44 protein-coding genes (1 of these 44 only partly in view) are annotated in these 57,671 nt (G+C 72.7%); 19 read left to right on the top strand and 25 right to left on the bottom strand.

The annotated features are described in order from the left end of the window. Positions 1–373 carry the start of an adenylate/guanylate cyclase domain-containing protein gene (locus tag B056_RS34795; RefSeq protein WP_018500334.1) on the bottom strand. 1,103 nt of this gene lie to the left of the window's left edge, so 373 of the gene's 1,476 nt are visible here — the first part of the coding sequence; its start codon is at positions 371–373; the stop codon falls past the left edge of the window. Between the two features lie 531 nt (positions 374–904). Here B056_RS34795 and B056_RS0102540 point away from each other — a divergent pair. The 4 genes from B056_RS0102540 (at position 905) to B056_RS0102530 (ending at position 5,484) form a co-directional block, all read left to right on the top strand. After that, on the top strand, positions 905–2,146 hold the full coding sequence (locus tag B056_RS0102540; protein WP_018500333.1) for a phosphatase PAP2 family protein: 1,242 nt from the start codon (positions 905–907) through the stop codon (positions 2,144–2,146). Positions 2,147–2,195: 49 nt separating this feature from the next. After that, positions 2,196–3,404: an FAD-dependent oxidoreductase gene (locus B056_RS34790; protein WP_018500332.1), complete on the top strand. Its 1,209-nt coding sequence runs from the start codon at positions 2,196–2,198 to the stop codon at positions 3,402–3,404. A gap of 17 nt (positions 3,405–3,421) precedes the next feature. Beyond that, on the top strand, positions 3,422–3,676 hold the full coding sequence (locus B056_RS43920; protein WP_020572276.1) for an FAD-dependent oxidoreductase: 255 nt from the start codon (positions 3,422–3,424) through the stop codon (positions 3,674–3,676). 128 nt (positions 3,677–3,804) lie between these two features. Continuing rightward, positions 3,805–5,484 (top strand): PAS domain S-box protein, encoded by a 1,680-nt coding sequence (locus B056_RS0102530; protein ID WP_020572275.1) that lies wholly within the window; start codon positions 3,805–3,807, stop codon positions 5,482–5,484. A gap of 30 nt (positions 5,485–5,514) precedes the next feature. Here the strand turns inward: B056_RS0102530 and B056_RS0102525 are convergent, their stop codons facing one another. From B056_RS0102525 to B056_RS0102520, 3 genes are all read right to left on the bottom strand, one after another. Then, a complete protein-coding gene (locus B056_RS0102525) occupies positions 5,515–6,192 on the bottom strand; it encodes a histidine kinase (protein ID WP_018500329.1) in 678 nt (225 codons plus the stop codon). Then, entirely contained in the window at positions 6,189–6,599 is a 411-nt protein-coding gene (locus B056_RS34785; protein WP_018500328.1) for a response regulator, read from the bottom strand. Before B056_RS34785 ends, B056_RS0102525 begins: the two co-directional genes overlap by 4 nt. A 153-nt stretch (positions 6,600–6,752) precedes the next feature. Continuing rightward, positions 6,753–10,934, bottom strand: coding sequence for a diguanylate cyclase domain-containing protein (locus B056_RS0102520; RefSeq protein WP_154676794.1), 4,182 nt, complete (start codon positions 10,932–10,934; stop codon positions 6,753–6,755). A 1,346-nt stretch (positions 10,935–12,280) separates the two neighbouring features. Here B056_RS0102520 and B056_RS0102510 point away from each other — a divergent pair. Further along, positions 12,281–12,913 carry a TetR/AcrR family transcriptional regulator gene (locus tag B056_RS0102510; RefSeq protein ID WP_018500326.1) on the top strand — a complete coding sequence of 211 codons (633 nt, stop codon included), beginning with the start codon at positions 12,281–12,283 and terminating at the stop codon, positions 12,911–12,913. Continuing rightward, a complete protein-coding gene (locus B056_RS0102505) occupies positions 12,910–14,616 on the top strand; it encodes an acyl-CoA dehydrogenase family protein (protein WP_018500325.1) in 1,707 nt (568 codons plus the stop codon). Before B056_RS0102510 ends, B056_RS0102505 begins: the two co-directional genes overlap by 4 nt. Positions 14,617–15,058: 442 nt before the next feature. On the opposite strand, the gene B056_RS0102500 is transcribed toward B056_RS0102505, so the two are convergent. Both B056_RS0102500 and B056_RS0102495 read right to left on the bottom strand, forming a co-directional pair. Then, on the bottom strand, positions 15,059–15,643 hold the full coding sequence (locus B056_RS0102500; RefSeq protein ID WP_018500324.1) for a hypothetical protein: 585 nt from the start codon (positions 15,641–15,643) through the stop codon (positions 15,059–15,061). A gap of 3 nt (positions 15,644–15,646) precedes the next feature. Next, positions 15,647–16,174, bottom strand: a complete 528-nt coding sequence (locus B056_RS0102495; RefSeq protein ID WP_154676793.1) for a hypothetical protein — start codon at positions 16,172–16,174, stop codon at positions 15,647–15,649. Positions 16,175–16,406: 232 nt separating this feature from the next. On the opposite strand from B056_RS0102495, the gene B056_RS0102490 reads away from it, so the two are divergent. Next, the gene (locus B056_RS0102490; RefSeq protein ID WP_026239244.1) at positions 16,407–17,201 is read left to right on the top strand and encodes a hypothetical protein; all 795 of its coding nucleotides are present in this window, start codon (positions 16,407–16,409) and stop codon (positions 17,199–17,201) included. Positions 17,202–17,224: 23 nt separating this feature from the next. Here the strand turns inward: B056_RS0102490 and B056_RS0102485 are convergent, their stop codons facing one another. Together B056_RS0102485 and B056_RS0102480 are read right to left on the bottom strand one after the other, a co-directional pair. Then, positions 17,225–17,773 (bottom strand): NAD(P)H-dependent oxidoreductase, encoded by a 549-nt coding sequence (locus tag B056_RS0102485; protein WP_018500322.1) that lies wholly within the window; start codon positions 17,771–17,773, stop codon positions 17,225–17,227. A gap of 621 nt (positions 17,774–18,394) precedes the next feature. Further along, positions 18,395–19,333: a tyrosine-type recombinase/integrase gene (locus tag B056_RS0102480; protein ID WP_018500321.1), complete on the bottom strand. Its 939-nt coding sequence runs from the start codon at positions 19,331–19,333 to the stop codon at positions 18,395–18,397. Positions 19,334–19,754: 421 nt separating this feature from the next. Here B056_RS0102480 and B056_RS0102475 point away from each other — a divergent pair, with 421 nt between their 5' ends. After that, positions 19,755–20,060 (top strand): hypothetical protein, encoded by a 306-nt coding sequence (locus tag B056_RS0102475; RefSeq protein ID WP_018500320.1) that lies wholly within the window; start codon positions 19,755–19,757, stop codon positions 20,058–20,060. 12 nt (positions 20,061–20,072) lie between these two features. On the opposite strand, the gene B056_RS0102470 is transcribed toward B056_RS0102475, so the two are convergent. The 8 genes from B056_RS0102470 to B056_RS0102435 all read right to left on the bottom strand — a co-directional run bounded on the left by B056_RS0102470 (position 20,073) and on the right by B056_RS0102435 (position 28,314). Further along, entirely contained in the window at positions 20,073–20,783 is a 711-nt protein-coding gene (locus B056_RS0102470) for a hypothetical protein (RefSeq protein ID WP_018500319.1), read from the bottom strand. Further along, on the bottom strand, positions 20,777–22,378 hold the full coding sequence (locus B056_RS0102465; protein WP_154676792.1) for a hypothetical protein: 1,602 nt from the start codon (positions 22,376–22,378) through the stop codon (positions 20,777–20,779). The genes B056_RS0102470 and B056_RS0102465 overlap by 7 nt, the downstream gene beginning before the upstream one ends. Before the next feature lie 89 nt (positions 22,379–22,467). Further along, on the bottom strand, positions 22,468–23,391 hold the full coding sequence (locus B056_RS0102460; protein WP_018500317.1) for an ABC transporter ATP-binding protein: 924 nt from the start codon (positions 23,389–23,391) through the stop codon (positions 22,468–22,470). Beyond that, positions 23,388–24,245, bottom strand: a complete 858-nt coding sequence (locus tag B056_RS34780) for a cupin domain-containing protein (RefSeq protein WP_018500316.1) — start codon at positions 24,243–24,245, stop codon at positions 23,388–23,390. Before B056_RS34780 ends, B056_RS0102460 begins: the two co-directional genes overlap by 4 nt. Positions 24,246–24,320: 75 nt before the next feature. After that, positions 24,321–24,887, bottom strand: coding sequence for an RNA polymerase sigma factor (locus B056_RS0102450; RefSeq protein ID WP_154676791.1), 567 nt, complete (start codon positions 24,885–24,887; stop codon positions 24,321–24,323). A gap of 171 nt (positions 24,888–25,058) precedes the next feature. Further along, entirely contained in the window at positions 25,059–25,988 is a 930-nt protein-coding gene (locus B056_RS34775; RefSeq protein ID WP_195905811.1) for a phosphopantetheine-binding protein, read from the bottom strand. A gap of 143 nt (positions 25,989–26,131) precedes the next feature. Then, positions 26,132–26,626, bottom strand: a complete 495-nt coding sequence (locus B056_RS34770; protein WP_154676790.1) for a nuclear transport factor 2 family protein — start codon at positions 26,624–26,626, stop codon at positions 26,132–26,134. Continuing rightward, positions 26,623–28,314: a long-chain-fatty-acid--CoA ligase gene (locus tag B056_RS0102435; RefSeq protein WP_018500312.1), complete on the bottom strand. Its 1,692-nt coding sequence runs from the start codon at positions 28,312–28,314 to the stop codon at positions 26,623–26,625. Before B056_RS0102435 ends, B056_RS34770 begins: the two co-directional genes overlap by 4 nt. A 961-nt stretch (positions 28,315–29,275) precedes the next feature. Here B056_RS0102435 and B056_RS0102430 point away from each other — a divergent pair. From B056_RS0102430 to B056_RS0102420, 3 genes are read left to right on the top strand one after another with little or no spacing between them, the layout of a single operon-like run. Then, entirely contained in the window at positions 29,276–31,333 is a 2,058-nt protein-coding gene (locus B056_RS0102430; protein ID WP_026239242.1) for an HAD-IIIC family phosphatase, read from the top strand. Continuing rightward, positions 31,333–31,569: an acyl carrier protein gene (locus tag B056_RS0102425; RefSeq protein WP_018500310.1), complete on the top strand. Its 237-nt coding sequence runs from the start codon at positions 31,333–31,335 to the stop codon at positions 31,567–31,569. Before B056_RS0102430 ends, B056_RS0102425 begins: the two co-directional genes overlap by 1 nt. Further along, positions 31,559–32,188, top strand: a complete 630-nt coding sequence (locus B056_RS0102420; RefSeq protein WP_230202784.1) for a serine O-acetyltransferase — start codon at positions 31,559–31,561, stop codon at positions 32,186–32,188. Before B056_RS0102425 ends, B056_RS0102420 begins: the two co-directional genes overlap by 11 nt. Positions 32,189–32,788: 600 nt before the next feature. Here the strand turns inward: B056_RS0102420 and B056_RS0102415 are convergent. The 5 genes from B056_RS0102415 to B056_RS0102395 all read right to left on the bottom strand — a co-directional run bounded on the left by B056_RS0102415 (position 32,789) and on the right by B056_RS0102395 (position 38,587). Continuing rightward, the gene (locus tag B056_RS0102415; RefSeq protein WP_026239241.1) at positions 32,789–33,784 is read right to left on the bottom strand and encodes a hypothetical protein; all 996 of its coding nucleotides are present in this window, start codon (positions 33,782–33,784) and stop codon (positions 32,789–32,791) included. A gap of 298 nt (positions 33,785–34,082) precedes the next feature. Further along, positions 34,083–35,240 (bottom strand): cystathionine gamma-synthase, encoded by a 1,158-nt coding sequence (locus B056_RS0102410; RefSeq protein WP_018500307.1) that lies wholly within the window; start codon positions 35,238–35,240, stop codon positions 34,083–34,085. A gap of 13 nt (positions 35,241–35,253) precedes the next feature. Then, on the bottom strand, positions 35,254–36,645 hold the full coding sequence (locus B056_RS0102405; RefSeq protein WP_018500306.1) for a cystathionine beta-synthase: 1,392 nt from the start codon (positions 36,643–36,645) through the stop codon (positions 35,254–35,256). Between the two features lie 140 nt (positions 36,646–36,785). Beyond that, positions 36,786–38,099 carry a substrate-binding domain-containing protein gene (locus tag B056_RS0102400; protein WP_026239240.1) on the bottom strand — a complete coding sequence of 438 codons (1,314 nt, stop codon included), beginning with the start codon at positions 38,097–38,099 and terminating at the stop codon, positions 36,786–36,788. 77 nt (positions 38,100–38,176) lie between these two features. Further along, a complete protein-coding gene (locus B056_RS0102395) occupies positions 38,177–38,587 on the bottom strand; it encodes a YccF domain-containing protein (RefSeq protein WP_018500305.1) in 411 nt (136 codons plus the stop codon). A 612-nt stretch (positions 38,588–39,199) separates the two neighbouring features. On the opposite strand from B056_RS0102395, the gene B056_RS0102390 reads away from it, so the two are divergent. From B056_RS0102390 to B056_RS0102380, 3 genes are all read left to right on the top strand, one after another. Further along, positions 39,200–41,506, top strand: coding sequence for a putative bifunctional diguanylate cyclase/phosphodiesterase (locus tag B056_RS0102390; RefSeq protein ID WP_230202783.1), 2,307 nt, complete (start codon positions 39,200–39,202; stop codon positions 41,504–41,506). 244 nt (positions 41,507–41,750) lie between these two features. Next, entirely contained in the window at positions 41,751–43,505 is a 1,755-nt protein-coding gene (locus B056_RS0102385) for a DNA-3-methyladenine glycosylase 2 family protein (RefSeq protein ID WP_018500303.1), read from the top strand. Then, a complete protein-coding gene (locus B056_RS0102380; protein WP_018500302.1) occupies positions 43,502–44,113 on the top strand; it encodes a methylated-DNA--[protein]-cysteine S-methyltransferase in 612 nt (203 codons plus the stop codon). The genes B056_RS0102385 and B056_RS0102380 overlap by 4 nt, the downstream gene beginning before the upstream one ends. Positions 44,114–44,163: 50 nt before the next feature. Here B056_RS0102380 and B056_RS0102375 read toward each other — a convergent pair whose 3' ends face one another. The 3 genes from B056_RS0102375 to B056_RS0102365 all read right to left on the bottom strand — a co-directional run bounded on the left by B056_RS0102375 (position 44,164) and on the right by B056_RS0102365 (position 48,390). Further along, positions 44,164–45,126, bottom strand: a complete 963-nt coding sequence (locus B056_RS0102375; protein WP_230202782.1) for a hypothetical protein — start codon at positions 45,124–45,126, stop codon at positions 44,164–44,166. Between the two features lie 764 nt (positions 45,127–45,890). Then, positions 45,891–47,093, bottom strand: coding sequence for a serine hydrolase domain-containing protein (locus B056_RS0102370; RefSeq protein ID WP_018500300.1), 1,203 nt, complete (start codon positions 47,091–47,093; stop codon positions 45,891–45,893). 151 nt (positions 47,094–47,244) lie between these two features. After that, entirely contained in the window at positions 47,245–48,390 is a 1,146-nt protein-coding gene (locus B056_RS0102365; protein WP_018500299.1) for an acyl-CoA dehydrogenase family protein, read from the bottom strand. Between the two features lie 283 nt (positions 48,391–48,673). On the opposite strand from B056_RS0102365, the gene B056_RS0102360 reads away from it, so the two are divergent. The 5 genes from B056_RS0102360 (at position 48,674) to lysS (ending at position 56,222) form a co-directional block, all read left to right on the top strand. Beyond that, entirely contained in the window at positions 48,674–49,531 is an 858-nt protein-coding gene (locus B056_RS0102360; RefSeq protein WP_018500298.1) for an SDR family oxidoreductase, read from the top strand. 235 nt (positions 49,532–49,766) lie between these two features. Continuing rightward, positions 49,767–50,234 (top strand): hypothetical protein, encoded by a 468-nt coding sequence (locus B056_RS0102355; RefSeq protein ID WP_018500297.1) that lies wholly within the window; start codon positions 49,767–49,769, stop codon positions 50,232–50,234. 629 nt (positions 50,235–50,863) lie between these two features. Next, on the top strand, positions 50,864–52,600 hold the full coding sequence (locus tag B056_RS0102350) for an ABC transporter ATP-binding protein (RefSeq protein ID WP_018500296.1): 1,737 nt from the start codon (positions 50,864–50,866) through the stop codon (positions 52,598–52,600). Further along, positions 52,597–54,546, top strand: a complete 1,950-nt coding sequence (locus B056_RS0102345) for an ABC transporter ATP-binding protein (protein WP_018500295.1) — start codon at positions 52,597–52,599, stop codon at positions 54,544–54,546. The genes B056_RS0102350 and B056_RS0102345 overlap by 4 nt, the downstream gene beginning before the upstream one ends. Positions 54,547–54,731: 185 nt before the next feature. Continuing rightward, entirely contained in the window at positions 54,732–56,222 is a 1,491-nt protein-coding gene (gene lysS, locus B056_RS0102340) for a lysine--tRNA ligase (RefSeq protein WP_018500294.1), read from the top strand. A 1,242-nt stretch (positions 56,223–57,464) separates the two neighbouring features. Here the strand turns inward: lysS and B056_RS43915 are convergent. Beyond that, on the bottom strand, positions 57,465–57,671 hold a 207-nt coding region (locus tag B056_RS43915; protein ID WP_026239238.1), incomplete at its 5' end, for a hypothetical protein.

The following is a 57,671-nucleotide window of genomic DNA, read 5'->3' as shown; positions in this document are numbered from 1 at the left end:
GCGTGATCGCGTAGTCGGGCTCGTCGTACTGGGAGAGCAGCACGATGCCGGTCGCCGGGCTCGCCGCCCGGATGCGCCGGGCCGCCCGCACCCCCTCGTCGGTGAAGTCCGGCGGCATCCGGATGTCGGTGAGGACGACTCTGGGGCGCAGCCGCGCGGCTGCGCGGACCAGCTCGTCGTGGTCGGCGGCGACACCGATGACCTCGATGTCGGCGACCCGGGAGAGCAACGCCCGGACGCCCTCCCGGACGATCAGGTTGTCGTCGGCGAGCAGCACGGTGATCGCCGCGGCGCTCCCGGTCCCGTCCGTTGGTCGGTGGCTGCCTGGTTCGTGGCCTGGTGTGGTGTCGCCCGCCGTGCCGTTGCGCGCCATGGTTCCATTCAGCCCGGTTCGGCCGCACCGTCGCCAGCAGGCCAGGGTCACCCGCGCGGGGGTGCTGGCACCACCTTCGACGGGCCGACTGGCCTCACCGGCGCCGCCCGCCGGAGCGGAGCCGGCCGTATCACGGCCGGGGGCGGTGACCCCATCTCGATCGGGGGGCTGGCACCACTGCCTTTCCGGGTCGAAGAGCCGACACTCGGACGGGTCGCGGCCAACGCCCGTCGAGGCCGCGCACAGCCGGGGCCGACGGAGTCCGGGAATTGTCGGACCCGTCGGCGACACTCGGGACGTCGTGTCCGTGGCGCCCAGCGTCATCGGTCCGTCAGCGTCATCGGTCCGTCGGTGTTCAGCGGTCCAGCGTTCAGTGGTCCGTCGGCGGTATCGGTTGCCGAGTGAAATCGGTTGCTGTGTGGCGTTGGTTTGCCGAGTGTTGGTTCGCGGGGGCGGTCGCCGGGTGTCACGTCCGGTGCGGTGGGCCCGTCCTGTGGGCGGGTCCGGAACGCGTCGACGAGGAGGGGAAACATGGTCGGGGCTCCTTCGGCCGCGCTGCCACGGCAGCGGCCCGCGGCCGTACCTGTGGCGTTGCCTGGGCTGGTTCCCTTCGCGCCACCACCGGCGGCCGCGGCCGCGCGCCGTGCCGGCGCGGCGCGCGCCGGCGGGCCGCCCGGCCTGGGCGACGCGGCACCCGTCGCGCCGGGGGCCGTGGGCCGCCCGGAGGCCGTCGCCCGGCTCGCCCGGGTCGGGGCGTGGCCCGCGCACGCCCTCGAGCGGGTGCGCCCGCGGTGGGCGGGAGCCCGGCTCGGCCTGCTCGCCTACACACTGGGCCAGGTCATCCTGCTCGGGCTGCTCTATGTCGGTTACAGCCTGAGCCGGCACCTGGCCACCGGCCGCGAGCCCGAGGCGCTCGGGCACGCCGTCGACGTGTGGCGGCTGGAGCGGTTCCTGCGGCTGCCCGACGAGGCCGCGCTGCAGGGCGCCGCGTTGGCGCACCAGTGGCTGCCGCACGGGGCGAACTGGTACTACGTCGGCGTCCACTTCCCGGCGGCCATCACGCTGCTGGTGTGGGTGTTCGCCCGGCACCGCGACCACTGGCGCCGCGTCCGCAACGTGATCATCCTGGCGACCGGCGCCGGCCTGGTGATCCACCTGTTCTACCCGCTCGCGCCGCCGCGTTTCCTGCCGCGGGTCGACTCGTCGGTCAGCCTGGTCGACACCGGCACGCTCCTCGGGCCCTCGCCGTACGGGAAGGGCAGCGGCGGGGTCGCCAACCAGTACGCCGCGATGCCCAGCCTGCACGTGGGGTGGGCGATCCTCGAGGCGTGGGCGGTGGTCACCATCCTGCGCCACCGGATGCGTTGGCTCGCCGTGATCCAGCCACTGGCGACGATCGCCGTGGTCGTGCTGACCGCCAACCACTTCTGGCTGGACGGCATCGTGGGCGGCACGCTGGTCGCGGGCGCGGTGCTGCTGGTCGGCCGCCGCCGCGCCGTGCCGGAGCAGCCCGCCCTGGTGAGCTTCGGGTTCCGGCCGGCCGCCTCCTCCGCGGTCTCGGCTGTGTCCCCGGGTGCCCCGGCAGGGGCTCCCGCCGGCACGCCCTCCGCGGCGGCACCGGCGGTGCCCGTGCAGTCGGCGGTGGCCTCGGAGTCGGCGGTACCCGGCGGGCCGGCAGCACCCACCCGGCCGGAGCCCGAAAGCCCCGGAACCGGGAACGCCCCCGGTGACAGGCCCGCGGCGCACGCCGATTCCGCGTCGGCCGTGACGTAGCGTGACACGGCCGCGGGAGCCCCGCGGCCACCGGATCTGCGGAGGCAGTGTGGAGACCGTCGACGTCGTGATCGTCGGGGCGGGGCTGGCCGGCCTCTCCGCGGCCGCCGGGCTCACGAGTACCGAACTCACCAGCGCCGGCTTCGCCGACCCCGGGCATCCCGGTGCCGTGCCTGCGGGTGCCGGGCTCGCCGACGTTCCACCCCCGGGCGCGGCCGCGCCACACCCCTCCGGCGCCTCGGAGCGGCTTGACGTCCTGGTGCTGGAGTCCGCCGACGACGTCGGCGGCCGGGTCCGCACGGACGAGGTGGGCGGCTTCCTGCTCGACCGCGGCTTCCAGGTGCTCCTGCCGTCCTACCCGGAGATCCGCCGGCAGGTCGACCTGCCGGCGCTCCAGCCGCGGGCCTTCCCCCGCTCCGTGCTGCTGCGCGACGGCGTGCGGTCGGTGCCGCTCGGTGACCCGCTCCAGGATGTCGCGGCTCTCGGCGGTCTCGTCCCGGGTCGGGCCCTGGGCGCCGTCGATCTCGCGAAGCTCGCCGCGACGTCCGCGCGGGCCGCGCTGGCCCGACCGGAGTCGATCATCGCCGGCCCCGAGCGGACGACCCGCGCCGAGCTGCTCGCCGTGGGGCTGTCACCGGGCGCGGTCGAACGCGTCCTGGCGCCGTTCCTGCGCGGGGTGTTCCTGGAGGGCGATCTCGACACGTCCAGCCGCTTCTTCCGTCTGGTGTGGCGTTGCTTCCTGCGCGCGGCCCCCGTCCTGCCCGCGCGCGGGATGGCCGAGCTGCCCCGCCAGCTCGCCGCCCGCCTGCCACCCGGGACCATCCGCTTCGGGCAGCGGGTCGTCGAGATCGCCGAAGCCCCCGGGGCGAACGGGCCGGCCACCGCCGGGCTGGCGGAGGTGCGGCTCGCCGGCGGTGGTGTGGTGCGCGCCCGCGCCGTGGTCGTCGCCACCGACGGCGAGGCGGCCGCCCGGCTGCTGCCCGGCCTGCGCGCGCCGCACTGGCACGGCGTCACGACGTGGTATTTCAGCGCGCCGGCACCGCCGATGCGCGGCGGCGCGCTCGTGCTGGACGCCCGGGCGAAGCCCGGCCCCGTCGTGAACACCGTCGTCCTCAGCGCGGTCGCGCCGGAGTACGCCCCGCCGGGCGCCGACCTCGTCGCCGCCTCCGTGCTCAGCGCGGGCGGCGCTGGTGCCAGCGGCAGCGGCAGCGGCGGTACCGGTACCGGTCCGCCGGAGGCGGCGGCAGCGGCGGTGTGAGTGCCGGCGGACCGGTGGTGGACGAGGCGACGGTGCGGCGCCAGCTCGCCCTGCTCTACGGCGCGGAGACGGCTGACTGGGCGACGCTGGCCCGGGTCGAGGTGCCGCGGGCGCTGCCCGCGATGCCCAGCCCGCACCCGCTGCGCCGGCCGGTGCGCCACTCACCCGGCCGGTACGTGTGCGGTGACCACCGGGACACCAGCTCCATCCAGGGCGCGCTGTTCTCCGGCCGGCGGGCGGCTGAGGCGGTCCGCCGGGATCTCACGCGCTGACCGCGGCGGCGGCTCGGCGGGGCACCCGGGCACGCTGACCTCGGCACCTGCTGGGATGATCGCGGCCGGGCCCGACTGATACCCGTTCGCGGTCGATCGTCCCGCGCCCTCCGGGCTAACATGTGTCATTGCGTGACACGTCGTTCACGGTCTGGGGGTACTTGTTGGCGGGTTATGCCGACGTGCCGCCCGGCAGCCTGCTGGACGCCGCGCCGGACGCGATCGTCGGCGTGCGGCCGGACGGGCGGATCGCACTGGTGAACGCGCAGGCCGAGCGGCTGTTCGGGTACGACCGGGAGGAGCTCGTCGGGCAACCGATGGAGATCCTCGTCCCCGAGTCGGCGCGGCACCTGCACCCGCGGCACCGCACCCGCTACTTCGGTGATCCGCGGCCGCGGCCGATGGGCGCGGGCATGCAGCTCGCGGCGCGGCGCCGGGACGGTACGGAGTTCCCCGCCGAGATCTCCCTGTCCGCGCTGGAGACCGAGGACGGACTGCTCGTCTCGGCCGCGATCCGGGACGTCACCGACCGGTTGGAGGCCCAGGCGGAGCGGGAGCGGCTGCGGGCGCAGGCGGAGCGGGAACGGCTGGAGGTGCAGCTGCACCAGTCGCAGCGGCTGGAGAGCCTCGGCCAGCTCGCCGGCGGCGTGGCGCACGACTTCAACAACCTGCTCGCTGTGATCATCAACTACACGGCCTTCGTCGGCGAGGTCGTCGCGGCGGCGGCCAAGGAGCAGGGCGGCCGGTGGGAGTCCGTCCGCCACGACATCGAACAGGTCCAGCGGGCGGCCGACCGGGCCGCCCAGCTGACCCACCAGCTGCTCGCCTTCGGCCGGCGTGAGGTGGTCCAGCCGCGTCCGCTGGACCTCAACGAGGTCGTCCACGACATGGAGCAGCTGCTGCGCCGCACCCTCGGCGAGCGGGTGCACCTGCACACCTCCGCCCACCCGGACCTGTGGACGGTGCTGGCCGACGTGGGCCAGATCGAGCAGGTGCTGGTGAACCTCGCCGTCAACGCGCGGGACGCGATGCCCGGCGGCGGCACGCTCACCATCGACACCTCGAACGTGAGCGTCGACGACGAGACGGCGGCCGCCCGCCCGGGGCCGCGCAGCGGGCGCTTCGTGCACCTGCGGGTCAGCGACAGCGGGACGGGCATGGCCCCGGAGGTCGCCGCGCGCGCCTTCGAGCCGTTCTTCACGACCAAGGCGAAGGGCGAGGGCTCCGGGCTGGGCCTGGCCACCGTCTACGGGATCATCACGCAGGCGGGCGGGCATGTGGAGATCCTGTCGACGCTCAACGTCGGCACCACCGTCAGCGCGCTGCTGCCGGCCGTGGACGGCGCCGTCCCGGTGGTCGAGGAGCAGCTCGCCGACGGTGAGCTGTTCGGCGGTGAGACGATCATGGTGGTCGAGGACGAGCCGGCCATGCGTGAGCTCACCCGTCGCATCCTCGCCCGCAACGGCTACCAGGTGATCACCGCGGCGAGTGGGTCCGAGGCGATCGCGCTGGCGGCGACGACGCGGGAGGAGGTCCACCTGCTGCTGACCGACGTGGTCATGCCCCAGCTGCTCGGCAGCGAGGTCGCCGAGCGGATCCGCCAGCGGCGACGGGACCTGCGCGTCCTCTACATGTCCGGTTACGCCCAGCCCGTGCTCGCCCAGAACGGGACGCTCGCCCCGGGGCTGGCCCTGCTGACCAAGCCGTTCTCCGAGCGGGTGCTGCTGTCGAAGGTGCGGGAGGTCCTCGACGCTCCCGGTGGCCCCTTCTCCCCGTTCGGCATGCAGACCTGGCCCCGGGCCGACTGACGGCGCCCACCCGTCCAGCCCGCGAGGTGCCTACCCGCCCACCTGCCCGGCCGGGGACGGCGCCCGCGGCAGCCGCACCGCCGCGGACCACGCGCTGGTGGCCGAGTCCGGGCTCAGCCGGACACCGAGGACGTCCGCGACCTGCCGCAGCCGTTCCAGCCGGCCCGCGGTGGCGGCGCCGGAACGGCCCCCGTCGGCGTAGGCGACCCGCAGGGCCAGCTCGACGTGCTCGGCGCTGGTCCGTACCGCCACCAGCGCGCGCGCCGGGCGCTCCAGCGGGTCGCTCTCCTGCAGCAGGAGCTGGACGGTCGCCAGCACGACCGCGACCTCGGTGACCACGGGCGGGGCGACGTCGATGTCCAGGCTGGTGTACAGCCGGTCGACGAGGACGCCCTCCACCCGCTGGATCAGGCCGAGCTCGAGCATCTGCCGGGCGCTGTTGCCGGGGCGGAACGGCGGTGGGGGCCGGTGCAGCGCGGTGGCGGCGTCCCGCAGCCGGGTCTCGATCTGGGTGATCCGCGCGGCGGCCTCGGCCGGCAGGCCGCGGCGCAGGCTCGCCAGCGACAGCAGGACCGCGGTGAGCTCCTGCATCGGACCGTCGTGGAGCTCCTCGACGAGGGCCCGGTTCGCGCGCTCCTGGAGCGCGATCATGAGGAACATCAGGCGGTCGGCGACCCGCGCGTCGCCGGCCGTCCCGGACTGGGTCATCCGGTCCGCCGCCGGAGCCCACCGCCCGGCGGTCCGCCGTCGATCGTGGGCCGGCCCGAGAGCCTGTTCACCGCGTTGAGCAGGTCGTCCGCCCGGAATGGCTTGAGCAGCACGGCGACGTCGTCCGGCGCCGGGTCGGTGGACGCGCCGGCGAGGATGAGGCATCTGCGCGGCACCAGCGGATCGTCCAGGCGCAGGGCGGCGAGCAGCTCGGTGCCCCGCTCGGCACCGAGCCGTGTGTCGATGACCAGCGCGTCGAAGTCGAGCGGCCGCAGGGCGAGCGCCTCCGCGACGCCGCCCGCCGTCTCGACGGACCAGCCGCCGTCGCACAGCACCCGGGCCACCAGCAGCCGGATCATCTCGTGGTCGTCGACGACGAGCGCTCGCGGCCGGCCGTGGGTGCGCATCTCGCCTCCGCCTGGGTTCCGCACACGCCACCTCGGTCGCCCCGAACCAGGGCCGTCTCGCCGTCTGTCACCCGAACGGCGCCACCATACGGCACGACCCTGACACTGGACGGCGCAACCGGCGAAACCGCATGTCCGATGTTCCGGTTTTTGTCACAACGCGTGCTCGGCTTCGGGGTCCGCCGGCGTCGCGGGCTGCCCGCCCGCGGCACCGGGGGCCGGCTCGGCGGCGGTGGGGCGCAGCGGCCTGCCAGGTGGGGAGGTGCGCAGCGGCCCCCCCGGCGGCCGGCCGTCGCGCCCGGACCGCTTCGCCTGGTACATCGCCGCGTCGGCGAGGCGCAGGACGGCCTCCGGAGCGGCCGTCCCGCGTGACAGCGCGATCCCGACCGTGGCACCCACCGTCACCAGCCGCCCGCCCGCGTGGATCGGTTCCCGGACGAGCGCGGTGATCTGGTCGGCGGCCTGCCGGGCCACGGCCTCGACGTCCAGCCCGCCGGCGAGCGCGGTCGCGGGGCCGGCCAACACCGCGACGAACTCGTCGCCGCCCACCCGGAAGACCTCGCCCTGTTCGAGCCGGTTCCACGACCCGCCCAGCTCGCCGCCGAACCAGGACGACGGCCGGCGGCGGAACCGGGGCCGACCCCCGGCGTCCGCGGTACCGCCGGGAGCGGGCGCGGGCACCGGGTCGAGGGCCAGGGCCCGGCGGATGCGTGTGGCGGCCACCCGCAGCACATGATCGCCCACCTCGTGGCCGAAGCTGTCGTTGATCGGTTTGAAGGCGTCCAGGTCGACGAGCAGGACCGCGTACGCCGTCCGGCGCCGGGCGACCGTGTCGAGGTGCTCGGCCAGCGCGGCCCGGTTGGGCAGCCCGGTCAGCGGGTCGTGCCGGGCCCGCCGGCGCAGCTGCTCGGTGAGGCCGCGCCGTTCCCCGATCTCCCGGCAGGTCAGCACCGGGCCCCGGGCCCGGGTGGCCGGCGCCCGCGGGTCGCAGGCCGTCGCCTCGATGTCGAACCAGCGGTGGCTGCCGTCGTGCGCCTCGAGCCGGATGTCCTGCAGCGCCCGGCCGTCCGCCGGGTCGTGGGTCGGGTCGGCGGTCGGGTCGCCCGGCGGGTCACCGGTCGGGCCGGCGAGGAACTCGCGGACCGCCGCCCGGTCCTCCGGATGCACGTAGCGCAGCAGGTCGTGACCGAGCATCTCCTGGCTGTCCCGGCCGAGCAGCGGCTCCGCCGCGGCGCTCACGAAATCCAGCCGGTCGGCCCGGTCGAGCAGGATGACGATGTCGTGCGCGCCGTGCAACAGCATGTCGAGCTGCTCGAAGTCCTGGCGCACCGCGCGTTCCCGGCGGCGGTTGGCCACGGCCAGCCCGATGACGGTGACCCCGATGATCCCGAACAGCAGCCCGTCACCGACCGAGCGGTACTCCAGCAGGCTCACCTGGAGCAGGTCGGCGGTCTGGTCCAGCAGGACGTACCCGCCGCCCGGGATCGCCGTGGCGACGGCGATCGTGTCCGGCCGGCTGGCCGAGCGCACCAGGCCGGGTCGGCCGCCGCGGACCTTCTCGAGGTCGGCCGGTTCGACCAGCGTCGCGCCGACCAGCGCCTCGTCCCAGGACAGCACCGCCCGGCCGTGCACGTCGAGCACCGAGATGCCGCCCCGGCCGAGATCCCCGGACAGGCCGTTCATGGAACGCAGCGTCCGGGCGGCGGGCAGCACGTTCGTCGGGCACAGCAGGAGCTGCGCCGCCGGGGACCCGCCGCGCAGGATCGGCACGATGGAACAGATCCTGGAGCGGCCGTTGACGGGAATCATCGGGGTGAGCGCCCCCGTGCGCCTGGCGTTGCCCCAGAGGTCGGCGTCGGCTGGTATCGGTATGGCCGCGCCGGGCGGCTCGGTAGCCAGCGGCCGGCCGTCGAGAGCGATGACGGCCAGCAGCGAGCCCGGGCCGGCGACCGCTGAGTCCCCCATCACCCGCAACACCTCGCTCAGCGCGGCGGGGTCCTCGAGCGGCCAGGGGATGTCCGAGACGACCCCGGTGAGGCGCCCGGGGTCGCTCAGCGCGTGGGCGTACTCGGCGACGCGGGTGACGAGCTCGATGCCCGCGTCGATCCGCTGCTTCTGCGCCTTGTCCCGGGCCGTGGTCTCCATCTCGAGCCCGGCGGTCACGGTCCCCAGCAGCACCACGACGACGGTCGCGGACGGGATCGCCGCCGCGAGCCGGTGCCGCAGCGCGGCGGGCGGGCGGGCCGGACCTCGGCCCCGGCCCCGGCCCCGAGGCCGGGGCCGGGGCCGTCCGGCCGGTGGGGGCGCGGCGGACGGGCTCCCCGCGGCCGGCGCCCCGGGCGTCTGGGCCGCCGCCGCGGTTATCGGGGGAGCGGTCGCGGCCACCTCGGACGGGTCGGGCTCCGCCTCTGCCACGACGCCGATCGAGTACCGGCCCCGGCCGGCCGCCTTCGCCTGGTACATCGCCTGATCGGCGGCCCGCAGCAGCTGTTCGGGCCGGCACGTCCCGCGGGCGATGGCCACCCCGACGCTGGCCGCGACCGTCACCCTGGTCTCGTCCAGGTCGATCGGCTCACCCAGCGCGGCGACGACGCCGGCGGCGACCGCGCCCGCGGCGGTCTTGTCCGCGCCGGGCAGCAGGACGCCGAACTCGTCGCCACCGAACCGGCTGACAGTGCTCCCAGCCCCAGCCCCAGCCCCAGCCCCAGCCCCAGCCGTGGCGTGGGCCGTGGCCGTGGCGTGGACCGCGGCGGTGAGGCGGCTCGCCACGACGGTCAGCACCCGGTCGCCGGCCGCGTGGCCGTAGGTGTCGTTGATCGGCTTGAAGTGGTCCAGGTCGATGTACAGCAGGGCGAGCGCGCCGCCGGTCGGCTGGCTCCCGAGGGCGTCGGTGAGCCGCTCGTCGAAGGTCGCCCGGTTCGCCAGCCCGGTCAGCGGGTCGTGCCCGGCCTGGAACCCGAGCTGGTCGAGCAGGGACTTGCGCCGTTCGATCGAGTGGAAGGTCAGGATCGCCCGCGGCGAGTCCGTCTCGTCGGCGAGGCGTCGGGCCGACACGTCGAACCAGTGCTCGTGTCCGGCGGTGGACAGCAGCCGGACGTTCATCACGGTCGCCGGTACCGGCTCGTCGAGCAGCGTGGCGACCCGTCCGGCGTCGCCACCGCGCATCAGTTCGGACAGCGGCCGCCCGCGCAGCGCCGCCGGATCGTGGCCGAGCCGGGTCGCCACGGCGGGGCTGACGTACTCGAGTCGGCCGGTGGCCGAGACGGTCATGATGATGTCCCGGGTGGCGGCCAGCAACGAGCTCAGCTTCCCGTGCCGGCGCCGGGCCCGAGTCTCCTCGTGCAGCCCGACGACCGCGATCGAGAGCACCGCGGCCATCGTCACCCCCAGCAGGGTGATGTTGCGGTGCGACCGCTGCTCCCGTAGCTCCGCGTAGAGCCGGGTCGTCGGCTGGACCAGGTAGGTCGTGTACCCGGTCGCCGGCTGGGCGGCGGCGATGTGGGTGAGGCCGTCCTCGCCGCCGGTCGTCCAGACCCGGGTGCGGTTCGCCGAGCGCCAGGCCGCGCTGAGCTCGGCGGGGTCGAGCACCCTCGTCCCGGGCAGCGAGAGATCGGTTGAGACCACGGCGATGCCGCGGGCGTCGAGGGTGGAGACGGCGCCCTGTCCACGTAGCCGGAGCAGGGTGCCCATGCCGATGCCGAGCTGCCGCTCCGACTCCTCGGTGGACACGCTGACCAGGACCGCCCAGGGCCGCGGGCCGCCGACCGGGACGACGGTGGCCCGGGCCACCTGCCCGTTGAGCTTGAAGACCGGCGAGACGGCGCTGCCGCCGCTCCACGCCGTCGCCCAGGCCGGCCCGAGATCCTCGGGCTCGACCCCACCCTGGGCCGGCCGGACGGACAGGAGCGTTCCGGCGTGGTCGAGCAGCGCCACCAGCAGGGTGGTGTCGCCCCCCGGGGTGATCTGGAACTGGGCGGCGAGCTGATGGTTGCGTACCTGATCGTGGGGGTCGAACGCCGTCCGGTCGACGACGGCCCGCAGGGCGGCCGGGTCGTCGACCGTCGACTCCCAGGTGGCCAGGTTGCCGATCAGGCTCACCCGGTTCGCCAGCCGGTCCCGTTCGATGCCGGACAGCCAGCGGCTGCCGCCGACCAGCGCGACGCCGCTCAGGACGAGGATCGCGATCAGCCCGCTGACCAGCGGCCAACCGGCCAGCCGGCCGCGGCCGAACGACCACCTGGCCAGCCGGCGCTCACGCTCGACCCGCCGCCGCTCGACCCGCCGTCGAGCGCGGTCACCGGGCGTCATCCGGTGTCGCCGGTCGCCCATGGTCATCCGCCAGTTTCCATTCCCCCGTCGCCGCCGATGCGACGGCACCCCGCCGGGACCGTGTTTGGTGACGGTATTCGGTTTTGATCCGTCGAATCCCGGCAGGGGAAGAGCATACGAGTTGCGCCGCGGGCTGTTTCACCCGACGGGTGCCTGTGGTTCTTTCGGCGTCGGCCCGGCGGCCGAATTGCTCCCGGTGTGAATCGGGCCCGCCGTCGCGTGGGTGTCGGGGTGTCTTTCGCCCGTGGCCAGACCGGTGGGTCAATCGACGGAAGCTGTGTGACCGGCCACTTCGAGGCCGTTCGGCAAATCCGACCGACGGCGCGGTGCGCGGATGGCCGGTCCGTGGGTGATACGCCGGATAGCGGCCGCGGGGTCGGGCCGGTGAACGCCTCGAATCCGGTCCCGGGCCGGGCCGCGGTGGCCGGGGCGGGTCCGGCCACCGCGGCCCGGGCGTGCCGCGCGGCCCGTTCCGGCGCCGCCGTCCGGCGGCGCCGGCGGCGTCCGGCCGCGCCGGCGCCGACGTGCCGCGGTCGCGACGGCACGCGGTGGCGTGCGGCGGCATGGTAGCGCCGTGCTGCCTGGCGCGACCATGTGAATGCATCGAGGCCACCGTGACCCTGTTGACATCTGCCCGAGCGTCTGTAAGTGATACTCAAAGTGACGATCAGGTCGATGGGCGTCGGCCCCCGGGACCGCCGTCCTCGCGGGCGGGAAACCGGTGAGGGACGCCCAAAGCGCTGTTCGTGGCGCCGTCGTGGGGCGCCCGGCGGACCCGTGGGTGACTGGCACCGGGGTGACCCTGCGCAACCGATGGGCGGGAAGCCCACCCGGGTAAACGGTGGTGAAGCACCGGGCCGGGGCATTGCGGTCGGCACCGCTAAGCGGGCCTGTGGTAGAAAAGACGGGTCGGAAAGTCGCTGTCCGTCCACCGCGGTATATCGCGCCGTCGTATATCACGGGCGCACGCCGTCCCGCGGTTGCATATCGGCAGCGGTGGTGGTGGCACGGCGGCGATGGTGTCCGTGCCTGGCGGCATCGGGTGGCGTTGGATGTGAGCCGCACGGGCGGGCGCCGATGACATCTGGGCGTATCCGAAGGGCGCTCGGATAGTCGGCCGGTATGCGTCGGCAGGCCGGTGCTTCGTCATGTCGGTGTGCCGTCGGAAGTGCACGGCCACCATCGGTATCAATGCGGCCGGAATTTCTCCGGGAACATTTTCCGGCCGCGCGCCCTCCCGGGCCGGCCGGGCGAGCGGCGCGACCAGGCCCAGGCCCGATCGGGTTGGTACATACGGGCCGAATCGGGGCCGTGCCGTGGCCCGAAGCCGCGAACGGTGATTCACTCCTTCTGTGCCCTACCGTCGTACCACCGCAGTCGACGACCGGCTGGCCGCCGCGCGTGAGCGACTGGTCGTCGCCGCCACCGACCTGGTGGCGGACGCCGGATGGGCCGGCGCGTCGGTCACCGCGGTCGCCGCCGCCGCGGACATGTCGGTCGGTTCGGTCTACCAGCACTTCCCGTCCAAGTCGGCGCTGGTGGTCGAGGTCTTCCGCCGGTCGGCCGACCGTGAGGCCAGCCTCATCTCCGCCCTGGCCGTGGCGCCCGTGGCCGAGGGGGACCCCGTCGACCGACTCGTCCAGGCGGTCACCCTGTTCACCCGGCGGGCGCTGGCGCGTCGCGGCCTCGCGTACGCGCTGCTCGTGGCACCGTCGGACCCGGCGGTGGAGGCCGAACGCCTCGACTTCCGCCGCCGGTACCGGGACGTGTTCGCGGCTCTGGTCCGCGAGGGCGTCGAGGCGGGATCGCTGCCGGCCCAGGACCCGATGGTCGCGGCGGCGGCTCTCACCGGCGCGATCGGCGAGGTGCTCGTCGGCCCGGTCTCGATGACCGAGCAGCTTCCCCGCGGCGGCCGCGAGGCCGAGCGGGTGGTCCGGGAGGTGGTGGCGATGGCGTTGCGCTGTGTCGGCGCGGGCACCGGATGACGGCGGCCGGCGGTGGCCCGACGCACCGGGTCACCAACCAGCCGCCGCCGCTGGTCGGCCACGACGTCGCCGAGGACCCGGCGCTGCTGGAGGCACTGACCCGCGAGGGTGCCGCCGGTCACGCGGACGGACTGCACCGCCTCGGCCGGCTCGCCGGCACGGCCGAGGCGCAGCGATGGGGTGACGAGGCCAACCGCACTCCGCCCGTCCTGCGTACGCACGACCGGTACGGGAACCGCGTCGACGAGGTCGACTTCCACCCGGCCTGGCACGAACTGCTCCGGGTGGCCGTGGGCGCCGGGCTGGCGGGAGCGCCGTGGGCCGCTGACCGGCCGGGCGCGCATGTGGCCCGCGCGGCCGGGTTCCTCGTCTGGGGCCAGGTCGAGCAGGGCCATCTGTGCCCGGTGTCGATGACCTACGCCGCCGTGCCCGCGCTGCGGGCCACCCCCGACCTGGCCGAGGCCTATCGGCCCGGCCTGACCAGCACCGTCTACGACCCGGGGCTGCGCCCGCCGCTGGCGAAGCACGGCCTGCTCGCCGGCATGGGGATGACCGAGAAGCAGGGCGGCTCGGACGTCCGCGCCAACGAGACCACCGCCACCCCCGTCGGGGACGGCCGGTACCTGCTGCGCGGGCACAAGTGGTTCACCAGCGCCCCGATGAACGATCTGTTCCTGGTGCTGGCGCAGGCGCCGGACGGCCTGTCGTGCCTGCTCGTCCCGCGGGTGCTGCCGGACGGCAGCCGCAACCCCTTCCTCATCCAGCGGCTCAAGGACAAGCTCGGCAACCGCAGCAACGCCAGCGCCGAGCCGGAGTTCGACGGCACGCTGGGGTACCTGGTCGGGACGGAGGGGCGCGGGGTGCGCGCCATCATCGAGATGGTCGCGCTCACCAGGCTGGACTCCGCGGTCGGCGCCGCCTCCGGGATGCGCGCGGCGCTCGTCGCGGCCGCGCATCACACCCGGCACCGCGCGGCGTTCGGCTCGCTGCTCATCGACAAGCCGCTGATGCGCAACGTGCTTGCCGACCTCGCGGTGGAGTCGGAGGCGGCGGTCGCGCTCGTGCTGCGGGTGGCCGGCGCGGTCGACCGCGCCGAGCACGGCGACGAGAGCGAGCGGGCCTTCCGCCGGCTCGCGACCGGCCTCGCCAAGTACTGGGTGTGCAAGCGCCAGCCGGCCATGGTCGCCGAGGCGCTCGAATGCCTCGGCGGCAACGGGTACGTGGAGGAGTCGGGCCTGCCGCGGCTCTACCGCGAGGCCCCGCTGAACGGCATCTGGGAGGGCTCGGGAAACGTCAACGCGCTGGACGTGGTGCGGGCCCTCGGCCGGGAGCCCGGGAGCCTGGCCGCGTACGGCGCCGAGGTCGACGCGGCCGCCGGTGGCGACCGTCGGCTCGACGCGTCCTGGCGGCGGCTGCGAGCTGAGCTGGACGGCCTGCTCACCGGCTCGGACGGGGTAACGGGTCCCGGTGGGGCAGCGGGTCCCGATGGGGCGCCGGTGATCGAACTGGTCGCCCGCCGGGTCGTCGAGCGGATGGCGCTCGTGCTCCAGGGCGCACTGCTGGTCCGGCACGCCCCCGCCGCGGTGTCCGACGCGTTCTGTGCGGCCCGGTTGGGCGGGGACGCGGGCCTCGCCTTCGGGACCCTCCCGCCCGGTCTCGACCTCGAAGGCGTTCTGCGCCGGATCCCGCCCGCCGCTGGCTGACTCTCCCCCCGGCGTCGGGTGGCGGCGCCTGACCTCCGAGGTCGCGGGCCTGCCCGGTCGGCGCGACGCGCGCGGCCGAGGCCACGGCCGGGGGCCGGTCAGCCCGGCCGGCCGGGCTGACCGGCCCGGCTCGGGTGGCCGCGCTGGCGATCAGACGTGTGCGGAGAGTGTGCCCGGAGGGTGTGACAAAGGTCGGATGTGACTCTGGGCGGTACGTCCCGTTCTATCCTGACTCTGGACAGTTTGTAGCGGTCCGAGACTCGCGCTGCTGGAAACGCAATGTAGTGTTCGCGTAACGGAAGGTGACGGGCCACCTTCTGGGCTGGGCCGCATCGCCTGCCTCCGGGGGTGTGATGATCGTCTTCTTTCTTGCTGTGGCGTCCCTGGTGGTCGTCGCAGGTCTCTTCGGACTCATCCGAGGAGTGGCCGAATGGGCCTGGATCTATGACCGCCGCCGGGCTGGAATCGTCACCGCGGCCGGCGTCACCGTGGTTCTCGCGCTGAGCGCGGTCGCGGTGCGCCTCTCCAACCCGGCCGACTCGGCCACGACCGCGCCGCCGGCCAGCCCGGATACGCCCGAGGCCTCCGGCCTCGTCGTGAAGGAGCCCGCCCCCACCCCGTCGCCGGCCACGGGCGGTTCCTCCCCGGTCGCGGCCGGCCCCGATCCGGACACCGAGCCGGCCACGGCCACCGGCGTCGGTGGGTCCGGTACCAGTTCCGGAACCGGAACCGGAGCCGGTTGGCCGGTGCCGGCCACACGGGGTGGCTCCGGCGGCGCGTCCGGCTCCGGCGGCCCGCGCACGACCTCGGTGCCGACGGTGCCGACCCGGCCCGGGTCGTCCGGTCCGTCCTGGCCGACGGGGTGGGACCAGCCCACCACCGCGCCGGGCCGCCCGGGCACACCGGCGGCGGGGAGCGGCGGGCCGAGCCGCTCGCCGTCGCCCGGCACCAGCCGCGCGCCGAGTCCCAGCCCGACCACGTCCGCGGGCACCGGTACCCGCCGGACGCCGCCCGCGAGCACCGGCACCGGTCACGCGCCCGCCGGGCCGCGCTCCACGGCCCAGCCGACGACGAAGCCGACGCCCAGGCCGACCCCGAAGCCGACGACCGGCCAGCCGACGAGCGGTCGGTCGACGACCGGCCAGCCGACGGCGCGGCCGACGATGACGATGCGTCCGTCGCCGAGCCCGACCAGCCCGTACCGGCCCTCCAGCCCGTACGAGACGGCCGTCCCGCCCCGGACCGCGCCGCCGCACCCGGCTCCGGCGCACCCGGCTCCGACCCGGAGCGCGCCGGCGCACACCGCGCGGCCGCAGGGCGCCGCGACCGCGGTGCCGGTGGGCCGGCACACCACGGGCCGGCCCACGACCGGGCGGGTCACCCCGCGGGCCGCGGCCGTCACCACCACCGCCCGGCGGCCGGCGTGCCCGCCGAGCGCGGACCACCGGGCGCGGGGCGCCCAGCCGCGGCCGCGCGACGCGGCGGCGCACCCGCGGGCCGCGGACCAGCGGGCCAGCGGCTCGCAGGCGCACCCGAGGGTCGCCTCGGCGGCGTCCAAGCCGGGGCCGGGGGCCCGGCCCGCGGGCCGACTGTCGCGGGCCGGCCATTCCAGGTGAGTCGCGACTGATTCGGCGGTGAGCAGGTCATTCCGGAGTGAGCCGGTTCGCCCCACACCGACACGCTCCCGAAAGTGTCGATGTTCTCACTCTGGGTGAGATAGGTTCCCGCGGACACTGCACCGGCGAGGCTGGGGGACGGATGCCGGCAACCGCCACACCGCGGAGGCGGCCGTGATCGTGGTTCTCGCTGGATCGGTCGCCACCGTCGCGATGGCCGTCCTCGTCGTCGGCATCACCGGCCTGCTGCGCGGGCGAGTGGTCTGGGCGATGATCGAAAGCCGGCCCGGGGCCGGTCTGGTCACGGCAGTCGGCTTCACGGTCGCCGTGGCGGCCTTCGGCGCGATGGCCCCGCCCGGCGACGACCGGGAAGCGACGATCATCGCCCGGACCTCGGACGGCGACAGCCGCCGAAGCGGGCAGGGCCCGGTGGGGCTGGAACGCGGCGACTCCGCGACCGGTCTGCCGCGGGCGGCCCCCAGCCAGTTTCCCGCGCCCGCTCCCGGCAACGGTTACGGGGCCGGCCTCGGCGGCTCCACCGGATGGCCGGGTGGGACGCCGGCCGGTCCCGCCGTCGGCGGCGATCCGTGGGCGCAGCCGGGCGGCGACCAGGCGTCCGCCAGCCCGACCGGCTCGCCGAGCGGTGCGCCGCCGACCGTCGGACCGGCCGTCACGTCGACCCCGACCGTCTCGCCGACGGCCTCGCCGAGCACCGTGCCGTCCCCGACCGGTCCGGCGACCGGCCCTGGTCCGGCGACCGGCCCTGGTCCGGCGACCGGCCCTGGTCCGGCGACCGGCCCTGGTCCGGCGACCGGACCGGTCCCGCCCGTCCCGCCGGCCGCCCCGAGGCCACCGGCCACGCCCGGCCCGGACGGGGCCTGCGGGCCGGCCGGCCCGCGCCCGCCCGATGGTCTGCCGGAGGTCTGGGTCGGTGACATCTTCGCGGACCGGGGCCGCGACTGCGCCTGATCACCGGCCCCGCTCCGGCCGGATCAGCCGAGTGGTTGCGGCGCGGCGCCGCGGGCCGCGGCGAGCGCGGTCACGGCCGCGATGTTGCCCGCCGCCCAGGCGTCGAGCTGGGCGGGCAGATCGGCCAGGGTGGAGTCGAGGACGAACACCCCCCGGGTCGGGCAGGACGCGCCGATCTCGACCAGCAGCGGCCGCAGGTGCACCTCGAGCGCCAGCGCGTGCTCGGGTGCGCCCGCGACCAGCACGGGAATGGTCGGCACCCCGGCGAGCTCGCCCTGGCCGATCTGGTCCAGCAGCAGTTTGAGCAGCCCGGTGTACGTGGCCTTGTACGTGGGCGTGGCCACGACCAGGACATCGGCCGACTTCATCGCCGTGACGGCCGCCTTCACCGCCGGGTCGCCCCAGCCGAGGAGTCCCGGCCCGAGCTCGCTGACCTCGATCACCTCGGCCACCGCCGCCGTGCCGGGCGGAAGAGCGTTCACGACCTGGGCGGCGACGGCCTCCGCGACGGCCCGGGTGCGCGAGTTCGGCTTCGGGTTGCCGACGACGCTCAGGATGCGGCACTGCGACATGAGGTTGCCCTTCTATGGTCCCCGCGGACTCTCCGTAGTAGACGTACGGACGGACCGTCGACGCCCGGTGGATCCTATCCCGTGTCACCCGTCGGTGCCGTTCATCGCGAACTGATGGAAGATCGATTTTCGTGTGTTGTCGAGCGTGTTCGCACGGAAACTCTCCGTTGGAAGGATCCGTGGGGGACGTTGGTGTGGGGGAGCGCGGTCGATGTGAGCCCACGACGCGCCGCTGAAGAACCGTCAGATCATTCCGGCCGGCTCCGAGTCGGGTATCGCAGTGACACTGATGACGCCGGAATGGAAATGGCCCGGAACGGCAAATGCGTCGTGGCCCTGGCGGCCGCGACGGCCTTGGGTGAGAGGCTTCCGCTGCAGGGGGTTGACGTTGTGCGATCACCTCGCAGGTTGCCTGGTTCACGAGTGTCTCCGCAGGTAAGGGCGGCAGGAACCGATTCTGCGGTTGGTGGTCGGGCGACTGGTGGGCGGTCGGGGCTGACGTCGATCGCGACGATCGCGAAGCCGGCACTCGTGTGAAGTGTTGGGGTTTTCGAAACCGGAGACGTGCGGCGGGAGAAGAAACCAGAAAACCCGTTTTGAAGATCCTCGAAGCGGGAGTGTTCAGACGCGCCTGGTCGCCGGGTCGCGGGCCTTCTGCCAGCGGGCGAGCATTTCGGGGGACCTCTGGGTGTAACGGGCCAGTGAAGCGACAGAGGTATGGCCGGAGTACGCCAGCAGGGTGGAGGTGTTCGCGCCGTCTTCGGCGGCATGGGCGAGAGCGGAATGTCGTAACTGGCTCAGCGTCCAGGGTCCGCCGGGCAGTGTCCGACTGGCCTGCTTGAAACATTCGGCCGCACGACGGTAGGACAGGCGGGCTCGGCCTGTGTCGAGGTCGAGGTCGACGGCGGGCAGCCGCCCGCGGGCCCGCCGATCGGTGAGGAAGACGGGGCCGGTCCGGCGGCCGTCGAGCAGGCGGGGCAGCAGGCGGGCGGTGGCGGTGCGCCAGATGATGATGTCGGCCGCGCCGCTCCTGCGTCGGACTCGCGCGCGTCGGTTGCCCAGGTCGAGCTCGTCCACGTCGAGGGCCAGGATCTCCTCGGCACGGGCGGCGGTCTCGTACAGCATCCGCCACAGGGTGCGTTCCCGGACGGGTAGGTGCTTACGGCCCAGGAGCTGTTCCACGTCTGCTCGTGCCAGCGTTCGGGTGCGCTCCGGAACGCGCGGGCGGCGGCGGATTCGCCGGGTCGGATCCGCGGTGATCCAACCCTGGGCCCGCCACCAGATGACGGCTGAACTCAGTCCGTCGAGGCGGGCGTTGACAGTGGCCGCCGCCGCGTCGCCCCAGCGGCGGGTGAACCAGGCGCCGATCCGGTCGGTGGCCACCTCGGTGTCGAGAACGGCCAGCGGGCTGTCCGGGCCGAGCTCGGCGGCCAGGGCAAGCAGCACCACCCGGTAGGTGCGGGCCGTGTTCGAGTTGGTCACCTCGGAGAGGAATGCCTCGGCCGCGCTGGCGAGCGTCGGCCCGGCCGAGCCGTGGCCAAGCCGGCGGACGTTGTCCACAGAACCCTCCTGCGTCGCTGTCGCAGATAAGCGTCGAATATCGGCGAGACTCGTTCGGATTGGATTCCGTGATCACGTGATCGTGGAGGTTCTACCGGCGATGGGTCGGGCTCGGCACAGTTCCTTGAAACCCTCGGATCACCGTCGCGAGGTGCGTGACCAGCCCGGCGAGAACCTCACGCGACGTCGTGGGCCGATCGGTTCGGGGACTCCGGATCCGGCGGGACGGTCATCGGCCGGCCCGCGGCGACCGAACTCGGAAGGCCAACAACCCATCCGTGTCGGCCACGGAACCGGAGAAGGAGATCCACAGGGCTGACCGATTGCCTTCTATCCGTTGTGCTCAGTAGTGGACATTTGTAGCGTGGGCTACGGAGCATGATTGCCGCGGGGGTGATCATGTGAGTGACGAGGAGCATGCGTGAACTTCACCAGGTCCCGTTTCGCCCGGGTGGCGACCATAGGTGCCACGACCGCGGCCTTCGGCGGCGTCGCGTTCGCGTCCCCGGCGCACGCCGATCCTGCGCCGACCTGCCTGAACTGGAGCCTGAACGACTCCGGTTCCACCGACTATCTGACGGTCACCAACAACTGCTCCCAGTACAAGAACTACAAGGTGAAACTCGCCTTCCGGACCGACAGCAGCTGCACGGGTATCAGTCCTGGCGTGACGCAGAAGTGGAGCTGGGGCTACCCGGGCCGGTTCGACGGTCTGGAGAACTGCTGACGCGATCGTCGGTCACCGCCCGCCGACCGCGGCGGGCCGCCCGGCGGATTGGTTGCCGAGGGTCAGGAACAGCACCGCTCCGGCGACGAGAACCACAGTCCAGATCACGTGCCCGTCGTGCCAGCGTGGGTCGGCCGGGCTGACGAACAGCGCCGCGGTTCCGGGGGTCACCCGGGCCGCGGCGACCAGTACGAGTACCGACGGCGCGGCGATCACGCCCGGATTCCCGTCGGCTTCCAGCCGGACTCCGAGAGCACCGGCCGCTGCCGCGACCGCGACCAGCGCGCCCAGCTCGAGGGTGAGGGCGCCCGGCCGTACCACCGCCCGCGCCGGCTCGGGCGAGTGCGCCGTGGCGATCGCCAGCACGGCGCACCACCAGGCTGCCAGCCCCGGCAGCGGCACCGCCACCCGCACGGCATGGCGCAGCAGCCGCGGCGTGGGCAGCGCGGCGACCGTCCGATGGGCGGGATCGGTCAGGACGAACGCGACGCCGATCGCGCCCGTCACCGCCGCGAGCCGCACGAGCATCAGCGTGTCCGTGGCCGCCAGCTCGACCGACGCCGCCGCGGGTGCCCCGACGAGGGCAAGCCCGACCGCCATGCACGCGATCAGCGGTACCCAGGGAAGCACCCTGAGAGTGGGCCCCAGCAGCGCCCACGCGACGGCGATCCGGCGGGTGTCGACGCCCCGCCGGGACGGGCTGCGCGTCCCGACGGTCAGCATGCGCCGGTGTCCGCCGCCGGCGAGGCCACGCCGAGCAGGGCTGCCGCCCGTTCGGTCGACGTCGTCGGCGCGGTCAGTTCGGGCCAGCCGGCAGCCAACCGGTCAGTGACCTCGCCGGCCGGGAGGGCCAGCAGCGAGGAGACCGTCGATACCGCCCCGCGACCGACGAGTAGCCCGCCGCTGAATCCCGGCACCCGCAGAACGAGGTCGCCGGAGCTGTGGCTCACCACATACCGGTACGCGTCGGTGGCCTGCGATGTCGCTCGTGCCGCGAGCCAGCCGACGACGACCCCACGGGCTCCGCAGAGCCTGACGGTGCCGCCCACCGGGCCGGTTCCCGCGCCGGGACCGTCGCCAGCCGGGCCGTCCCCGTCGGTCTCGCTGACCACCCGCTGGGCGAAGCCGGCGGCGAACTCCAGGATGCCCGACGGTGGTGACCACGAGGTGCCGACATCCACCGGGTCGGGCCGCCCGGCCCGCAGGTCGTCGTCGTGCCAGGCTGCCACCGGCGGCATCGGCAGCTCCCTGCCGCCGCTGAGCGCGTCTGTGGCCGGGACGCGCTGGCGCACCACCAGCGGCGGCAGCGCCGCGCGCCGATCCGCGGGAACGGCGCGCAGCACGCCCTGGACGACCTCGTCCCAGACCGCGGTCCAGGGGACGAAGTCCGGGAAGGCGCACAGCGTGACCACGTTCCGTCGCTCGCAGGTCTGCAGGGACGCGGGACGTTCGGTGGCCGCGACCCGCCGTGCGGTCAACTCGGCGTCGACGGGCCTGATCTGGATGAGGGCGGTCACGACCACAAGCGCGCCGGCGACGGCTGCGGCGGGCGCCGCGACGCGGACGGCACCGGCCAGAACGAGTGTCAACGCACCGATGAGGACGGTGACACCACCCAGGTAGGCCAGGTGCGCGCCGGCCGGTCGTCCCAGCAGGTTCGCGGGGAGCGGCGTGATCAGGTGCTCGGCGGCGTACGGCCCGAGCCAGCGGAGTCGGGACGTGCTGCTCCAGAGGGCGTAGCTGCCGGTGGCGAGGACGAGCACCGCCAACGGCCCCGCCGCGACGGCCCGTGGTGCCAGGTACCCGAGCAGTACCCCCACGGCGGCCAGCAGCACGACCAGTATCGGCCCGGCGGCGAGCTCGGCCGGGTCTGGTCGGCCGGCGGCGTCCGGTACGCCGGCCAGCCCGATCATCCGGGCGGCGACGAGCACCGAGCCGAGCACACCGAGGGGGAGCGCGGCACCCAGGTGCGCGGCGGCCCTGACCGAGCGCGGCAGCGGGAGTACCCGGTAGAGCCGCTCGGTGTCGTGGCGGTGGGATCTGAGTACCGCCAGGTGGCTCGCGACCAGCGCGCCCGCGCCGAGCACGAGCAGGTTCGCCTGGGTCGCCCGGTCGGCGTCATGCAGCACGGGCGGACCGGCGTCGCTGTCGCCGGCGACCCACTCGTACAGCCAGGGGAGCACGGCGAGCAGGACCCCGACCCACACGGCGGGGTGGCGCAGCAGCCGCGCCGCCTCCACGACACACAGGGCCGTGCCGGCCCGGGCCAGGGCCCCACGTGGGCGGGGTGGCCGCGCGGTCGCATCGGCGGGGGCCACGTCGGTTGCCCCGGACCCGGGGGTCGGCTGACCTTGTGACCCGCCAGCCGGTCGGCCACCGGTCCTGTCGGCGATCGCGGAGGGCTCGATCATGCCGTCCACCCGGAGTGGACGCCGGTCGTGCGACCGGCGGAACCGGCTCGGTCCGAGTGACCGGCGCTGTCGAGCAGCATGAGGTAACCGTCCTCGACGGTGGGCTCCAGCAGATCGGCTCCCTCGGGTGGATCCCCGATGTTGCGGAAGCCGCCGGTGGCTGTCCGCCAGCCGGCAAGGGCGCCCGCCGCCCGGTCGGTACTGCTCCACACCCGGCCCCTGGCCAGCGCCGCGAGTTCGACCGGAGTACCGCCGAAGCGGACGGTGCCGCGGTCGAGCACGATCACCCGCTGGCAGACGGTCATCACGTCCTCGGTGAGGTGGGTGGACAGCAACACCGTCCGGCCCGTGCCGAGTTCGCCGACCAGTTCCCGGAACCGCAACCGCTGCTCGGGGTCCAGGCCGACCGTCGGCTCGTCGAGCAGGAGCAGCCGCGGGTCGCCGACCAGCGCCGCCGCCAACGCGACCCGTTGGCGCATCCCGCCGGAGAGGCCCTTGATACGGCTGCCCCGCCGGTCGTCCAGACCTACCAGCGAGATGACGCGCCGCACCTCGGCGTGCCGGGCCCGGCGGTCTGTCATCTCCTTGAGGATGGCCACGTAGTCGACGAAGGCGAACACCGTGAAGTTCGGATGGAATCCCGGATCCTGCGGCAGGTAGCCGAGCTGACGCCGGACGGCCAGCCGGCCGCGGTTGGTGCTCGGGTCGGCCCCGAGAACGCTCAGACCGCCGCGGTCCGGTGGGGTCGCCGTCGCCAGGATGCGCAGCAACGTCGACTTGCCGGCGCCGTTCGGACCGAGCAGCCCGGTCACGCCGTCCCGCAGGACGAAGCTGACGTCGTCGAGGGCGACCCTGCGTCGGTATCCCATGGTCACTCCGGCGACCGACACCGTGGGTGTCGTCGGCAGGGCGGCTGTCATGAGTTCCCCCTGGGAATCGGATGGTGGGGTGGCCAGGCCGCGTCGTAGTTGTTTCGGAAGGCGAGCAGGACGGCGACACCGGCGGCGCCGAGCGCGGCGCCGAGCGCCTGACCGGTGGCGGTGAACGGGGCGGGTGTGCCCGCGGAGGTCTGGGTGGCGAGCACGACCACGGTCAGCCACCCGAGCCCGACCACGGTCGGCGCGCCGACCGGACCGAGCCGGGGCACCAGCACGAGGCTGAGAACCGTCAGCGTGAGCGCCGGTACCAGCCAGCCAAGCGGACGCAGACTGAACTCCGACAGCGCCAGCCCGCCCAGCAGGCTCAGCGCGCTGGTCGCCGTGAGCACCGCCCCGGTCCGCAACAGCAGGAGGCGGAAGCCGTGCAGCGGAGCCACCAGAGCGATCTCGTGGGTCGGGTCGACCCGGGGGCCGAACGAGGCGGCGACCCCGACGATCGGTAGGAGCGGGGCGAGGACGAGCAACGGCAACCCTGGATCGGTGCCGGACAGGTGCCCGGCGGTGACCGCGAACAGCAGTGTCACCGCCATCGCCAGCAGCCAGGAACGGCGCAGCACGGGAGTGGCGGCGAGCAGACGGGTGGTGTGGTCGGGGAGCCCGGCCCACAGCAGCATCCGTTCGACCCGGCCCGGCCGGGGGGCGTCCAGTTCGGCGTCGAGGCGTGCCCACCCGTCGTCGACCAGCGCCGGCGTAGTTTGCGCCAGCCGTGCGGTCACTGCCGCCCGGCAGTCCGGGCAGGCGGCCAGGTGCATCTCGACCGACCAGAGCCGTGGTGGCGCGAGGGCACCCGCCGAGTACCGCTCGAGCTCGCTGTCCTGGCTGTGCCAGCCAGTCATGGTCATCCCCTCCCCGACTCGCCTGAGTCGCAGCGTCCGGTGTGGCGACGGCTGCCGGAACGCCAGCCCTGGGGCTCATGTCAGTTCTTCGCGAAGCTGCCGACGCGCCCGCATGGCCCTCGTCTTGACCGTCCCGACCGGAATACCGAGCAGGGTCGAGGCCTCCCGCGTGCTCAGCCCGTCCAGAACGGTCGCCTGCAGGACGGCTCGCAGCTCCGGTGACAACCGGGCCAGCGCGCCCGCCAGATCACCGTGCTCGACACCGGCGAGGACGAGTTCTTCAGCGGAGGGCTGGTCGCGATCGGGGCTCCGGCCTAGTGCCTGGACGAGCCGGGCGCGGGCCCCGTGGCCACGCAGCGCGTCGATGAGGCGGCGGGAGGCGATCCGCCAGAGCCAACCGGGTACTCCTCCCGCCTCCTCGGCCCGGAAGCGCGCCGAACCGCGCCAGACGCTGAGGAAGGTCTCCTGCACGATGTCATCCACAAGCGCCTCGTCCGCGCACCGATAGCGCAGGCGCACGGCAAGCCAGGCCGCGTGCCGACGATAGAGCGCCTCGAAGGCCTGCCGGTCGTGGTCCGCGACTGCGCGCAGCAGGACGGCATCCGTCGGCTCGCCCGTCTCGTCCACCTCCCCATGCCGCATGCTGTTCGTGGAACCCGGGCGGCTCCTGTGTCCGCGTCAGCGCGGCGGGGGTACCCACGGACCGCGGCCTGTGGGCACTCGCGCTGTTCGGGGTCATGCCGGTCTATCGGATCGGCGTGGCAGATCGGTTCACCGCACCGGTGCGTCGGGCGTGGCCAGGCGGGCCCGGCGTCAGCGGGCCACCGGTGTCGCGTTGTGGTCAGGGCCGCTGGCCGCTGGCCGGTGCGTCGCCGCGGGAGGCGAACCTGTGGGTAGATCATCGATGTGGTGCCGGCAGATCGCGAGCAGGTACTCGTCCCAGAACCGGCCGGCGTAGTAGGTGAAGTCGCGTAGTCGGCCCTCGATGTCAAACCAGCGTCCGGTGCCGCTCGCGATCAGTTCGAAGTTGTACGAGGGCATCTCCAGATAGACCTTGCGGAAGTTCCACACCTGAAACAGATAACGGAGGAAGAGGAGGAAAGCGCTGACCGGCAGGCCGGTGTGCATCAGATCCGGACGGAAGACGGCGGCGACGTATGCCGTCCCGTTGGGATGGTCGGCGTTGTAGGCCACGACCTCGCCGACCGGCTCGCCGCTGTCCTCCAGCACCACGACGAACTGCGTCATGACGCCCTGGGTCAGCGCCGTCTGGAACGTCTCGACAGAGGGAACAGCACCCCGGAACCGCCAGCGGAAACCGGTCAGCTCGGACGTCGCGAGGTAGTAAAGGAACGGGACGTGTTCTGCCTCGAGCGGGCGGAGAGCCAGACCGTTGGCGATGAACGTGAGCGGAGGCGGCTGGTTCACGGCCCGTGGTTGCCGTGGCAGCGTGCCCGCGGCGTTGGGTCCCGACTCATCGAGGTGGCGGGAAGCCGTGGCGAGGAGTTCGGTGACCTGGGCCACAGTATGGAGCCTGGCGCTCTGCTCGGCGCTGACGGAAACACCGCGTGTCGCTATCCATGCGAGCATCTCGAGCTTTTGCAGTGAATCGAGGCCGAGATCCTCGTGTAGGCGTGCATCTGGTGTGGCTTGCACGGATGGGTCGGCAAGCAAGGCCGTGAGGAACGTGGCCAGGTCGGCATCGTGCTGCTGGTCTGGATCCCCCGTCTCGGAACCGGTCATCTGCGGGCCACTGTATGGGGATGGTGCCGAGCTGGTGGGAACCATCGTGCTCCATTTCGCATGCACGTAGGCAGGGTGTGGCCGGGGCAGGTCGAGAGAAGCGCTTCTCGTCAGGACCGCGTCCGGCCGTCCGGATTCTGCTGTCAACGCGACCGGTCGGTCGCCATCGACTGAGGTTCCGTCGACCCGTAAATATAGGTGGTGGTAGCGGGGGGAGTTTCCGCGAAGAAGGCGGTGACGGTGGAGATGCGGGTGTTGTCGGGGGTCAGGGTGATGATGTCGAGGCCGGTCAGGAGGGCGCGGCGAGTGTCGTCGAGCATGGCCCAGGTGAAGAGGCCGTGGTTGTGGTGGAGATCGATTCCGCTGGTGCGGCGGGGAGTGATTCCGGGGAACTGGGCGTTGATGGCGGTCAGTAGTTCCGCGACCGCTTCCGTTCCGCGCGCGGCGGACAGCGGGTTGGCGTAGGCGATATCGGGCGTGCAACAGCTGTCGAGAAGGGTGGTCTTCCGGGCGGGGTCGGGTTCGGCCCAGGCGCTGAGGAGAGTGGTCACGAGCCTGGTGACCTGTTCGATCTCCTGAGCGCTCGCCGGTTGGGCGGTTGTCTGATCGACAGGCTGATCGTTTTGCGAATCAGTCACGGGGTGAACCTGCGGGCGGCTTCGGCGCGCTGGAGCTTTCCCGACGGGGTCTTCGGGATACTGCCGGGTCGAAGCACGACGACGGTGTGGGGTTTGACGCCGACCGTTTCGTGGATCTGCCTGATGACCGCGGTGCGTATCTCGGCGTGGTCGTCTGAGCGGGTTTCGACGGCGACGGCCAGTCCTTCACCGCCGAGCGGGCCGGGGCGGTGGTAGGCGAAGGCGACAGCGTTGCCGGCACGGACGCCCGGTGCGCGGGCGGCGGCGCGTTCGACCTCGTCGGGGTAGATGTTGCGGCCGGCGAGGATGATGACGTCCTTGGCCCGGCCGGTGATGACCAGTTCCCCGTCGGCGAGGTAACCGAGGTCCCCGGTGCGCAGCCATCCGTCCGGAGTGAACAGCTCACGGGTGAGCAGGGGGTCGTCATGGTAGCCGCTGGTGACCGAAGTGCCGCGGATCTGGACTTCACCAACCCGTCGGTCGGGAAGACGTTGCCCGCTGTCCGGGTCGACGATGCGCAGCTCGAGGCCGGCGACCGGCGGTCCCAGCAGCGGCATCCGCCTGACCCTGGGCCCGTCTCCATTCGTGTCCGCGGCGACGTCGACCGACGTGACCGCGGGTCTCGTGACGGGCACGGCGTGCCCCCGCTGATCGAGCTGTTCGGCGTCGACGGTGTCGCAGCAGAGGCCACGTCCCAGGGGTGAGAGGGTGACTGCGACGGTGGCTTCGGCCATGCCGTAAGCGGGTACGGCGGCGCCCGGGTTGAAACCGTGGCGGGCGGCGGCAGTGGTGAACGCGGCCATCAGATCGGGGTCGACGGACTCCCCACCGGACAGCGCACACCGCAGGGAGGACAGATCGAGGGCCGGGCCGGTGGCCAGGAGCTTGGCAGCGAGGGCGTAGGCGGAGTTCGGGCCGACGGTGGAAGTGGCGCGATACCGGGAGATCTGTTCCATCCAGCTGGCGGGATGGGCGAGATAGTCGACGGGACTGGACAGCACGACGTCGCAGCGGCCGCACGACAGCGGCAACACGAAGCTGCCGATGAGGCCCATGTCGTGGGACAGCGGCAGCCAGGACAACATCCGGCCATGAGTCGGGTCGTGGCCGGTGGCGATATTGATCGCTTCGACGTTCGCGGCGACGTTGGCGTGGCTGATCCGGACAATCTTCGGACTGTCGGTGGTACCGCTGGTCATCTGCAGGATCGCCGGATCCCATTCGGCTACCGCCGGCGGTTCCCAGGAGCGCGTGGGAGTGTTCAGCGCAGCGTGTAACACCTGATCGAGAGGGAGCATGACGCGACCGTCACCGTCGAGGTCGTCGAGCACCGAGGTCCAGGGGGCGCCGACCAGGACCACCGGCTCACCGAGGGCGCGAAGGCGTCGACGGGTCGCCTCCGTGTAGCCGGCCGGGGTCATGGTCCGCGCGGGGGTGGGTGCGAAGGTGACGCTGGTGCCGGCCAGCCAGCCCGCGAGAGCGGCGGTGATCGCGGCTGGGGATGTCAGAGCGAGGACGACCAGCGGCCGGCCGGGGCCGAGGCCATGGTCGCGAAGCCGGCCGGCGAGGCGGCGGGCGTCATCGTACAGCCGGGCCCAGCTGTACCGCTGCTCCCCGTCGCCGGCGAGAAAAGTGATCGTTCCAGATTCCTTCGTGGCCCGTTCGATCGCCTCGATCAGATAGACCACGACTGGTCACTGCTCCTTACCGCAGAGGGGAGAGTCGAAGGGATTGCGGTGGTCGGCGGGCCTGAAATTCTCTGGCTCCGGTCCAGGTCTTTGGCTCCGGTGTCGAAGTCCGACTCCATCGCCGGGAACAAAAGAAATCTCTGACATGAGATCATGAATCCTTCTGTCGTCGATCGACTAACGAAGAAATGCGTGTCCAGGGGGATTCAGGCCAGCGGAAGACCATAGAGGAGCACGTGGACGAGAAGGTTTATCTGTTTGCGCGCAAATAGCGGCCATGGTCGGTGCGGGAAGTCTAGCATCATCAAGAAGCCGCCACCACGTTCCGCCGACCGGACCCTTACGGGTGGAACTGTTCCTTCCGTGATCACGGTTTCTCGCTCTGCATACGGAGAGTAAAGAATTCAATTGCCTGGGAAGGCTTCCGTAGGTGATCTTCGAATGCCGTGGTGGATGTAGCGGCACGGTTGACCAGCAGATTCGGAAGGGTGCCCGGAGCGGACATGCTTTGACGTACGGCGGCCTGTCGATCACGGAAGGTCGCGGCCCTGCCGTGATCGGCTAGTGTCGCCGAGGTTGTGTGTCATGCATCACAGATGGGTCCGCGTCTCGCGGGCCCCCGTCCTCGCGGGCCGGTGCTCCGGTCCGCCGGGGGAGTCTCGCCGACACTCGATCTCCGTGGACGGTGAAGCGTCCATGGGGAGATGGCGGGCGCATAAAGTAACCATAATATTTCCAAAAGTGGCATTTTGCCAGGCTATGGACGCAATCTCCTCCGTTTAACTGCGGAGAGTAGCTGTATAGGCTCTTTCTGCGTCGATGTGGTCGACCCGTGGCTTCTCCGTTGTTGTCGAAAGGTGTGTCGCGTGCAGTCGTTCACCCTTACGTAAGGGAAGAGTTAGTGTGTATCTCCAGAGGCGGGGCGTCCGGAGCGTGGCGCCCAGGGGAGGAGCTTCAGCTCATGTCTGATCCCATGGGAACGACCCGGCGGCGGATCGCGGAACTGACCGCTGCCGCTGCCGCTGCCGAGGTACCGCCGGCTGGGCTCTGTCGTGATCTCGCGCTCGCCCACGAGCGGGCGGACGACCCCGCCGCCGCCATGCGGTGGGCTCTGGCCACCGCCGACGCCGGAAATGACCTGGCCTGCTGGACGGCCGCTGCCGGGGTCCTGCGCCGCGGGTCGCCCGGTGCCGCGCCACTACCGCGTTCGGCGAAGATCGCGGTGCTCGGCAGCTACACGACCGCCCAGTTCACGGCACTCCTGCCGCTCGCCGCCGCGCGCGCCGGGGTGGCCGTCGAGGTGTACGAGTGCGGGTACGGCCAGTACCGGCAGGAGATCCTCGACCCGGGCAGCGGCCTGCACCGCTTCGGGCCGGACGTCGTGATCCTCGCGGTGCACGAGGGGGAGTCCGCCCTGCCGGCTCTGGCCGAGGATCCCGAGGGCGCGGTCGCCGCCGAGGTCGGCCGCTGGACGTCACTGTGGGAGATCATCATCTCCCGGCTGGGTGCCCGGGTCATCCAGCACACCTTCGTCGTCCCGGACACCGAGGCGCTCGGGCACCTGGCCCTGCGCGTCCCCGGGGCGCGGTCGTCGACGCTCGCCGCGGTCAACGCGGCGCTCGGCCGCGCGGCGGCGGGCGGTCAATCGGGCAGCCAGGTGGGTGGCCAGGTCGCCTTTGTCGACTGTGAGCGACTGGCCGCCACGGTGGGCAAGCGATCCTGGTTCGACCCGCGGTACTGGCACCGCGCCAAACAGGCCGTCTCGCTCGGGCACGTGCCGATGCTGGCCCGCCACACCGCGGCGGTGCTGGGCGCGCAGCTGGGCACCAGCCGCAAATGCCTGGTGCTTGACCTCGACAACACGCTGTGGGGCGGGGTGCTCGGCGAGGAGGGCCTCGCCGGCATCGCGCTCGGGGACGGCCCGGTCGGCGAGGCGTTCGCCGCGTTCCAGGAGTACCTCGGCCGGCTCCGCACCCGCGGCGTGATCCTCGCCGTCTGCTCGAAGAACAACGAGGCGGACGCGCTCGAGGCGTTCGAGCGGCATCCGGCGATGCGGCTGCGGCTGGCCGACATCGCCATGTTCAGCGCCTCCTGGGAGGACAAGCCCACCCAGATCCGGCGCATCGCGAGCACCCTCGGGATCGGCCTGGACTCCCTGGTCTTCGTCGACGACAACCCGGCCGAGCGTGAGGCGGTCCGCCAGCTCGTGCCCGAAGTGGACGTCATCGCGCTGCCGCGGGACCCGCACGGCTACGTGCGCGCGGTCGCCGACTACCCGTTCTTCGAACCGGCGGCACTGACCGCCGAGGACACCGCCCGCACGGAGCAGTACCGGGCCCGGGCCCGGGTGGCCGAGCTCGCCACGTCCGCGACCTCGCTGGAGGAGTTCCACCGCGGGCTGGAGATGGTCGCGACCGTCGTCCCCCTCGACGAGCTGACGCTGCCCCGGGTCGTCCAGCTCATCGGGAAGACCAACCAGTTCAACCTGACCACCCGCCGTCGCGGGGCGGCCGAGGTCGCCGAGCTGGCCGCGGACCCGTCCACCACGGTGATCTGCGTCCGGCTGGCCGACCGGTTCGCCGACCACGGCCTCGTCGCGGTGGTCATCGCCCGGCGTGTCGCCGGGCCGACCGGGACCGGCGGAGCCGGCGAGCCCGGTGAGTCCGGCGGGGCCGTGCTGGACGTCGACACCTGGCTGATGAGCTGCCGGGTCATCGGCCGGACGCTGGAGGACGAGATCGCCGGGCTGATCGTGACGGAGGCCCGGCGGCTGGGTTGCTCCGCCGTCCGGGGGCACTACCTGCCGACCGCGAAGAACGGGCTGGTGGCCGACCTCTACCCGCGGCTGGGTTTCCGGCCGGACCCGGCCGGCGCCGCTGACCCGGGGGCCACCCGCTGGGTGTTGCCGGTCACGAGTTCCCTGAACCGGCCCGGTCTCATCCGGGTCGTCGACGCTCGCGCGGGTGCGGCCGCCGTCGCGAGCGCATCCGCGCGGACGATGGAGGAGGTGGCCGGCTGATGGTGCGGGAACGCCTCACGCGGGTCTTCCGGGAGATCTTCAGCGACGACGACCTGGTCGTCACGGACGCCACCACGGCGGCGGACGTGCCCGGCTGGGACTCGCTGGCGTACATCAACCTGATCTACGCGGTGGAGAGCGAGTTCGCGGTGCAGATCCCCGACGAACGCCTCGGCTCCTTCGCGAACGTCGGCGAGCTGCGCGTGTGCATCGAGGAGCTCCGCGATGTCGGCTGAGCCCGGCGTGGCCGAGCCCACCGCCGAGCCCGTGGCCGGGCCTGCCGCGGCCGGCCCCGTGGCCGGGCCTGCCGTGGCCGGGGAGCGGGGCGGGCCGCTCTCCCTGCGGGCGCAGCTGCGCGAGGACAGGGACGTCCACTACGGGTCGCGGCTGCACCCGGGCTACCAGGCGCTCGCCGTCCACCGGTTCGGCCGGTGGTGCCGCGAGCGCGGCGGGCTGGTCGGCCGGTTCGGCATGATCGCCTTCAGGGCCGTGAACAACATCGTCATCCGCAACCTCCACGGCACCGAGATCTCCGTCGACGCCAGCATCGGACGTCGCGTCCTGATCGGGCATCATCAGGCGGTCATGATCCCGCGCCACTGCGTGATCGGTGACGACACGATCGTCCGGCACGGCGTCACGATCGGGTACGCCTCGACGGACGCCCCGCCCGACGCCGTCCCGCGGATCGGCGCCCGGGTCGACATCGCGCCGGGCGCGCACCTGATCGGGCCGATCGTCATCGGTGACGACGTGAAGATCGGGCCCGGCTCGATCGTCACGACCGACGTCCCGGCGGGTGCGACCGTCTTCGCCGCCCCCGCGAGGATCATGCGCCCGCCCGGCCGCGGGTAGCCGTCCGCCGTCCGCCGCTCCCGGGACGGGATCCCATCCCGGGGGTGTGCGAAACCTGGGCAGATGAGCGAACGGTGTGCGTCCGGTGCTGACCGTGACGGTTTTCGCTCGATATAGTCAGGACACAGACTAGCCCCTTTCGCGGTCGCGGCTTTTACGGGTTGTACGTATTACTTATCAAGGTAATACTGGAGGCTGGCGGGAAAAGAAGCTGAGTGATCGCCACTGCACTTTTCTGACCATGATCAGGTCACCTGAAGTCGCTGGTCGGGCATCCGCTACCGTCCCGGCCGTGTCTTTGAGTTCGCTGTCTCCGATTTCCGTCGGCCCACCTTCCGCACCGGTCCCGGCGCCGACGCCCCCGCCCATTCGCATGAATGGACACTCCGTCCCCGGAACTTCCGGATCACGGGGATCCTGGCTGGTCGATTTCCTGACCGGATCGCCGTTCACCGCGGTGCTTGCCGCGCTGGTCGCCGTCGCCGTGGTCGCCGTGGTCGCGGCCGCCGCGGGGCGGCTGCTTCGCGCTGTCGGCTCCGCGCGGGCATCCGTGTCCGCCGTGCCAGTGTCCGCCGTGCCCGTGACCGCCCCGCGGTGGTCTCACACCGCGGCCGGTGCCCACTCCCGCGCCTGGGTGACCAGCCCCGTCCAGTCCGCGCCGCGGCGACGCGCCCGGTCGGCGAGCGACATGATCCCGTTCGTCAGCCAGGCCGTGGGACGCACCGCCGAGGTCGCCAACGCCCGGGTGGCCAGGGTCTGCGCCTCGTCCAGCGCGTCGGCGTGCACCGCGGCGGACGCCTGGTAGAGCCGCACCGCGGCGAGTGCTCCGGGGGCACGTGAGCGGTCGAAGAGGGTGGCCGCCGTCGCCAGGCGCTGGCGCCCCTCGTCGAGGGCTCCCGCGCCGATCAGCGCCGCGCCGCCGAACGTCGGCAGGAAGCCCGGGTGCAGGCCGTCGAGGGCGTAGCCCTGGGCCGACGGCGTCAGCTCGCGGGCGAGGTCCTCGGCCTCCCGCAGCACCGCCATCACCCGGTCGGCCGGCTCGCCACGCCCGGCGCGGATGTTGGCCTCGGTGGTCATCGCGAGCACCGCGGTGTGGGAGCTGGGCGCCGTCGCCCGCGCCGCGACCGCCAGCGCGAGACCGTCGTCCACACTGTCGAACGTGTAGGCGGCGAGCTCGGCGAGCACGACGCCCGCGTGGGCCGCGGTCGGCGCGTCACCGACGTGCCGGGCGAGCACGAGCGCGGTGCGGGCCGACACGACCGCGCGCCCGGACATGCCGTTGTCACCCTGGGCCACCGCCGACATCACCAGCACTCTGCTGTGCGTCCGCCGCCAGTCCCGGCGCACCGCGGCCGACTGGCGGCTACCCGCCATCGTCTCGGTGTGCCGGGCGATCAGATCGAGGCGTTCGACCAGCTCGCTGGGAGCCATCGTCTCCCAGCGACGGGCCATGGTCCGCAGGCCCGTCTCGATCCGGTCGAGGGTGTCGCGGCCCCGGTCCTCTGGTGAGATCATGAGACGCGAACCGCCCAACGCGAGTGCGGCTGTGGTCGCACAGGTGGCAACGACCAGCCGCCGGTCCGCCGCTTCGTCCATCCCGCACTCCTGAGCGTCGTTGTCCGGTTACGGCGGTGGAGCCCCGGGTGGTCCGGACGTAATCCCATGATTATTCTCCGGAAAGAGACGATCTAGAAGCTACTCTGACGGTAGCGAGCACACAGCTCTATGTCGCCACCCCGGTCCGATGTCGGGACCTTCGTCATATGGTGGCGCGTTCGTGAGCGCGTGACGGCGCAGTGTGCTTGGCTTCGTCCCACACCGCACAGCCCGGCTCAGCCCGGGCCCCGGCCGCGAGCCCGGCCCAACAGGCCGCCGGCTCGTGGAAGCCCGGATGTCAGGCCGCGTCGAGTGCCTGTTCGAGGTCGGCGGCCAGGTCGTCGGCCGCCTCGATGCCGACGGAGAGCCGCACGAGGTCGTCGGGGACGGCGAGCGGTGAGCCCGCCACCGATGCGTGTGTCATCCGCGCGGGATGCTCGATCAGCGACTCCACCCCGCCCAGCGACTCGGCGAGGGTGAACAGCCGGGTGGCGGCGCACACCGCGAGGGCGGCCTCCGCGCCGGCCCGGACCTGGAACGAGACCATCCCGCCGAAGTCACGCATCTGCTTGGCGGCGACATCGTGGCCGGGGTGGCTCGCCAGCCCCGGGTAGTGGACGGCCGACACGGCGGCGTGGCCGGCGAGCAGCGCGGCGATCTCCCGCGCGTTCGCGCAGTGCCGGTCCATCCGCACCGCGAGGGTCCTGATCCCGCGCAGCACCAGCCAGGCGTCGAACGGCCCCGGCACGGCCCCGGCAGCGTTCTGTACGAACCGCACCCGCTCGGCGAGCTCCGCCGCCGCGGTCACCACCGCCCCGCCCACCACGTCGCTGTGCCCGCCGAGGTACTTCGTCGTCGAGTGGACGACCGCGTCCGCGCCGAGCGTCAGCGGCTGGCACAGGTAGGGCGAGGCGAAGGTGTTGTCGACGACGAGCAGCGCGCCCGCCTGGTGCGCGACGGCGGCGAGCGCGGCGATGTCGGCGATCGCGAGCATCGGATTGGTCGGCGTCTCGCACCACACCAGCGCGGTCGCCCCCGGCCGGATCGCGGCCGCGGCGGCCGCCGGGTCGCTCAGGTCGACCGCCGTGTGCTCGACGCCCCACTCGGCCAGTACCCGCGCGAACAGGCGGTACGTGCCGCCGTAGGCGTCGGCGGGGATCACGACGTGGCTGCCGGGACGGCACACCGCCCGCAGCAGCGCGTCCGAGGCGGCCAGGCCGGAGGCGAACGCGAGCGCCGCGGCCCCGCGCTCGAGCGCGGTCAGGCTGGCCTCCAGCGCGGCGCGGGTCGGATTGCCCGAGCGGGCGTACTCGAAGCCGGCCCGCAGCCCGCCGACGCCGTCCTGCGCGAACGTCGACGCGGGATGGATGGGGACGACGACCGCGCCGGTGGCCGGGTCGGGCTCCTGGCCCGCGTGCACCGTGATGGTCTCGAATCCCGCGTTCCGATCAGCCATGGCGACAACCCTCTCAGCGGACGGCGAGGAACCCCAGCAGGTCGGCCCGGGTGAGGATGCCCGTCGGGTTCCCCTCGTCCAGGACGAGGGCGGCCGGGTTCTCCCCGAGCGCGCTCACCAGCACCGAGACGGGCTCGCCGGCGCCGACCGTCGGCAGCGGCGGTGACATGTGGTCGGCGACGGGCGCGTCCACCGTCCCGCGGTCGGCGAAGACGGCGTCGAGCAGCTCGCGCTCCAGCACGGCGCCCGCCACCTCGGCGGCCCGCACCGGCGGCTCGTGGCGCACCACCGGCATCTGCGAGACCCCGTACTCCCGCAGGTACGAGATGGCCGCCCCGACGGTCTCGTCGGGATGCACGTGGACGAGGTTCGGCGGCCCGGACGTCTGCGCGGCCTTGTGCGCGAGCACCGAGGCGACCGTCGGCTCGTCGGACGGCGGGTCGAGGAAGCCGTTGTCGTACATCCACTCGTCGTTGAAGATCTTCGACAGGTAGCCGCGGCCGGAGTCGGGGAGCAGGACCACGACGCAGGCGTCGGTCGTGCCGGTGGCGTCCAGCTCGCGGGCGACCCGCAGCGCGGCGACGACCGCCAGGCCGCAGGAGCCGCCGACGAGGATCCCGGCCCGGCGGGCCAGCTCGCGGGTCATCAGGAACGAGTCGCGGTCGCTGACGGCCTCCACCCGGTCGACCACGGACTTGTCGTAGGTCGTCGGCCAGATGTCCTCGCCGACCCCCTCGACCAGGTAGGGCCGGCCGCTGCCACCGGAGTAGACCGAGCCCTCGGGGTCGGCGCCGATCACCTGCACGGTGCCGCCGCTGACCGCCTTGAGGTGGCGCCCCGTGCCGCTGATCGTCCCGCCGGTGCCGATGCCGGCGACGAAGTGCGTCACCCGCCCGTCGGTGGCCCGCCAGATCTCCGGGCCGGTGGTGGCCTCGTGCGCGGCCGGGTTGTCCGGGTTCGAGTACTGGTCGGGGCTCCAGGCGCCGGGGGTCTCGCTGACCACCCGGCGGGCCACCGAGTAGTAGGAGCGGGGATCGTCCGGCGCGACGGCCGTCGGGCAGACGATCACCTCGGACCCGTAGGCCCGCAGGACGGCCCGCTTCTCCTCGCTGATCTTGTCCGGCATGGTGAAGACGCAGCGGTAGCCGCGCCGCGCGGCGACCATGGCCAGGCCCACCCCGGTGTTCCCGCTGGTGGGCTCGACGATGGTCCCGCCGGGGGCGAGCCGGCCGCCGCGCTCGGCCGCCGCCACCATCGACAGGGCGATGCGGTCCTTCACCGAGCCGCCCGGGTTGAGGTACTCGAGCTTGCCGAGCACCGGTGTCACCGTGTCGGCGATCGTCGGCGTCAGCCGCACCAGCGGCGTGTCACCGACCAGGTCGGTGACGTGGTCGTACACGTCCATCTGCCCGCCCCTCGCCGGAGACGTCGCCCCGATCGCCGCAAGTAGCCGCTGGCGACGACGTTACCGGCGGTGGGCCGTGTCCGCCCTCCGGACGCGGCACACCGCCGGCACGGATCGAAGGAGCGGGGCCGGAGGAGCGGTTATGTCCGGACAGGTTCCACCCCGGCCGTCATGGCGTGGACGATCGCGGTGTTGTCCCTGATCGTGGCGTCGTCCCGGGCGACGAAATGCGCCCGGGAGGTCACGTCCTTCTGGTGCTCCAGGTAGTAATTCATGAACCCGATCGCGCCGCGGTCGTACTCGACCTCCTCGGGGACCTCGTCCAGCTCGACCTCGCGGTACTTGCGGGTGTTGTCCGAGGCGCCGGTCATGCTGGCCAGGAAGACCTTCGCGTGCACGGTCGAGGGCGCCGGGCCCACCAGCCGCAGCGGCTCGGCCGGGAACGACGGGTCGATCTGGTTCCAGCTCGTGACGGTGGAGTCCCGCTTCCACATCGCGCCGATCTGCGCGGTGGTCAGGCACTTCACCCAGGTGTTGGTCTTCGGCACGACGATCGGGAGCAGGTGGTGCGCGATCTCGAACCCGACCACCTTGTCCTTGCAGGCCGGGTCGGTCAGCGCGAACGACGCGCCGGCGATGTCGGCGTCGCCGGCGCACAGCCGGGCGAACCCGTCGTCGGTGTCGGTCGCGCTGACCTGAACGGTGACCCCCTTCTGCGCCTCGCGGAACATCGCGTACGCGGTGCCGGTGATCGGCGCGACCTCGGCCGACCCGGTCGCGATCACGGTCTCCGGGGCGTCGGGCGCGGCCGTCGCCGGAGCGGCGTCCCCGGCGGTGATGCCGGCGGCCTTCTCGGCGGAGCGCATCATGTCCGCCTGGAACTGGGGGTGCTGGTCGATGGTGGAAGGCGGCAGGGGCCCCGTGTCGGCCGCCGAGTCGCCGTCGCCGTCGTCGGCGAGCACCAGGCCGAGGGTCACGCTGCCCGCGACGAACACGGCCAGGGCAGCCGCGGCGGCGGGTCGCGCGGTGATCGCGACGTCGGCCTCGACCCGGGCCAGCGCCTCGGCCAGCCCCTCCCGCCGCCGGGCCGGCCAGCTGCCGGGAGCGGTCACGACCACCAGCTCCGGCGACTGCGCGCGCAGCCGGGTGACCGAATCCACCAGCCAGGAGAGATAGCGCGCGACCAGCGAGGACGCGCTGTACCCGACGCCGCCGACGAGGATCGGTGCCGGTTCTCCCAACCGTTCGACGAAACGCGCCGTGTGCCGGTCCGGGTCCGTCCGGGCCAGTCGGGCGGCTATCCGGCCGCCGCGGGCCGTACCGTCCGCGGCGAGGTGCAGAATTGTCGGCACGTTCGTCGATCCGCCGATCGGAACGACGGCGGGCCAGCCCGCCTCGACGGCCGCGACGGTTGTTTCGGATACACCCAGATCGATTCCGAGCTGGTACCCCATGATTTCCCCCTATGGCACCTTGCGTCAGCCCGCAGATGGTGCCGAAGGGGAATACGCGGGCGAAGCCGCGCATCGTGTTACCGGTATCCCGCCAGGTAGGGATCGCCGTCGTGGCTGTCGACCGGGACTATGTCCTTCCCGAGGGGCATCAGGGACACCGGGATGAGCTTGAAGTTGGCCAGGCCGAGCGGGATGCCGATGATCGTCAGGCACAGCGCGACGCCTGTCGTCAGATGGCCCAGCGCCAGCCACCACCCGGCCAGCACGATCCACAGAACGTTGCCGACCAGTGACGCCGTTCCCGCCGTCGGCTTGTCGACCACGCGGCGACCGAACGGCCACAGCGCGTAGTTCGCCATGCGCAGCGACGCGACGCCGAACGGAATCGTGACGATGAGAAGGAAACAGATGAGGGCGGCGAGGGCGTAACCGATCGCCAGCCACACTCCGCACAGCACCAGCCAGATCACGTTGAGTACGATGCGCATCCGCGCGGTCGCCTCCCTGCGTCGCCCGCTCCGGGGATCCCGACGGCTCCGGCCGGACCCCTGCGTCTCCTGTGTTACCTGTGTTGCCTGCTCCGGGACTTCCGGCACCAACCACCCGGGGACCGGCCCGGATATGCAGCCCCGGACGGACCTCCCCGGACGGGTCGGCCGGCGTCCGTGGCGCATTACCACGGGCCCGCGCGGCACCTGCCCGCTCACTCCGGCCCGGATGGCCGCTCCGCCGGCGCCCCTCGACCGGGCTTTCGCGTCTCCTTCTCGTTCTTTCCCTGGAGCGCACCGCGATCTCGGGCCACCGGTGGGGTGGCCCTCCTCACAGGAGGCCGATGCGGCATCCGGCCTCATGGTGCTTTCCCGCGTGGTGGCGGTGGGTGCATGCCCGGTTCTCGAGTGGTCAAACGGTGGCGGGACGGCAATCGTGCCCATGGCGCGCTCGGGCTGGCGCCCGCCGTGGCGGTGCAGACTGGAGTACGGTTTGCGGCGGTTGGGGAATTTCAGCCGTTTTGTCCGAATGATAACTCGAGGTAAGCGAGCAGTTCCGGTGAATGACCGGCAATGCGGAAGCGGTACTCCACGGCGGGACTGAGGTATCCGGTGACGATCGAGACCGAGACGGCGGACCTGGTGGACCGGTGGTTCGCCGAGATCACTGCGGTCGATCTCCTTCCACTCGCCGCCGCGGACACCCGCGCCTGGCTGGCACCCCTGGCGGCGGCGCTGGTCCGAGCGGTGAGCGCCGAGCCGTTCCGGCCCGAGATCGGCTATGACGTCGGCGCGCGGCTGGTCCACGGCCACGTGACGTCCGGCGAGGCCCTCGGGCGGACCGTCCGGCTGTTCGGCCGGCACCTGGCCCAGCACACCGGCGGCCGGCCGCGCCCGGCCGGCGCCCCGACAGTCGCCACCGCCACGGCCACGATGGGGCTCGCCGGGAGGGCACCAACGGGTACGGCGACCGCCGCGATGGAGAACACCGGCCCGGCCACTCCCGGAACCGCTCCCGGAACCTCGCCCTCGGGCGAGGGCGCCCTGCTGCGCCGGGCGACGCGGGCCGACGCCCTGGCGGGCCGGGTGCCCGCGGCGTCGACGGAGCGGATCGCGGACCTGCTGGGCGAGCTCGTCCGCGGCCACACCGAGACCCTCCGGGAGCGCACGCGGGACGGCCAGGCCGCCGCCCGCCGCGTCGACCTCGGGGCCCGGGCCCGCGCCGAGCGCGAGTGGCGGATCTCCCAGACCAGGCTGCACGCCGTGCTCAGCGGCACCGCCCTCGGCATGCTCGTCGCCGACCGGACGGGGCGCATCGTGGAGGCCAGCGACGCCGCGCTGGAGATCCTCGGTCTCACCGGGCACGCCGCCCCGCTGGCCTGGCCGCTGCCCGAGATCGTCCATCCGGCCGACCGGGAGGTCGTGCGCTGGCTGTGGCGTGAGGCGCGGCGTGGCCGGTCCGGCCGGTCCCGCGGGGAGTGCCGCATCCTGCGGCCCGACGGGACGCCGACCTGGGTGGCGCTGACGCTCTCGACCACCCGGCCCGCGGCGGCCGGTGACTGGTTCGGTGTCGCGATGCTGGAGGACATCACCGAACGCCGCCGCCTGCAGGAGGAGCTCCGCTTCCACGCCCAGCACGACCCGCTGACCGGGCTCGCGAACCGGGCCGAGTTCCTCGACCGGCTGCGGGCGGTGTTCCGGGACGCGCCGCCGTCCGCGCGGGTCGGTCTGTGCTACCTCGACCTCGACCGGTTCAAAATGATCAATGAGGGTTTCGGCTACGAGGTGGGCGACCAGCTCCTCGCCGAGGTCGCCCGCCGGTTGGGCGCGATCGCCGTGGCGGAGCGCACCGTGGCCCGGATGGGCGGTGACGAGTTCATGATCCTCGTCCCGGACTGCGGTGGCCTCGACGAGATGACCGGCATCGCCCGGCGGGTCCTGGACACCCTGCGCGAGCCCGTCCGGGTCGACGGTCGCGACCTGCCCGCGACGTGCAGCATCGGTGTGGTCGAGATGGCGGTCGCCGACACCAGCCCGTCCGAGCTCGTCGCGGCGGCCGACGCCTCGCTGACCTGGGCGAAGAACGGCGGCAAGAACCGGTGGACGGCCTTCGACCCGGACCGGGGCACCAGGGAGGCCGCGCGCGGCCTGATGTCCCGCTCGATGGGCCCGGGCCTGGACCGGGGCGAGTTCTCGCTGGCCTACCAGCCGATCATCGACCTCCGGCACGGCACGGTCGCCGGGGCCGAGGCGTTGCTCCGCTGGGATCACCCCCGCCTCGGGCCGACCCGCCCGGGTGAGTTCATCGCCCTGGCGGAGGACTCCGGCTTCATCGTCCAGCTCGGGCTGTGGGTGCTCGAACGGGCCTGCGAGACCGCCCGGGACTGGCCGGCGCACATGTTCATCAGCGTGAACCTCTCCGCCCGCCAGCTCCGCGAGCCCGGCCTGGTCGGCGCGGTCGAGAAGGTCCTGGACCGGACGGGCCTGCCACCGCGCCGCCTCCAGCTCGAGCTGACCGAGACGGTGCTCATGGACTCCGGCGGCGACCAGGTCACCGCGCTGCACGCGCTCAACGACCTGGGTGTCCGCATCGTCATCGACGACTTCGGCACCGGGTGGTCGAACTTCGCCTATCTGTCGACCATGCCGGTGCGCGGGCTCAAGCTCGCCGGCCTCTTCGTCGAGAAGCTCGGCCGGGGCACCGAGCCGGGCCGGGACGACCACCTCGTGGAGGCGATCGTGGAGTTCGCCCGCCGGCTGCGGCTGTCGGTCACCGCCGAGGGGGTCGAGGAGCCGGAGCAGGCGGCGGCGCTGCGCTCGTTCGGCGCGGACCTGGGCCAGGGCCACCTGTTCGGCGAGCCGGTCCCCGCCGACGAGTTCGCCGCGACAATCCTCCGCCGCGCCTTCGCCGCCAGCTGACCCGCCGGCCCGCCGGCCCGCCCTCCCACCGCCCCGGCCCGCCCCGGCCGGCCCGGGCGCGGGGCGCTTTTTGGCTCAAGCGAGTTGTCCCAGCACGTCCAGGCGCTGGTGAGACACCACGCTTGTCGCGCTGGGTGGTTCCGCGGCGGGACGTGTGGTTGATGGTGGTCTCTGGGGCCGGCCGTGGGCCGTGATGTCGGATTCTCGCTGGACCTGGCGGTTCCCGCGCGCGAATGCTGGACGGGTGCCCACCGCCGCGCCCGCCAGCCCGCATCTCGACGCCGAGCTGTGCGCGCGGGCGGTGCGGTCCCGGGACGCCCGGTTCGACGGGTGGTTCTTCGTCGCGGTGACCTCCACCGGCATCTACTGCCGGCCGAGCTGCCCGGCCCGGCCACCCAGAGCCGAGAACATGCGATTCCACCCGACGGCCGCGTCCGCGCAGCGTGCCGGGTTCCGGGCCTGCAAGCGCTGCCGCCCGGACGCGAGCCCCGGTTCACCGGAGTGGAACCACCGCGCCGACGTCGTGGCGCGCGCGATGCGGCTCATCGTGGACGGCGTCGTCGACCGCGAGGGTGTCCCCGGGCTCGCCGGCCAGCTCGGCTACAGCGCGCGCCAGGTGGAGCGGCACCTGTCCGCCGAGCTCGGCGCCGGGCCGCTCGCGCTGGCCCGCGCCCAGCGGGCCCAGACCGCCCGGCTCCTGCTCGAGACCACGGACCTGAGCATGGGCGACGTCGCGACCGCCGCCGGCTTCAACAGCATCCGCGCCTTCAACGACACGCTGCGCGAGGTCTTCGCGGCCGCGCCGACAGATCTGCGACGCCGTCGCAATCCGGCGGTGACGGCGTCGTCCGTCGTGCCGGAACCGGTGCCGGTGCCGGTGCCGAGGGCGGTGCCGGTGTTGAGAGAGGCTGGGGTGGTGCCGGGTCCGGCCGGGGCTGCCCGCGCCGTGACGTTGAACGTCCGGCTGCCGTTCCGGGCCCCGCTGTGTCCCGACAACCTGTTCGGTCACCTCGCCGCGACGGCCGTCCCCGGCATCGAGGAGTGGCGGGACGGCGCCTACCGGCGCACGATGCGCACGCCGCACGGGCACGCGATCGTCGCCCTGCGACCGCTGCCCGACCACATCGGCTGCCGGCTGGCCCTCACCGACGTGCGCGACCTCGCGCCGGTCATCGGCCGCTGCCGCCGGCTGCTCGACCTCGACGCGGACCCGGTCGCCGTCGACGGGCAGCTCGCCGCCGACCCGGCGCTGGCGCCGCTGGTAGCGCGGGCACCTGGCCGGCGGGTCCCGCGCACCGTCGACCCGGTCGAGCTCGCGGTGCGCGCCGTCCTCGGGCAGCAGATCTCCGTCGCGGCGGCGCGGACCCACGCCGCCCGGCTCGTCACGGCCGTCGGCACGCCGATCCAGGACCCGGAAGGCGGCCTGACCCACCTCTGGCCACGGATCACCGACCTCGCCGAACACCTCGAGCACGCCGAAGACCTCGACCTCGCCGAACACGTCGAGCGCGCGGACGCCGACCCGTCCGGCCACCGGGCGGGCGGGGCGCCGCGTGGGCTCGCCCTGCCGGCGGCCCGGCGGCGGACCGTCGCCGCGCTGGTCACCGGGCTGGCGTCCGGCACGATCGAGCTGGGCGCGGGCGGCGACCGGGAACGCGGCCGCGCCGCGCTGGCGGCCCTGCCCGGCATCGGCCCGTGGACCCTGGAGACCATCGCGATGCGGGCCCTCGGTGACCCGGACGCCTTCCTGCCCGGTGATCTCGGTGTCCGCCGGGGGGCCGAACGGCTCGGTCTGCCGGCCACCCCCGCCGCGCTGTCCCGGCGGGCCGCCGGGTGGCGTCCCTGGCGGGCCTACGCCGTCCAGCACCTGTGGGCGGTGCTCGACCATCCGGTCAACCGGATGCCCGCGCCGGACCCACCGACCACCCACCCTGACCCGAGCCACCCTGACCCGGACCATCCCGGCCCGGACGCCGCCCGTCGAGAGGAACGCCCGTGACCCGCAGCCGACCCGGCCCGCCGGACGCCGCCGAGCGCGCGCACGTCGTCGTGGAGAGCCCGGTCGGGCCGCTGACACTGGTGGCGAGCGGCGACGTGCTCGTCGGCTGCTACCTGGACGCCCAGCGCCACCTGCCGGAGGCGGCCTGGTTCGGCGAACCGACCCCGACCCCGGGCCCGACCACTCCCGGGACCGTCGTCCCCGGCACCGCGGTCTCCGGGACCGCCGCCGGATCAGCCGTCCCCGGCGGCGCCGTTCTCCAGGACGCCGCCGACCAGCTCGCCGAGTACTTCGCGGGCCGCCGGACGTCCTTCGACCTGCCGCTGAACCCGACCGGCACCGACTTCCAACGCAAGGTGTGGAAGGCCCTGTGCGACATCCCGTACGCGGAGACGATCTCGTACGGCGAGCTGGCGCACCGCCTCGGCCAGCCGGGCGCGTCGCGCGCGGTGGGACTGGCCAACGGCCGTAACCCGATCAGCATCATCGTCCCGTGCCACCGGGTGATCGGCGCGAACGGCAGCCTCACCGGCTACGGCGGCGGCCTGGAGCGCAAGCGCCATCTGCTCGCCTTCGAGCAGCAGGCCGCCGGCCTGTCACTGCTGTGACGCCGTTCCGCGCCTCGATCTCTCCGGTGACCTCAGCCCCTCCTGCGGCCTCAGCGTGATCTTCCGCGGCGGCGCTTCTCCCGTCCCACGAGGATGTCGAGCCCGAGGTCGTCGGAGGCCTGCTCGGGCGTCGGGAGGCGGTACAGCGCCGCCGTGACCGACCGGCTGCGGGCGAGGGCCGTCAGCGTCGACGGCGGGGCCTGCGCCGCCCCGGAGAGGTACACCGGTGTCTTGCCGCCGGGCACGGTCGTGTCTCCCGCGCCGGCCGGTGCGCCCGGCCGGCGGCGCTGCCCGGCCCGATGGCCCTGCCGGCGCACGATGGGAGCGGTGGCCGGGTCGATGAGCGGGTGCGGTCCGCCGCCGTCCGGGCCGGGCCGGGCCCGCCGGGTGAACCGGTCGCCCGCGCCGGCTCCGCCGCCGGGCGCGCCCGTGCCACCGGCCGTGGAGCGGCTCGCGCTGCCGTTCGGATGGCCGGCCGCGCCGCCGGCCGCGCCGCCGGCCGCGGCACCGTCGTCGCCGGGGGTGGCCGCCGCCGGGCCGAACCAGTCGAAGGACGCGCCCCGCCCGCGCAGCGCGGTGTTCTCCGCCTGGACGATCACGAGCAGCGCGGTCGCGAACGCGGCGCGGGTGCGGGACTCCTCGAGCTGACGCCTGAGGTCGGCGACGTAGGCCGGGTCGATGGCCGGCGGCTCGGGCTCGGGGGTGGGCTGGCCGTCGGGGTCGACGGTCGCGCCGAACGCCTGCACGTGCAGCTGGCGCAGGTTCTCCAGGTGTGTGCCGCGCGCCGGGTCGGTGCTGGTGAACAGCAGGTTGACGTAGACCTCGACGACCCGCCATTCGATGGCCTTCTCGCCGCGGAACTGGCGGCTCAGGTCACGTGTTCGCGAGCGCTGGATCTTCGTGGGGCCCGGGTCGGGCCACAGTGCCCGCGCCACCATCTCATAGCTGACGCGATATGGGTTGTTAAGTTCATTTAAAAGAGTGAGGAGGATTCGCTGCGGCCCGTCCTTCAAGTCGGCTCGCGGTCCTTTGGGGCGCGCTCCCGCGAGGCTCACCCACACACCATCCGGACTTGCACTGGCAGGCTGGCCGAAGGACGAGTTCGCGGCACTGCGCAGATCCTCTCTCCGGTCCGCTCGTCGGCGCGACCTCGGCGCGCCGGACGGGGGGACGGTGGCACCGGCGGGTTCCCCGACACCCCGCTCCGGTCGCTGCGCATGATACGACCCGTGTGCCCGTGATGCGTGGATGCTTGCCGTCTGGCCGGCGTTTTCGTCCTGTCCGGAATGATCGCCCGTCACGAACCGAGCGTCTTCCCGAACCGGTCCGTCCGGACGCCCGACGTTGAGCCGATCCCGTTCGCGTGCCGGTGAGCGCCGCTCGCGGGCACGCCACCCGCTATGTGTTCCCACACCTGTTTCCCCTTTTACCGGATCAACATCTTTTAATTCCGCGAAACGTTGCATCCTCAGGAAACCGGGCACCTGGATGCGCGGCAAGGCCGCACAACCCGTCGATCGGGACGCCGTCGCGTCAGGCCATGACCAGCCGGAACGGGGCTTGTGTCGCAACGTTCCGTCGCAACCCGGCGGCCGTCCGACCAATGCCGGGATAATCGACCCGACTCGGCCAAACGAGCCGACGACCAACGGTGATCGCGACGGATCGGGAACATCGAAGTCGAATGGCGACGGATAGCCGCCGACGATCCGTCGGTGATCCGGTGGAGATCCTCCGGCCTAATCGGATCGTTGCGTCCTGTTCCCGCGGGTGGGGTTCAGTTGGCGACGAGGGCCTCGGTGACGACCCGGCTGGCGTCCGCGACGCCGAACGTCGGCGGCCGCGGCCGCGCCTCCCCGCTGCCCAGCCGGACGACGACCGTGCCGGACCCGGGGTCGATCTGCAGGATCTGGTTGCCGAGCCCGATCGCCCAGTACATGTCCACCGGCGCCGTCGGTACCAGCTGGCCGTGGTGGGTGGTCGGGTCGCCGGCCGCCGAGATGTCCGAAGCGGCCAGCGGCTGGGCCAGGACGCCCTCGCGGTTGAGCCACCACAGATACCCGTAGGCGGCGTTCAGCTCCGTGGACGACCGCCCGGTGGCCTCGGTGACCCAGTCGCCGGACACGACCCGCTGACCGTTCCACTCCCCGCGCGCGAGCATCAGGTAGCCGAGCCGGGCGGCGTCCCGGCAGGTCGTCTGCAGGCCTATGAACGTCAGGGTGTTGCCGGCGCGGTCGGTCGTCATCCGGCTGTCCTTCATGCCGAGCGGTTCGAAGACCCGCTCCCGGGCGAAGTCGCCGACCTCCTGCCCGGTGGCGCCGCTCAGTACCTGTTCCAGCGTCTGGATGGCCGAGTTGTTGTAGGCCCAGACCTCGCCGGGCGGCCGGTCCTGGGGCAGCGCGACCGCGAACGCGGTCTTGTCCGGCGCCGCGAGCAGGTCGTGGTAGTCCATCGTGGTGCTCCACTGCCGCCCGGAGTCGTTGCTGACCAGGTCGCGCACGGTCACGGCCTGCGCCGGCGTGTCCTTCCACTGCGGCACCCAGGTGGCGGCGGAATCGTCCAGCCGCAGGTCACCGTCGTCCTGCGCGATGCCGACAAGCGTGGACGTCAGCGACTTCGTCATGGAGAAGACCGGCTGCGGCGTGGTCGGGGTGGAACCCTTGAAGTACCACTCGCCCGCGATCCTGCCGTCGCGCGCGACCAGCAGGCAGTTGGACTTGCCCTGCTGGGCGGCGTGCGCGATCTCCTCGAGCTTCGCCGGGTCCAGACCGACCGCGCTCGGGTCCACCGTCTCCCAGGTGTCACCCGGCACCCGGACGGCCGCCGGCCCGGACGGCGTGGCACCCGGTCCGGGTGAGCCGGGCCGCGCGGTGGCGGCTGGTCCTCCCGGGACGCCGCCGCCTCCCGCGCAGCCGGCGACGAGGGCCGCCGCGAACGGCACGGCGGCGAGGAGCGGGACGAGACGGTGCGGACGGCGCATCAGGGACCTCGATCAGCCGTGAGTTCCGGATCCGGGGCGAGGACGGCACCGTACGGACCTCAGATGTGAGGTCCGTGTGACCTCTCCGCCCCGGATCGCCTCCGGTCTGTGACGCGCGCCCGCGCCCGGCTGGTCAACCGCTGCCGGCTGGTCAGCCGCGGGCGAGGTGGCGGCTGATGACGAGACGCTGGATCTGGTTGGTCCCCTCGAAGATCTGCATCACCTTGGCCTCGCGCATGTACCGCTCCACCGGGAAGTCCTTGGTGTAGCCGGCGCCACCGAGGACCTGCACGGCGTCCTCGGTCACCTTCATGGCGGCGTCCGTTGCGACGAGCTTTGCGACGGACGCGGCCCGCCCGTACTGCAGGCCGGCGTCCCGGCGTCGGGCGGCGGTCAGGGTGGTGGCCCGCGCGGACTCGACGGCGGCCGCCATGTCGGCCAGCAGGAAGCCGAGCCCCTGGTGGTCGATGATCGCCTTCCCGAACGCCTCCCGCTCCCTGGCGTAGGCGACGGCGTCGTCCAGCGCGCGCTGCCCGAGCCCGACGGCGGTGGCGGCGATCCCCAGCCGGCCCGAGTCGAGTGCCGACAGCGCGATCGACAGGCCCTGCCCCACCTTGCCGATCAGCCGCGACGCCGGGACGGCGACGTCGTCGAAACTGATCTGCGTCGTCGGCGACGCGGTCAGCCCCATCTTCTTCTCGGGCGGGTGGAACCTGATGTCGGGCGTGTCCGCGTCCACCAGGAAGCAGGAGATCCCGCCACGGGTGTCGGGCGACGTCCGCGCGAAGACCGTGTAGAAGTCGGCGGCGCCACCGTGGGTCACCCACGCCTTGGTGCCGTTGAGCAGGAAGCCGTCGTCGGTGGCGGTGGCCGTCACGCGCATCGCCGCCGGGTCCGAGCCCGCGTGCGCCTCGGACAGGCAGTAGGCGCCCAGCAGGTCACCGGACAGCAGCCGGGGGAGATGCTCCTCCTGCTGCTCCGGGGTGCCGAAGGTCGCCAGCGGGTAGCAGGACAGCGCGTGCACGCTCACCCCGACCGCCACGGCCGCCCAGCGGTAGGAGATCTCCTCCAGTACCTGCAGGTACACCTCGTAGGGCTGCTCGCCACCGCCGAAGCGCTCCGGGTACGGCAGGCTCAGCAGTCCGGCCTTGCCGAGCACCGCGAACTCCTCGCGCGGGAAGCGGCTGGCGGCCTCGTACTCCGTGACTCGTGGAGCCAGCTCACGTTCGCACATGGTGGCGGTGAGCTCGATCAGCTCCCGCGCTTCCGATGAGGGGAGCTGCCGTTCGGCGGGCATGGGTGTCCTCCCGTGCGTCGTCGGTCATCGCCCTCGCGCCGGGTGGAGCCGAGCCCCCCGCGCGCGATCGTCTCCGCCGGATCCGTCGGGTGCAGGGTCCGGCCGTCCCGGAACGTGCGACGCAAGAGTTGTACCGCGGGTTGTGGTTGGGACGACGGACTTGCCGCATTTCCGGAATCTAACCGTATCCGATCGACTTCTTTCCATCATTTTGGCGAAGCGACAGTTGTCGATATTGGACGTGCAGCGCGCGATCAGCGACCGAAGGTGACACTCTCGAACGGTGACCGAGTACGAGACCGAGCCCCGCCCGGAGCCGCCGCAGTCGCCCGCCGACGCCGACGCCGACGCCGACGCCGACGCCGCGCGGCACGTCGCCATGTTCGGCCTGCCGGGCATGCCCGCCACGGGACGGATCGCCGTCGTCACCGGTGCCACGAGCGGCATCGGCGCCGCCACCGCCCGGCGCCTGGCCGCCGACGGCGCCCTGGTCGCCGCGGTCGGCCGCCGGGAGGAACGCCTGCGGTCGCTGGCCGAGGAGAACGAGCGGATCCTGCCCGTCGCCGGCGACGTGACCGACCCGGACGGGATGCGTCACATCGCCGACCAGGTCCACGAGCACCTCGGCCATGCCGACCTGGTCGTCGCCAACGCCGGGACGATGCTCGCCGCACCATGGGCCGCGGCGGACGTCGACGAGTGGCGCCGCATGATCGACACGAATCTGGTCGGCCTGCTGTGGACGGGCCGGGTCTTCATCGACGACCTGCTGGCCGCCGCCGCGGAGGGCCGGCGCGCGGACCTCGTCCACATCGGCTCGGTCGGCGGCCACCAGGTCTTCCCGAACTTCGCGGTCTACGACGCGACGAAGGCCGCCATCGAGCACCTGACCCGGCACCTGCGCGTCGAACTGGGTCCGCGCGGGGTGCGGGTGCGCACGATCGAGCCCGGCCTGGTGCAGACCGAGCTGGGCGACGACATGGTCTTCCCCGGCTCCCGCGAGGCGCTCGCCGAGTTGCGCGAGTCGGTCGCGAACCCCCTGAGCGACGTGGACGTCGCCGAGGTGATCGCCTGGTCGGCCTCCGCCCCGCCACACGTGAACGTCGCGGAACTCGTCGTGGTCCCGGTGACGCAGGGCTGACCCGCGCCTCAGGCGGAACATGCCAGACGGCCTGTATCGGGCAAGACGGGGCAATAAGTCCACTCGTTCGCGGGTTCCTCCGAAAGTGACGGAACGCGCGCGTCAGCGCGCCGTCCTACAGGACGATTGGGTGGACGCGTCCCCGCGGTCGAGGGCGAACGGTCCGCGCCGCCTGGTGGACGCGGCCGGTCCCGGCGGGACAGGACGGACAGGGGCCGTCGAGGGGAGGAACACGATGGTCAACATGAACCCGGGCGAGGGTGGCCGGCGGGGCGAGCGGTTCGCGCAGGCGCGCCGGTTCGCCGGGCAGGCCCGACAGGACCGCACGACCGGGTGGTACATCCCGTTGGCGATCACGGTGATCGGGGCGGGAGCCTCGTTCGACGCGTTCGGGCGGGGGGTCGGGTTCCTCTACGGGTGGGGCCTGGCCATAGCGTTCGTCGCGCTCACCTGGTCGACGATCCGGGTGATGCCGTCGATGGTCGACGAGCTCAACATCCAGCGGGAGAGCGGGCCGCGCAAGCTCGCCGCGCTGTTCAACGCCCCGGTGCGCAGCAGGGGGCTCTTCCTGCTCGCCGCCGCGCTACCGATCTTCATCGCACTGGTGAAGACGGTGGGCTTCTACATCATCGCCGGTCTGCTGATCGTTGGTGTGGTACTCGCCGTGGCCTTCGCGGCGTCCTGGGTGCTCGAACGCCGCTGAGCGGACACGCGGTCCAGGCGGCTGCCGAGCACCTGCGCGTTGCCGAGCCGCTGGGCGCCGCTGAGTTGCTGAGCGCACGCGCTCTCGGCCGTCAGGCCCGAGCGTGATCCACCCGGCCCCGGGCCCCGACCGTCGTCGGAGCCCGGGGCCGGTACGCGTACAGCCGCCATCGCGAGTCGTCATCCAGTAGCTGAGCCGGGCCTTCGGCCAGCTCCCGAAGCCGGCCCCGGACCGTGGCGCGCGGGCGGGGTCGTGACCGAGGCACCAGTCCGGTGCGGGAGGACCGGGCGGATCAGGATGATCCGGGAGTCGTGAGGCGTCCGCCGGGAACGGTCGGTGCGCCCCGGTACGCTGTATCGCCAGCTTCCCGACGCATCGGTCGACCGCCAACGGACGACCCCCGCCACAACCATCGGATCACCCGCGGCGCCGGAACACACCAGGACCGGACCGCCCTCGGCACCTGACACGCCAAGCACCTGACACGCCAAGTGCCGGACACGCCGCACACCGGACATCCCAAGAACCGAATCGCACCCAGCGCCCGGATCAATGGAGGGCCCGAGCCGCCCAGCACCCCGGATCGGCCGAGCCGCGGGCGGGCCGGGTCATCCGCCGACGGAGATCACATGCTGACCAGGCTGTTGCGGAACCATCTACCCCCCTACTCGCGACCGATCGCGCTGCTCGTCGTGCTGCAGCTGACCGCGACCCTGGCCATGCTCTATCTGCCGACCCTGAACGCCGACATCATCGACAACGGTGTGGTTCCAGGCGATACGGGCTACATCGTCCGGCTCGGCGGGATCATGCTCGGGGTGACCCTCCTGCAGGCCGTCTGCTCCGCCGGAGCGGTGTTCTTCGGCGCGCGCACCGCGATGGGGGTCGGCCGGGACATCCGGGCCGCGGTGTTCGACCAGGTCCAGTCGTTCTCGGCCCGTGAGGTGGGCCGTTTCGGGGCGCCGTCCCTGATCACCCGGGCGACGAACGACGTCCAGCAGATCCAGATGCTGGTGCTGATGGCGTTCACGATGATGATCTCCGCGCCGATCATGTGTCTGGGCGGGATCGCGCTGGCGGTGCACCAGGACGCCGGCCTCTCGCTGCTGCTCGTCGCGATCGTGCCGATCCTCGCGGCGATGATCACCCTGCTGGTCCGGCGGATGCAGCCGCTGGGCCGGAGGATGCAGGAGCGCCTCGACGAGGTCAACCGGATCCTGCGTGAGCAGATCACCGGCCTGCGGGTGATCCGTGCCTTCGTCCGCGACGACCACGAGCGGCGTCGCTTCGGCACCGCCAACGCCGACCTCACGGACGTCTCCCTGCGCTTCGGGCGGATCATGGCGTTGCTGTTTCCGCTGGTCATGGCGGCGGTGAACGTCTCGAGCATCGCTGTCATCTGGTTCGGCGCGCACCGCATCGACGACGGCGCGATGGAGATCGGGGCGCTGACCGCCTTTCTCAGCTACCTGATGCAGATCCTGATGTCGGTCATGCTCGCCACCTTCATGTTCTCGATGATCCCGCGGGCCGAGGTGTGCGCGGAGCGCATCCAGGAGGTGCTGGGGACGGAGTCGACGCTGCGCCCGTCCGCCGACCCGGTGCTGACGCTGCCCCGCCGCGGCGAGCTGGAGCTGCGCGACGTCGTGTTCAGCTACCCGGGTGCCGAGGCGGCCGTGCTGCGCGGGGTCAGCGTGCGGGCCCGCCCCGGCCGGACCACCGCGATCATCGGCAGTACCGGCAGTGGCAAGTCCACGCTGCTCGGCCTGGTCCCGAGGCTGTCCGACGTCTCCGAGGGCGCCGTCCTGATCGACGGGGTGGACGTCCGCGACATCGACCCGAAGCTGATGGCCGAGACCGTCGCCCTCGTCCCGCAGAAGCCGTACCTGTTCACCGGGACGATCGCGTCCAACCTGCGCTACGGGGATCCGGAGGCCACGGACACCGAGCTGTGGCAAGCCCTCGACATCGCCCAGGCCAGGGATTTCGTCGAGGCGATGCCCGACGGGTTGGACACCCCGATCGCCCAGGGCGGGACGAACGTCTCCGGCGGGCAGCGCCAGCGGCTCGCGATCGCCCGGGCGCTGGTCCGGCGTCCGGCCATCTACCTGTTCGACGACTCGTTCTCCGCGCTCGACTACGCGACCGACGCCGCCCTGCGCGCGGCGCTCGCGCGCGAGACGAGCGGCGCCACGATGGTGATCGTCGCCCAGCGGGTGGCGACCATCCGCGACGCCGACCAGATCATCGTGCTGGACGACGGCCAGGTCGTGGGCACGGGGACCCATCACGAGCTGCTGGCGGGCAACGACACCTACCGGGAGATCGTCTTCTCGCAGCTCACCGAGGCGGAGGCAGCGGCATGACCCGCCCACCCGCGGGCGCGGCGCGCCCCATGCCCGGCCCCGGTCGGTTCTTCGCCGCCGGGGGCGAGAAGCCCGACGATTTCGCGGCCTCGACCCGGCGGGTGCTGCGCCTGCTGGGCCGGCAGCGCGCGCTGCTGATCCCCGCGGTCGGGCTGGCCGTGATCGGCATCGGTCTCACCGTCACCGGACCGAGGCTGCTCGGGCACGCCACCGACCTGGTGTTCGCCGGCCTGCTCAGCTCCCGGCTGCCCGCCGGGACGACGAAGGCCGAGGCCGTCGCCCGGCTGCGCGCCGAGGGCCACGGCACGCAGGCCGATCTGCTGTCCTCCGTCGACGTCACCCCCGGCGCGGGGATGGACTTCGGCGCCATCGGCCGGGTGCTGCTGGTGGTGCTGATCGTCTACCTCGTCGCCGGCCTCTGCACGGTGCTGCAGGCCCGGCTGGCCAACCGGGCCCTGCAACGGATGCTGAGCGACCTGCGCGGGGAGGTGCAGGAGAAGATCACCCGGCTGCCGCTGCGGTACTTCGACCGCCGCCAGCGCGGCGAGGTGCTCAGCCGGGTCACCAACGACATCGACAACCTCGGGCAGAACCTGCAGCAGAGCCTGTCCCAGATGATCGCCTCGGTGCTGACCATCATCGGCGTGCTGGCCATGATGATCTGGATCTCCTGGATCCTCGCGCTGATCGCCGTCGTCACGGTGCCGGTGTCGATCCTGATCACCACCAGGATCGGCAGGCTCGCCCAGCCCCAGTTCGTCAGCCAGTGGAAGACGACCGGCCGGCTCAACGGCCACATCGAGGAGATGTACACCGGGCACGCCCTGGTGCGCGCGTTCGGCCGGCAGGAGGAGTCCGCCGAGATCTTCCGCGAGCACAACGAGCGCCTCTACGAGGCGAGCTGGCGGGCCCAGTCGATCTCCGGCCTCATGCAGCCGGCGATGATGTTCATCGGCAACCTGAACTACGCGCTGGTGGCCGTGGTCGGTGGCCTGCGGGTGGCCTCCGGCGCGCTGTCGATCGGCGACGTCCAGGCGTTCATCCAGTACTCGCGCCAGTTCAGCCAGCCGCTGACGCAGCTCGCCAGCATGGGGAACATGGTGCAGTCCGGGATAGCGTCGGCGGAGCGGGTGTTCGACCTGCTGGACGCGCCCGAGCAGGAGCCCGACCCGCTGGCGCCGGCCCGCCCGGAGGAGAGCCACGGCCGGGTCGCCTTCGAGCACGTCGCGTTCCGCTACGAGCCGGACAAGCCCCTCATCGACGACCTGTCACTGGTCGCCGAGCCGGGGCACACCGTGGCGATCGTCGGGCCCACCGGCGCCGGAAAGACCACACTCATCAACCTGCTGATGCGCTTCTACGAGGTCACCGAGGGCCGGATCACCCTGGACGGCGTCGACATCGCCAAGATGTCGCGGGCGGACCTGCGGGACTCCATCGGGATGGTGCTGCAGGACACCTGGCTGTTCGGCGGCACCATCGCGGAGAACATCGCCTACGGCGCCGAGGGCGCCACCCGCGACCAGGTCGTCGAGGCGGCCCGTGCCGCGCACGTCGACCGGTTCGTGCGCACCCTGCCCGACGGCTACGACACCGTGCTCGACGACGAGGGCGTCGGGGTCAGTGGCGGCGAGAAACAGCTGATCACCATCGCGCGCGCGTTCCTCGCCGAGCCGCTGATCCTCGTCCTGGACGAGGCGACGAGCTCGGTGGACACCCGCACCGAGGTGCTGATCCAGCGGGCGATGTCCCAGCTGCGCGCCGGCCGCACGGCGTTCGTGATCGCCCACCGGCTCTCCACCATCCGGGACGCCGACACGATCCTGGTCATGGAGGACGGCGCGATCGTCGAGCAGGGCGACCACGACGCCCTGCTGGCGGCGGACGGCGCGTACGCCCGGCTGTACAAGGCCCAGTTCGCCCAGGCCGTCGTCGAGGCCGGCTGACCGCACCCGAGTGGCCGGGGGCCGGGGGCCGGGCGTGCGTGCGCTCGCCCGGGCCTCGCGGGCGCGGGGGCGGCGGGGGCGGCCAGTAGGCTTGACCATGCGGGCCGCGGGAACTGCGACGTGCGCGGCGCCGTCCAGACGCCTGGGGTTCTCGGGCGGAAGCCTCTCGCAAAAGGGTGTTGTGCATGGCGACGGACGAGTCCACGGCGGGTCCCCGCTCCGGGTATCTCACCGACTCGGTGACCTCCGCCGCGGCGGCCGCCGCGGACGGAACGGCCGTCCGCCTCGCCGGCCGGGTGGTCCTCTGGCGACGCATGGGCGGGCTGGTCTTCGGCCACATCCAGGACCGCGCCGGGCGGGTCCAGGTGTCGCTGTCCCGGGACGAGCTCGGGGTCGAGACCTTCCAGGAGTGGGCCCGCGCCGTCAAGATCGGCGATTTCGTCGGCGTCACCGGAACCCTCTACACCACCCGCCGCGGCGAGAAGACGGTCGGGGCGTCCGAGCTCGTCGTCCTGAACCGCACGGTGCGTGCCCTGCCGGACAAGTGGCAGGGCCTGTCGAAGGTCGAGGCCCGGCTGCGCCGGCGCTACCTCGACCTGCTGGTGAACAACGACTCCCGGGAGCGGTTCCGCACCCGGGCCCGGACGATCTCCCGCATCCGCCGCTTCCTCGACGACAACGACTTCCTCGAGGTCGAGACGCCGATGCTGCAGGAAGCGGCGTCGGGCGCGGCCGCCCGCCCCTTCATCACCCACCACAACGCCCTCGGTGAGGACTTCTACCTGCGCATCTCGCCGGAGACGTTCCTCAAGCGGGTCGTCGTCGGCTCCCTGGACCGCGTCTACGAGCTCGGCCGTAACTTCCGCAACGAGGGCATGGACCCCTCGCACCTGCAGGAGTTCACGATGCTCGAGTGGTACGCGGCCTACTGGGACTACCGCGACAACATGCGCTTCGTCCGCGAGATGATCCTGGCCGTCCTCGACGACGTCTTCGGCAGCCGGACGGTGACCTACGACGGCGTGAAGCTCGACTTCGGCGCAGACTGGCCCGAACTGGACTACCGGGCCGAGGTCGCCCGGCGGACGGGCATCGACCTCACGGTCGTCCGTGATCTGCCGACCCTGCGGGCCCGCATCAACGAGCTCGGGCTCGAGGTCGACGACGCGGCCTCCTACGCGGCGCTCGTCGACCTGCTCTACAAGAAGGCCGTCCGCCCGCACCTGATTCAGCCGTGTTTCCTGGTGCACCATCCGGCGGAGCTCGTCCCGCTGGCCCGGCGCAGCGACGAGGACCCGTCCCGGCTCGACATGTTCCAGGTCGTCGTGAACGGCTGGGAGCTGGTGAAGGCCTACTCCGAGCTCGTCGACCCGGTCGAGCAGCGCCGTCGGCTCGAGGAGCAGGCCGAGCTGCGGGCCGCCGGCGACGACGAGACCATGATGCTGGAAGAGGACTTCATCGAGGCGATGGAGTACGGGATGCCGCCGATGTCCGGGCTCGGCATCGGCATCGACCGCCTCATCGCCCTGCTCACCGATGCCCCGACGCTGCGGGAAGTAGTCCTGTTCCCGCTGATGCGAGACTCCCGCCGCGGCCAGACCGACCCGGCCGCCGGTGACGACGCGAACGCCGCCGACACATCTGACACGACTGTCGCGGACCCGAGCGCCGGCTGACACCGGGGCACGTTGACCCGGCCGTCGGCCGACCCGGGCTGTGTTGACCCGAGTTGACACGTGGGTTTGAAGCGTGTCCATGCGGAGGTCTCCTCCAGCCCGTGAACGCGGCGGCGAGGGCGAGGAGCCGTCCGTGTCGCCGGTGTCATAGGCGACAGTCTCCGAGCCGTGGATTCGTCGGTAGGCAGAACGGGCTGACCCCTGGTCGGGGAGCGGAATCCATCAGGTCGCCGTCCGACGAGATTCCCGGAGCGCTGTTCCGGCTGCCGCCCCGTTGGGGCCACCGCCGCTCTGTCGCTGGCAGCCTGGGTGACCGAGCACATGTGGAACGTGCCCGGTGGCAGGGGCGGATGGTGCGTGCGGGAAAAATCTGATGACTTCACCTTCGTCTTCTGGTGTGGGCGGCGCCGGCTGTGGGAATCCCGCATCCGCGGCAGTCACGGAATGCCGCCCGCGAAGTAAAGGAACCGTGCCCACTACGGCGTTTCCCTGCCTGTCGACGACCAAACACTCAACATTAAATCTCTCGGCTGGTACAGTTGGCACGAAAATTCATATCTTCGGACATAGCGGACCGTAGTTTTCGCCAGATGACTGGGAATTCCCGGACGAGGTCGACGTGATGGTGCTCGCGGACCAGGCCGAGAAATTCCGGGGATTACCCGGAGGGAGTGCTATGAAACTCAAGCGGAAGTCCTGGTTTCTGACTCCGGTGATGGCAGTTCCGACAGCGGTCGCGCTCCTCGGCGCGCCAACGTCCGCGGCAGCGCCTCCGGCGACGCCCTCAGGAGTGACCGTCGCCAGCGCGGGCAGTGGAGCCGCGAGGATCTCCTGGGCGGACAACTCGGCCGACGAGACCGGCTTCGACGTCACCAACGGCTCGGAGGTACGCCGCGCCGGCGCGAATGCCACCAGCTTCAACTGGACCGGGCTCGGCACAGGTCCGGCCTGCTTCCAGGTCCGCTCTGCCAGTGCGAACGGACCCTCCGCCTGGGCGCCGACCGGCAAGACCTGTCTGACCGGCGGTGGCACCACCACCGCTGGCGGGAGGGCTGCCGGGGGCGCCGTCGTCGGCGGGAGCGCCGTCGGCGGAACCACCGCTGGCGGGAGAGCTGGCACCACTGTCGGCGGGAGCACTGTCGGCGGAACCACCGTCGGTGGAACCGGGAACACCGTCAACACTCGAATTAACCAGACCACGAATATTACTACTGTCAACAACAATATTCAGCAGATCAACACTCAGATAAACAACACGTCCGACCCGGCGCTCAGGGCTGAACTCGAAAGGCAGAGGGCGGAGCTCCAAAAGCTGAAGGAACAGAAGGAAAATAACCCTGGCGGTACGGCGCCGAGCACGTCGAGTACCCCGAGCACGTCGAGTGCGCCGAGTACCCCGAGTGCGCCGAGCACGCCGAGTACCCCGAGTGCGCCGAGCACGCCGAGTAC

It is taken from the genome of Parafrankia discariae, assembly GCF_000373365.1.
Lineage (GTDB): Bacteria > Actinomycetota > Actinomycetes > Frankiales > Frankiaceae > Parafrankia > Parafrankia discariae.
Note: the sequence above shows the minus strand (reverse complement) of the source record. Positions and strands in the feature narration are given on the sequence as shown.

Coding starts and splice junctions, on each gene's coding strand:
- B056_RS0102345 (WP_018500295.1), top strand. CDS start 52,597: ATGACCCGCCCACCCGCGGGCGCGGCGCGCCCCATGCCCGGCCCCGGT.
- B056_RS0102405 (WP_018500306.1), bottom strand. CDS start 36,645: ATGGACGTGTACGACCACGTCACCGACCTGGTCGGTGACACGCCGCTG.
- B056_RS34775 (WP_195905811.1), bottom strand. CDS start 25,988: ATGACCGGTTCCGAGACGGGGGATCCAGACCAGCAGCACGATGCCGAC.
- B056_RS0102540 (WP_018500333.1), top strand. CDS start 905: ATGGTCGGGGCTCCTTCGGCCGCGCTGCCACGGCAGCGGCCCGCGGCC.
- B056_RS0102525 (WP_018500329.1), bottom strand. CDS start 6,192: ATGACCCAGTCCGGGACGGCCGGCGACGCGCGGGTCGCCGACCGCCTG.
- B056_RS0102420 (WP_230202784.1), top strand. CDS start 31,559: ATGTCGGCTGAGCCCGGCGTGGCCGAGCCCACCGCCGAGCCCGTGGCC.
- B056_RS0102365 (WP_018500299.1), bottom strand. CDS start 48,390: ATGCCCGCCGAACGGCAGCTCCCCTCATCGGAAGCGCGGGAGCTGATC.
- B056_RS0102520 (WP_154676794.1), bottom strand. CDS start 10,934: ATGACCATGGGCGACCGGCGACACCGGATGACGCCCGGTGACCGCGCT.
- B056_RS0102425 (WP_018500310.1), top strand. CDS start 31,333: ATGGTGCGGGAACGCCTCACGCGGGTCTTCCGGGAGATCTTCAGCGAC.
- B056_RS0102505 (WP_018500325.1), top strand. CDS start 12,910: ATGACGGCGGCCGGCGGTGGCCCGACGCACCGGGTCACCAACCAGCCG.
- B056_RS0102415 (WP_026239241.1), bottom strand. CDS start 33,784: ATGGACGAAGCGGCGGACCGGCGGCTGGTCGTTGCCACCTGTGCGACC.
- B056_RS0102460 (WP_018500317.1), bottom strand. CDS start 23,391: ATGACAGCCGCCCTGCCGACGACACCCACGGTGTCGGTCGCCGGAGTG.
- B056_RS0102470 (WP_018500319.1), bottom strand. CDS start 20,783: ATGCTGACCGTCGGGACGCGCAGCCCGTCCCGGCGGGGCGTCGACACC.
- B056_RS34785 (WP_018500328.1), bottom strand. CDS start 6,599: ATGCGCACCCACGGCCGGCCGCGAGCGCTCGTCGTCGACGACCACGAG.
- B056_RS0102410 (WP_018500307.1), bottom strand. CDS start 35,240: ATGGCTGATCGGAACGCGGGATTCGAGACCATCACGGTGCACGCGGGC.
- B056_RS0102350 (WP_018500296.1), top strand. CDS start 50,864: ATGCTGACCAGGCTGTTGCGGAACCATCTACCCCCCTACTCGCGACCG.
- B056_RS0102355 (WP_018500297.1), top strand. CDS start 49,767: ATGGTCAACATGAACCCGGGCGAGGGTGGCCGGCGGGGCGAGCGGTTC.
- B056_RS0102450 (WP_154676791.1), bottom strand. CDS start 24,887: ATGCGGCATGGGGAGGTGGACGAGACGGGCGAGCCGACGGATGCCGTC.
- B056_RS0102370 (WP_018500300.1), bottom strand. CDS start 47,093: ATGCGCCGTCCGCACCGTCTCGTCCCGCTCCTCGCCGCCGTGCCGTTC.
- B056_RS0102400 (WP_026239240.1), bottom strand. CDS start 38,099: ATGGGGTACCAGCTCGGAATCGATCTGGGTGTATCCGAAACAACCGTC.
- B056_RS0102395 (WP_018500305.1), bottom strand. CDS start 38,587: ATGCGCATCGTACTCAACGTGATCTGGCTGGTGCTGTGCGGAGTGTGG.
- B056_RS34780 (WP_018500316.1), bottom strand. CDS start 24,245: ATGACTGGCTGGCACAGCCAGGACAGCGAGCTCGAGCGGTACTCGGCG.
- B056_RS0102430 (WP_026239242.1), top strand. CDS start 29,276: ATGTCTGATCCCATGGGAACGACCCGGCGGCGGATCGCGGAACTGACC.
- lysS (WP_018500294.1), top strand. CDS start 54,732: ATGGCGACGGACGAGTCCACGGCGGGTCCCCGCTCCGGGTATCTCACC.
- B056_RS0102485 (WP_018500322.1), bottom strand. CDS start 17,773: ATGTCGCAGTGCCGCATCCTGAGCGTCGTCGGCAACCCGAAGCCGAAC.